The 55,777-nt window shown below is 70.2% G+C and carries 52 protein-coding genes and 1 tRNA gene (1 of these 53 cut by a window edge); 24 read left to right on the forward strand and 29 right to left on the reverse strand.

The annotated features are described in order from the left end of the window. Window positions 1–486: 486 nt before the first annotated feature. The 4 genes from CCR97_RS06970 to CCR97_RS06985 form a co-directional block, all read right to left on the reverse strand. Window positions 487–1,779: a DUF3422 family protein gene (locus CCR97_RS06970; protein WP_111360103.1), complete on the reverse strand. Its 1,293-nt coding sequence runs from the start codon at window positions 1,777–1,779 to the stop codon at window positions 487–489. 231 nt (window positions 1,780–2,010) lie between these two features. Continuing rightward, window positions 2,011–3,294, reverse strand: a complete 1,284-nt coding sequence (locus CCR97_RS06975; RefSeq protein WP_111360102.1) for a TRAP transporter large permease — start codon at window positions 3,292–3,294, stop codon at window positions 2,011–2,013. A 249-nt stretch (window positions 3,295–3,543) separates the two neighbouring features. Continuing rightward, window positions 3,544–4,077, reverse strand: coding sequence for a TRAP transporter small permease (locus CCR97_RS06980; RefSeq protein ID WP_111359503.1), 534 nt, complete (start codon window positions 4,075–4,077; stop codon window positions 3,544–3,546). Window positions 4,078–4,263: 186 nt separating this feature from the next. Next, on the reverse strand, window positions 4,264–5,298 hold the full coding sequence (locus CCR97_RS06985) for a DctP family TRAP transporter solute-binding subunit (RefSeq protein ID WP_111359502.1): 1,035 nt from the start codon (window positions 5,296–5,298) through the stop codon (window positions 4,264–4,266). A gap of 171 nt (window positions 5,299–5,469) precedes the next feature. Here CCR97_RS06985 and CCR97_RS06990 point away from each other — a divergent pair, with 171 nt between their 5' ends. Genes CCR97_RS06990 through CCR97_RS07000 form a run of 3 tightly spaced genes read left to right on the forward strand, consistent with a single transcriptional unit; the run spans window position 5,470 to window position 6,469 of the window. Next, the gene (locus CCR97_RS06990; protein ID WP_111359501.1) at window positions 5,470–5,823 is read left to right on the forward strand and encodes a hypothetical protein; all 354 of its coding nucleotides are present in this window, start codon (window positions 5,470–5,472) and stop codon (window positions 5,821–5,823) included. Then, on the forward strand, window positions 5,784–6,080 hold the full coding sequence (locus CCR97_RS06995; RefSeq protein WP_111359500.1) for a hypothetical protein: 297 nt from the start codon (window positions 5,784–5,786) through the stop codon (window positions 6,078–6,080). Before CCR97_RS06990 ends, CCR97_RS06995 begins: the two co-directional genes overlap by 40 nt. Before the next feature lie 44 nt (window positions 6,081–6,124). Further along, entirely contained in the window at window positions 6,125–6,469 is a 345-nt protein-coding gene (locus CCR97_RS07000; protein WP_111359499.1) for a hypothetical protein, read from the forward strand. 63 nt (window positions 6,470–6,532) lie between these two features. Here CCR97_RS07000 and CCR97_RS07005 read toward each other — a convergent pair whose 3' ends face one another. Beyond that, entirely contained in the window at window positions 6,533–7,672 is a 1,140-nt protein-coding gene (locus CCR97_RS07005; protein WP_245429129.1) for a lysylphosphatidylglycerol synthase transmembrane domain-containing protein, read from the reverse strand. Between the two features lie 294 nt (window positions 7,673–7,966). Between CCR97_RS07005 and CCR97_RS07010 the strand changes: the two genes are divergently transcribed. Further along, window positions 7,967–9,022: a glycosyltransferase family 4 protein gene (locus tag CCR97_RS07010; protein WP_201159405.1), complete on the forward strand. Its 1,056-nt coding sequence runs from the start codon at window positions 7,967–7,969 to the stop codon at window positions 9,020–9,022. Here the strand turns inward: CCR97_RS07010 and CCR97_RS07015 are convergent. The 3 genes from CCR97_RS07015 to CCR97_RS07025 all read right to left on the reverse strand — a co-directional run bounded on the left by CCR97_RS07015 (window position 8,910) and on the right by CCR97_RS07025 (window position 10,810). Then, a complete protein-coding gene (locus tag CCR97_RS07015; protein ID WP_201159406.1) occupies window positions 8,910–10,097 on the reverse strand; it encodes a hypothetical protein in 1,188 nt (395 codons plus the stop codon). The genes CCR97_RS07010 and CCR97_RS07015 overlap by 113 nt on opposite strands. Before the next feature lie 97 nt (window positions 10,098–10,194). Further along, window positions 10,195–10,446: a DUF2249 domain-containing protein gene (locus CCR97_RS07020; protein WP_111360704.1), complete on the reverse strand. Its 252-nt coding sequence runs from the start codon at window positions 10,444–10,446 to the stop codon at window positions 10,195–10,197. A 10-nt stretch (window positions 10,447–10,456) separates the two neighbouring features. Then, complete coding sequence (locus tag CCR97_RS07025; RefSeq protein ID WP_111360705.1) at window positions 10,457–10,810, reverse strand: metal-sulfur cluster assembly factor; 354 nt, start codon at window positions 10,808–10,810, stop codon at window positions 10,457–10,459. Between the two features lie 173 nt (window positions 10,811–10,983). On the opposite strand from CCR97_RS07025, the gene CCR97_RS07030 reads away from it, so the two are divergent. After that, entirely contained in the window at window positions 10,984–11,238 is a 255-nt protein-coding gene (locus CCR97_RS07030; RefSeq protein WP_111360706.1) for a DUF1858 domain-containing protein, read from the forward strand. 200 nt (window positions 11,239–11,438) lie between these two features. Here the strand turns inward: CCR97_RS07030 and CCR97_RS07035 are convergent, their stop codons facing one another. After that, window positions 11,439–12,137 (reverse strand): Crp/Fnr family transcriptional regulator, encoded by a 699-nt coding sequence (locus CCR97_RS07035; RefSeq protein ID WP_201159407.1) that lies wholly within the window; start codon window positions 12,135–12,137, stop codon window positions 11,439–11,441. Between the two features lie 37 nt (window positions 12,138–12,174). Then, window positions 12,175–13,161: a LysR family transcriptional regulator gene (locus CCR97_RS07040; RefSeq protein WP_170146106.1), complete on the reverse strand. Its 987-nt coding sequence runs from the start codon at window positions 13,159–13,161 to the stop codon at window positions 12,175–12,177. 224 nt (window positions 13,162–13,385) lie between these two features. On the opposite strand from CCR97_RS07040, the gene CCR97_RS07045 reads away from it, so the two are divergent. The 5 genes from CCR97_RS07045 to CCR97_RS07065 all read left to right on the forward strand — a co-directional run bounded on the left by CCR97_RS07045 (window position 13,386) and on the right by CCR97_RS07065 (window position 19,046). Continuing rightward, window positions 13,386–14,282 (forward strand): HTD2 family dehydratase, encoded by an 897-nt coding sequence (locus CCR97_RS07045; RefSeq protein ID WP_201159408.1) that lies wholly within the window; start codon window positions 13,386–13,388, stop codon window positions 14,280–14,282. Further along, window positions 14,279–15,520 (forward strand): CaiB/BaiF CoA transferase family protein, encoded by a 1,242-nt coding sequence (locus CCR97_RS07050; RefSeq protein ID WP_111356663.1) that lies wholly within the window; start codon window positions 14,279–14,281, stop codon window positions 15,518–15,520. Before CCR97_RS07045 ends, CCR97_RS07050 begins: the two co-directional genes overlap by 4 nt. Beyond that, window positions 15,517–16,497: a Bug family tripartite tricarboxylate transporter substrate binding protein gene (locus CCR97_RS07055; protein ID WP_111356662.1), complete on the forward strand. Its 981-nt coding sequence runs from the start codon at window positions 15,517–15,519 to the stop codon at window positions 16,495–16,497. The genes CCR97_RS07050 and CCR97_RS07055 overlap by 4 nt, the downstream gene beginning before the upstream one ends. Before the next feature lie 49 nt (window positions 16,498–16,546). Then, entirely contained in the window at window positions 16,547–17,416 is an 870-nt protein-coding gene (locus CCR97_RS07060; RefSeq protein WP_111356661.1) for an HpcH/HpaI aldolase/citrate lyase family protein, read from the forward strand. 97 nt (window positions 17,417–17,513) lie between these two features. Then, window positions 17,514–19,046 carry a bifunctional metallophosphatase/5'-nucleotidase gene (locus CCR97_RS07065; protein ID WP_111356660.1) on the forward strand — a complete coding sequence of 511 codons (1,533 nt, stop codon included), beginning with the start codon at window positions 17,514–17,516 and terminating at the stop codon, window positions 19,044–19,046. An 86-nt stretch (window positions 19,047–19,132) separates the two neighbouring features. On the opposite strand, the gene CCR97_RS32020 is transcribed toward CCR97_RS07065, so the two are convergent. Together CCR97_RS32020 and CCR97_RS07075 are read right to left on the reverse strand one after the other, a co-directional pair. Further along, window positions 19,133–20,851, reverse strand: a complete 1,719-nt coding sequence (locus CCR97_RS32020) for a methyl-accepting chemotaxis protein (protein ID WP_111356659.1) — start codon at window positions 20,849–20,851, stop codon at window positions 19,133–19,135. A 425-nt stretch (window positions 20,852–21,276) separates the two neighbouring features. Beyond that, the gene (locus tag CCR97_RS07075; protein WP_146618704.1) at window positions 21,277–22,371 is read right to left on the reverse strand and encodes a DUF2336 domain-containing protein; all 1,095 of its coding nucleotides are present in this window, start codon (window positions 22,369–22,371) and stop codon (window positions 21,277–21,279) included. A gap of 396 nt (window positions 22,372–22,767) precedes the next feature. Here CCR97_RS07075 and CCR97_RS07080 point away from each other — a divergent pair, with 396 nt between their 5' ends. Then, window positions 22,768–24,291, forward strand: a complete 1,524-nt coding sequence (locus tag CCR97_RS07080) for an acetyl-CoA hydrolase/transferase family protein (protein ID WP_111356657.1) — start codon at window positions 22,768–22,770, stop codon at window positions 24,289–24,291. Window positions 24,292–24,507: 216 nt separating this feature from the next. On the opposite strand, the gene CCR97_RS07085 is transcribed toward CCR97_RS07080, so the two are convergent. The 4 genes from CCR97_RS07085 to CCR97_RS07100 all read right to left on the reverse strand — a co-directional run bounded on the left by CCR97_RS07085 (window position 24,508) and on the right by CCR97_RS07100 (window position 27,520). Next, the gene (locus tag CCR97_RS07085; RefSeq protein ID WP_111356656.1) at window positions 24,508–25,308 is read right to left on the reverse strand and encodes an amino acid ABC transporter ATP-binding protein; all 801 of its coding nucleotides are present in this window, start codon (window positions 25,306–25,308) and stop codon (window positions 24,508–24,510) included. After that, a complete protein-coding gene (locus CCR97_RS07090; RefSeq protein ID WP_111356655.1) occupies window positions 25,292–25,945 on the reverse strand; it encodes an amino acid ABC transporter permease in 654 nt (217 codons plus the stop codon). The genes CCR97_RS07085 and CCR97_RS07090 overlap by 17 nt, the downstream gene beginning before the upstream one ends. A gap of 10 nt (window positions 25,946–25,955) precedes the next feature. Next, window positions 25,956–26,618, reverse strand: a complete 663-nt coding sequence (locus CCR97_RS07095; RefSeq protein ID WP_111356654.1) for an amino acid ABC transporter permease — start codon at window positions 26,616–26,618, stop codon at window positions 25,956–25,958. Between the two features lie 101 nt (window positions 26,619–26,719). Continuing rightward, the gene (locus CCR97_RS07100) at window positions 26,720–27,520 is read right to left on the reverse strand and encodes a transporter substrate-binding domain-containing protein (RefSeq protein WP_111356653.1); all 801 of its coding nucleotides are present in this window, start codon (window positions 27,518–27,520) and stop codon (window positions 26,720–26,722) included. A 349-nt stretch (window positions 27,521–27,869) separates the two neighbouring features. Here CCR97_RS07100 and CCR97_RS07105 point away from each other — a divergent pair, with 349 nt between their 5' ends. Further along, on the forward strand, window positions 27,870–30,515 hold the full coding sequence (locus tag CCR97_RS07105) for a bifunctional diguanylate cyclase/phosphodiesterase (RefSeq protein ID WP_111356652.1): 2,646 nt from the start codon (window positions 27,870–27,872) through the stop codon (window positions 30,513–30,515). A 34-nt stretch (window positions 30,516–30,549) separates the two neighbouring features. Here the strand turns inward: CCR97_RS07105 and CCR97_RS07110 are convergent, their stop codons facing one another. Then, complete coding sequence (locus tag CCR97_RS07110; RefSeq protein ID WP_201159409.1) at window positions 30,550–31,539, reverse strand: DMT family transporter; 990 nt, start codon at window positions 31,537–31,539, stop codon at window positions 30,550–30,552. A 98-nt stretch (window positions 31,540–31,637) separates the two neighbouring features. Beyond that, complete coding sequence (locus CCR97_RS07115) at window positions 31,638–32,555, reverse strand: hypothetical protein (RefSeq protein WP_111359613.1); 918 nt, start codon at window positions 32,553–32,555, stop codon at window positions 31,638–31,640. Between the two features lie 515 nt (window positions 32,556–33,070). On the opposite strand from CCR97_RS07115, the gene CCR97_RS07120 reads away from it, so the two are divergent. The 6 genes from CCR97_RS07120 to CCR97_RS07145 all read left to right on the forward strand — a co-directional run bounded on the left by CCR97_RS07120 (window position 33,071) and on the right by CCR97_RS07145 (window position 37,949). Next, window positions 33,071–33,211 carry a hypothetical protein gene (locus CCR97_RS07120; RefSeq protein WP_170146018.1) on the forward strand — a complete coding sequence of 47 codons (141 nt, stop codon included), beginning with the start codon at window positions 33,071–33,073 and terminating at the stop codon, window positions 33,209–33,211. Window positions 33,212–33,215: 4 nt separating this feature from the next. Further along, on the forward strand, window positions 33,216–33,887 hold the full coding sequence (locus CCR97_RS07125; RefSeq protein ID WP_111359614.1) for a bifunctional 4-hydroxy-2-oxoglutarate aldolase/2-dehydro-3-deoxy-phosphogluconate aldolase: 672 nt from the start codon (window positions 33,216–33,218) through the stop codon (window positions 33,885–33,887). Between the two features lie 34 nt (window positions 33,888–33,921). Next, a complete protein-coding gene (locus tag CCR97_RS07130; RefSeq protein WP_111359615.1) occupies window positions 33,922–35,025 on the forward strand; it encodes a sugar kinase in 1,104 nt (367 codons plus the stop codon). A gap of 138 nt (window positions 35,026–35,163) precedes the next feature. Continuing rightward, a complete protein-coding gene (locus tag CCR97_RS07135; RefSeq protein ID WP_111359616.1) occupies window positions 35,164–36,534 on the forward strand; it encodes a glycosyl hydrolase in 1,371 nt (456 codons plus the stop codon). Window positions 36,535–36,775: 241 nt separating this feature from the next. After that, complete coding sequence (locus CCR97_RS07140; protein WP_111359238.1) at window positions 36,776–37,552, forward strand: 3-ketoacyl-ACP reductase; 777 nt, start codon at window positions 36,776–36,778, stop codon at window positions 37,550–37,552. A 136-nt stretch (window positions 37,553–37,688) separates the two neighbouring features. Continuing rightward, the gene (locus CCR97_RS07145; RefSeq protein ID WP_111359239.1) at window positions 37,689–37,949 is read left to right on the forward strand and encodes a hypothetical protein; all 261 of its coding nucleotides are present in this window, start codon (window positions 37,689–37,691) and stop codon (window positions 37,947–37,949) included. Between the two features lie 639 nt (window positions 37,950–38,588). On the opposite strand, the gene CCR97_RS07150 is transcribed toward CCR97_RS07145, so the two are convergent. The 10 genes from CCR97_RS07150 to CCR97_RS07195 all read right to left on the reverse strand — a co-directional run bounded on the left by CCR97_RS07150 (window position 38,589) and on the right by CCR97_RS07195 (window position 48,362). After that, window positions 38,589–40,283: a response regulator gene (locus tag CCR97_RS07150; RefSeq protein ID WP_111359240.1), complete on the reverse strand. Its 1,695-nt coding sequence runs from the start codon at window positions 40,281–40,283 to the stop codon at window positions 38,589–38,591. After that, window positions 40,280–42,043 carry an ATP-binding protein gene (locus CCR97_RS07155; RefSeq protein ID WP_245429105.1) on the reverse strand — a complete coding sequence of 588 codons (1,764 nt, stop codon included), beginning with the start codon at window positions 42,041–42,043 and terminating at the stop codon, window positions 40,280–40,282. Before CCR97_RS07155 ends, CCR97_RS07150 begins: the two co-directional genes overlap by 4 nt. Further along, window positions 42,040–43,071, reverse strand: a complete 1,032-nt coding sequence (locus tag CCR97_RS07160) for an ATP-binding protein (protein WP_111359241.1) — start codon at window positions 43,069–43,071, stop codon at window positions 42,040–42,042. The genes CCR97_RS07155 and CCR97_RS07160 overlap by 4 nt, the downstream gene beginning before the upstream one ends. A 144-nt stretch (window positions 43,072–43,215) precedes the next feature. Further along, a complete protein-coding gene (locus tag CCR97_RS07165) occupies window positions 43,216–43,620 on the reverse strand; it encodes an anti-sigma regulatory factor (protein ID WP_111360194.1) in 405 nt (134 codons plus the stop codon). Continuing rightward, window positions 43,601–43,990: an STAS domain-containing protein gene (locus CCR97_RS07170; RefSeq protein WP_111360193.1), complete on the reverse strand. Its 390-nt coding sequence runs from the start codon at window positions 43,988–43,990 to the stop codon at window positions 43,601–43,603. The genes CCR97_RS07165 and CCR97_RS07170 overlap by 20 nt, the downstream gene beginning before the upstream one ends. A 4-nt stretch (window positions 43,991–43,994) precedes the next feature. Beyond that, entirely contained in the window at window positions 43,995–44,882 is an 888-nt protein-coding gene (locus tag CCR97_RS07175) for an STAS domain-containing protein (protein ID WP_111360192.1), read from the reverse strand. A 384-nt stretch (window positions 44,883–45,266) separates the two neighbouring features. Continuing rightward, a tRNA-Gly gene (locus CCR97_RS07180) sits at window positions 45,267–45,344 on the reverse strand. A 95-nt stretch (window positions 45,345–45,439) separates the two neighbouring features. After that, the gene (locus tag CCR97_RS07185) at window positions 45,440–46,264 is read right to left on the reverse strand and encodes a DUF2927 domain-containing protein (protein ID WP_201159410.1); all 825 of its coding nucleotides are present in this window, start codon (window positions 46,262–46,264) and stop codon (window positions 45,440–45,442) included. Window positions 46,265–46,289: 25 nt separating this feature from the next. After that, window positions 46,290–47,534 carry a coiled-coil domain-containing protein gene (locus tag CCR97_RS07190; RefSeq protein WP_201159411.1) on the reverse strand — a complete coding sequence of 415 codons (1,245 nt, stop codon included), beginning with the start codon at window positions 47,532–47,534 and terminating at the stop codon, window positions 46,290–46,292. A gap of 219 nt (window positions 47,535–47,753) precedes the next feature. Then, window positions 47,754–48,362: a DUF1134 domain-containing protein gene (locus tag CCR97_RS07195; RefSeq protein WP_170146086.1), complete on the reverse strand. Its 609-nt coding sequence runs from the start codon at window positions 48,360–48,362 to the stop codon at window positions 47,754–47,756. Window positions 48,363–48,473: 111 nt separating this feature from the next. Here CCR97_RS07195 and CCR97_RS07200 point away from each other — a divergent pair, with 111 nt between their 5' ends. Further along, window positions 48,474–48,974: a YHS domain-containing (seleno)protein gene (locus CCR97_RS07200; RefSeq protein ID WP_244670318.1), complete on the forward strand. Its 501-nt coding sequence runs from the start codon at window positions 48,474–48,476 to the stop codon at window positions 48,972–48,974. Between the two features lie 57 nt (window positions 48,975–49,031). Here CCR97_RS07200 and CCR97_RS07205 read toward each other — a convergent pair whose 3' ends face one another. Further along, entirely contained in the window at window positions 49,032–49,883 is an 852-nt protein-coding gene (locus CCR97_RS07205; RefSeq protein WP_111359295.1) for a 3'(2'),5'-bisphosphate nucleotidase CysQ family protein, read from the reverse strand. 114 nt (window positions 49,884–49,997) lie between these two features. Between CCR97_RS07205 and chpT the strand changes: the two genes are divergently transcribed. The 5 genes from chpT to CCR97_RS07230 all read left to right on the forward strand — a co-directional run. Next, window positions 49,998–50,708 carry a histidine phosphotransferase ChpT gene (gene chpT, locus CCR97_RS07210; RefSeq protein ID WP_111359294.1) on the forward strand — a complete coding sequence of 237 codons (711 nt, stop codon included), beginning with the start codon at window positions 49,998–50,000 and terminating at the stop codon, window positions 50,706–50,708. Between the two features lie 358 nt (window positions 50,709–51,066). Then, on the forward strand, window positions 51,067–53,781 hold the full coding sequence (locus tag CCR97_RS07215; protein ID WP_111359293.1) for a hybrid sensor histidine kinase/response regulator: 2,715 nt from the start codon (window positions 51,067–51,069) through the stop codon (window positions 53,779–53,781). Window positions 53,782–53,792: 11 nt separating this feature from the next. Continuing rightward, on the forward strand, window positions 53,793–54,257 hold the full coding sequence (locus tag CCR97_RS07220) for a chemotaxis protein CheW (RefSeq protein ID WP_111359292.1): 465 nt from the start codon (window positions 53,793–53,795) through the stop codon (window positions 54,255–54,257). Between the two features lie 74 nt (window positions 54,258–54,331). Further along, window positions 54,332–54,718 (forward strand): response regulator, encoded by a 387-nt coding sequence (locus CCR97_RS07225; protein WP_111359291.1) that lies wholly within the window; start codon window positions 54,332–54,334, stop codon window positions 54,716–54,718. A gap of 80 nt (window positions 54,719–54,798) precedes the next feature. Then, window positions 54,799–55,777 carry the 5' portion of a protein-glutamate methylesterase/protein-glutamine glutaminase gene (locus CCR97_RS07230; protein WP_201159412.1) on the forward strand. It continues 212 nt past the right edge of the window, so the window shows 979 of its 1,191 coding nt (coding positions 1–979); the start codon lies at window positions 54,799–54,801; the stop codon falls past the right edge of the window.

Below are 55,777 nucleotides of genomic sequence, written 5' to 3' on the forward strand. Positions count from 1 at the left end.
CTGCTGGGCGGGCGGCTGGCCCGGCCGCGGCGGCGGCCGCTGCCCGGGCTTCTGCTCGTCGGTCGCGGGGGCCGGAGCCGGCGCCTGCGCCATCGTGGGCGGGGCGACCAGCACCTGGGTCCCGACGAGACCGGACAGGACGGTGCCCGCGAGGAGCAACCGCTGGAGCTTGCACATACGAATCCTCATGGGTGACGAGACGGAGCTCGAGATCGGCGTGGACCTGACATCGTCGGCGAGCTGACGCGCGACGAGGCTGGTGGGATCGGCGCGTCGGAGGCGCTGCCGCGGGCGCCGCTCGGGTTCTTCGGAGCGCTCCCGAGCGGGTACGTTCCTTACGATAATCAGGAGGTTGACCGGATTGCGGCGCGTCCGTGTCGGGCCTGTGCCGGTGGTCACGGACCGGTGTGCACGGTGGTGTGGTGTGACGATACGGGGAGGTGGCGCGGCCGCTCGGCCGCGCGCGCCGCGATCTCCGGATCGCGTTCAGTGCTCGCCGTGGGCGACGCGCTTGCGGAAGCCGCGCAGCCCGAGCCAGACGGCCGCGGCGACCACCGGGATCGAGGCGCCCATGGCGATCTCCGGGCTGACCGGGAACCCGGCCGTGTAGACCCCCTTGGCCAGATAGCCGATCAGGCCGACGACGTAATAGGTGACGGCGGCGACCGACAGGCCCTCGACGGTCGACTGCAGCTGGAGCTGCAGCTTGGCGCGGCGGTTCATCGATTCCAGCACGGCGCGGTTCTGCCGCTCGCGGGTGATGTCGACCCGCGTCGACAGGAGCTGGGTCACCCGCGCCACCCGGTCGGACAGCGACTGCTGGCGCTCCGACACCGCCTTGCAGGTGTTCATGGCCGGCACCAGCCGGCGGTCCATGAACTCGCGCAGCGTCTGGATGCCCTGGATGCGCTCCTCCCGCAGCTCGGTGATCCGGCGCTGGACCAGGTCGTGATAGGCGAGCGCGGCGCCGAAGCGGAACAGGTTCGCCGCCTCGCGGCTCTCGATCTCGGCCTCGAGCCGCGTCAGTCGCTCCAGCAGCACCGGCTCGTCCGCCTCGCCGGCGGCGACCAGCGCGTCGGTGACCTGCGCCAGCTCCTTCTCGCGATCGGCCAGGAACGGCGCCAGCTCGCGGGCGACCGGTAGCGCCAGCAGCGCCATCATCCGGTAGGTCTCGATCTCCAGCAGGCGCTGCACCACGCGGCCCGCCTGCAGCGGCGTCATGTGCCGGTCCTGGACGATGAAGCGGCCGAAGCCGTCGGCGTGGATGCGCAGATCCGTGAAGGCGACGGCGGCGCGGTCCGACACCGGGCCGCCGACCAGCGCGTTGCCGCGGAACAGCGTCGACGCGACGATGTCGGGATCGACCGGGCCGTTGTCGGCCTTCACCACGGCGGCATGCGCCGCGACGATCACCTGGCCGGGCCGGGCCGCCACCCAGCTCGCCGGGGCGAGCGCGATCGCCGGCTCGGCGAACGGGTCGTCGCTGCCGCCGAGGCCGGCGGCGATGAAGGTGTAGCGGGCGAACTCGCCGTGCCGCTCCCACACCAGGCGGAAGTCGCCGAGCTGGCCGGAATAATGGTTGGCGCCGGGGAACGGCGCCGTCGCGCCGAACCGGCGGGCGAGGTCGCAGACGCCCTGCCATTCGAGCTCGCGCTCCTCCCACGGCGACACCAGCGCCAGATAGGAGACGCGGCTCGGCGTGGTCAGCGCCTCGGGCGGGCGGGCATGGACCTCGTCGCTCAGGGCAAAACGCTGGGCGTGGTCGGCCGGAAGAGACATGTCGATGTTCAGCACCAAATTCGTGTCACCAATCAATCGTCGGTCAGACGGGCAAGGTCGGGCGGACGATGCCCGCATACGGGCCGAGACCCACTGCGGACCACATCATACTGCAGAAATGCGAATGCTGCACTGCAGCATCATGGCGAAGATCGGCCCGAAACACCCGCCTTTGTTGCCGGGCCGGGCCGGCCCGCGACATTTTCTCGAAACCGGTTCTCGAACCCGTCCTCAATACCCCAGAACGCGCGGCAGCCACAGGGCGAGCTCGGGCACGGCGATCAGCAGCACCAGCACGCCGAACATCGCGGCGATCAGCGGGCCGACCCAGCGCAGCGTCGCCTCCATGGGCACGCCGGCGATGCGGCACGACACCATCAGATTGACGGCCATCGGCGGCGTGAACTGGCCGATGGCGATTTTCAGCGTCAGCAGCACGCCGAACCACACCGGATCCCACCCGAACTTCTGTGCGATCGGCATCAAGAGCGGCAGCAGGATCAGGAACGTCGAGACGCCGTCCAAGAACATGCCGATGACGATCAGCATGGCGATCAGCATGGCGAGGATGACGTACTCGCTGCCGCCGGTCGCGACGATCGCGGTGGCGGCGCGGTCGAACACGCCGAGCGTCGAGCCGGCGTAACCGAAGATCGCGGCGAGCGCGACGACGGTGAGGATCACGCCGGAGATCTCGGCCGCCTCGACGAGCATCTCGTAGAGGTCGCGGATCGTGAGGGTGCGATAGACCACGAAGCCGACGAACAGGCCGTAGACGACCGCCATCACGGCGGCCTCGGTCGGCGTGAACCAGCCGGCCCGCATGCCGCCGAGAATCAGCACCGGCGCCATCAGGCCCCAGCTCGCCTCCATCAGCGAGCGCCAGAACGGCGGACGCGGCAGATCCTTCTCGGCGAGGCCGAAGCCGTGCTTCTGCGACATCCAGAAGATCGGCCCCATCAGGGCGAGGCCGGCGAGAACTCCGGGGATCATGCCGGCGGCGAACAGCGCCGGCACCGAGGCCTGCGGCACCAGCACCGAGTAGATGATCAGGGCGATCGACGGCGGGATCAGGATGTCGGTCGCGGCCGCCGCGCCGATCACGCTCGCCGAGAAGGCGCGCGGGTAGCCGGCGCGCGACAGCGCCCCGATCATGGCGCCGCCGACGGCGGCCGCATTCGCCGGGCCCGAGCCCGAGATGCCGCCGAGGAACATGCTCACCATCACGGTGACGGCAGCGAGCGCGCCGGGCCGGCGGCCGACCAGGACGGTGGCGAAGTTGACGAGCCGCAGCGCGACACCGGAGCGGTCGAAGATCGCCCCGACCAGCACGAACATGGGCACGGCCAGGAGCGGGTACTTGGCGATGCCCGTGTAGGCCTGGGTCGGCACGCTCATCACGCCGAGATCGCCGAGCCAGATGGCGAGCGTGCCGGCGAGGCCGAGCGCCACGGCGACCGGCGTGCCCAGCACGAAGAGAACCAGAAACCCGAGAAACAGCGCCGCCGTGGTCATGACTGGTTCACAAGGCAGAAGAAATGAGTTTGAAGCGGCGGGCGATCTTCACCTCTCCCCGCGTGCGGGGAGAGGTCGACGTCCGCGCTCCAGCGCGGACGTCGGGTGAGGGGGCGTCTCCGCAACTCTCTGCGCAGGGAAAACGCCCCCTCATCCCGACCTTCTTGTCGCGCAATTGCGCGACCCCGCACGCGGGGATAGGGAGCGCGGGCGCAGTGCTAGGCCGCTCAACGAATGACGACAGAGTCATCACAGCGGCTCGACCCCGTCGTGGCTCGGCCGGCGTTTTGCGCGCAACGTCCGGACGAGGTGGCCGATCGCGCGGGCGATCACGGCGAGCGAGAGCAGCGGCAGCGCGGCCGTGTAGATCCATTGCGGCTCGCCGAGCCCCGGCGACGTCACCTCGAAGCGGTACTCGTCCCACACCAGCCGGGCGCCGAGCCACACCAGGAGCCCGAACATCGCGATGGTGGCGAGGCTCGCGATCACCTCGGCGATCTTTTCGCCGGCGCGCGGCAGCAGGCTGGTGAAGAAGACGATGCGGATCTGCCGGTCGGCCGCCGTGGCGATGCCGGCGCCGAGCAGCGTCACCACCACCATCAGGGCGATGGAAAACTCCTCGGTGAAGGCGAAGGAGTAGTTGGTGAGGTATCGCGCGATCACGTTGCCCAGCGTGATCAGGCACAGGGCCGCCATCGCGGCAGCGGCCAGCACCTTCTCGAGCGTGAGTGGCACCCGCACGGGCGGGTCCTTGGTGATGAACGGATCGGGGTCGGCGGACATGATCGGCGTCGAGAGAATGACGAGAGGCGATGTCGACCCGGGTCGACGCCCCGAACTCCGCTCATTCCCGCGCAAGCGGGAATCCAGATGGCCCGTCGTGCGGCCCCTGGGTCCCCGCTTTCGCGGGGACGAGCGGATGCGGCAGGTCTCGGGCTGCGTTGCGGTGCGCCCGACACTTAACGATCGTTACTTCCGCGCCGCCACGGCCTTCTCGGCGGCGTCGACGAGGGGCGCGCCGATGCGGGCCTTCCACTTGTCGTAGACGGCCTTGGTGGCGTCCTGGAACGCCTTCTGCTCGGCCGGCGTCAGGCGGATCACGGTGACGCCGAGCGCCTCGATCGCCTTCAGGGTCGCCGGATCCGTCTCGGTGATGCCGGTGCGGGCGAGCTGCTTACTGTAGGCGCCGGCCTCCAGCGCGGTCTCGCGCAGGAGCTTCTGGTCCTCCGCCGAGAACGTGTCCCACACCGGCTTCGACACCGCGAAGATCAGCGGGTCGGCGACGTAGCCCCACAGTGTCAGGTGCTTCTGCCCGACCGTGTTGAGCTTGGCCGCGACATAGACGGCGAGCGGGTTCTCCTGGCCGTCGACGGCGCCGGTGGAGAGCGCCGGCTGCGCGTCGGCCCAGCTCATCTGGGTCGGGTTGGCGCCGAGCGCCGTGAAGGTCTCGTTGAACAGCGGCGAGCCGACGACGCGGATCTTCAGGCCCTTGAGGTCGGCCGGCGTGCGCACGTCGCGCTTGGAGTTCGACAGCTCGCGAAATCCGTTCTCGCCCCAGGCGAGCGGCACCACGTCCTTGGCGCCGACGACGTCGAACAGCTTCTTGCCCGCCTCGCCGCCCGTAATGGCGTCGATCGCCGCGTGGTCGGGCATCAGGAACGGCAGGGCGAACAGGTTCAGCTCCGCCACCTGGGGCGACCAGTTGATGGTCGAGCCGACCGCCATGTCGATGACGCCCTGGCGCATCGCCGTGAATTCCTTGGTCTGGTCGCCGCCGACCAGCTGGGCGCCCGGATAGACCTTGAGGTTGATGCGGCCCTGCGAGCGCTCCTTGACGAGGTCGGCCCAGCGCTGCGCCGACACGCCCCACGGGAACGGCGCGCCGAGCACCGTCGAGACCTTGTATTCGGGCTTGTAGGTCTGGGCCGCGGCGGGCGGCGGCAGCAGGGCGGTGGAGGCGATCGCGGCGCCGAGGGCGAGCGCAGCGAGCAGGCGCTTGGTCATGAAATGTCTCCCAGAAGTTCGGCGGTGGGGTTTTCGTCCGTCGCGGGCGGGTCGTCCAGTCATTTTCTTGCAGGGCCGGCGTGCCGGTGCAATTTTTCGCGCCCGCGAAGGCGGCGTGCTTGCACCGATCGCAAGGGGGCGGGGGCGGTGGTGGAACGGGACCCGTATTTCATGGCGACGACCCCGTTCGCCGGGGCTCCGACCGTTGTCTGCTGGCGGGAGACCTGGGAGCGCAAGCTCGGGCCGGCCGGCCGCACTGGCCCCGGGACCGAGAGCTTGGTGGTCCGGACACTCGCGGAGCCCACGGCGGTCGTTGCCGGCACGTCGAACCCCGGCTACCTTGCCTTCGTGAACGCGCGCGAGGTGTCGCCCGGGAGTGGCGCGCCTTTCGTCGTGTTCGTGGATCCGCTCGGTGTGCCGTGGCCGGCTGTCGCCAGCATCGGCTACCGACGGGATTTCAAAGATCTGACGAGGCACGTGCTGCTATGGCCGTCCCCGACCTCCGATCCCGGCTCGACGATCTGAGAGCCGAGTACGACGCGCGTGTCGACGTCCTGCACCTGATGCGGGGCGAGGCGCCGGTCGCGCTCGAAAGCGACGGTGGCCCACGCGGGGTCGAGCTCGTCTTTTCGGCTGCTGGCGTGCCGTTCGGCGTGACCGTGATCGGCTACCGGCGCAACGGATGGGACCGGACAGCGCCGGAGCTCGCCGACATCGTCGCCAGCCACCTGGAGGTTCCGGTGGGAGCTGCGCTGCGAACGATCGCAGCGGCGATGGCGTGATGGAATAAGCGCGTCCGAGCGGCGCGGCCGGGAGAGAGGGTGCCATGGCGGCAACCGATCAGACGGTGAGCCCAAAAATCTACTCCGTCATCGTCAAGTTCAGGGACGACGGCTCGCTCGCCCAGTGCGCGGCGGTGCGTCACGACGGCAAGCTGTGGCTGGTGCCGGAGTGGATCGACGATCCCGCGGCGCCGCTGATGCGACCGGAGCGGATGGTGTGCATCGAAGGGCTGCCGCTGAAGGACGGCGGCACGCTGGGTGCGCGAAAATTCGACTGGATTCTGCGGCCCGAGATCCCGAAGGCGGTGCTCACCGGCCCGCTGCCGCCGCCGCCCGAATGGCCTTTGCCGGTGATCGCGCGGCCGGACCTGCCGTTCCCGCGCGACTGACCTCGCGCCCGCGCGACTGATCCCGCGGCACCCGGCCTCGCTCCGACCGGACGACAGGACGCACTACGGCGCTTCCATCGCCTTGCGCCGGCGCACCGCCAGGATCCCCTCGCGGATCCCCATGATGGTGAGCGAGGTGGCGAACGGCACGACGAAATACATCAGCCGGAAGATCAAGAGCCCGGCGATCAGCTGCTCCTTGTCGAAGAAGGCGAGGCCGACCAGCATGGCGGCGTCGAAGACGCCGATCGAGCCGGGAGCGTGGCTGGCGAAGCCGAGCAGCGTCGCGGCGATGAAGATGCCGGCCAGCGTGAAGAAGTGGATGTGCGGCTCGGCCGGCACCAGCATGAACATGGCGAGCGAGCAGAAGGTCAGGTCGGTGATGCCGATGCCGATCTGCAGGAGCGTCGAGCGGCCGCCCGGCAGCCGCACGTTGAGCTTCTTGACCCCGATGGTGCGGGGCGCGCCCCACACCCAGAACACCCACCCGGCGAGCCCGATCAGGAGCGCGACGCCGATCAGCCGGTTGACCGACGGGGCGAGCTGGTCGACGGCACCGACCGCCACCGGATCGTAGATCATCGCCAGCCCGAGCACGGCGAGGTTGCCGAGCCAGAAGGTCAGGCCGGTGATGAAGCAGATCTTCGCCACGTCGACGAGCCGCAGCCCGTAGGCCGAGTAGATGCGCCAGCGGATCGCGCCGGCCGAGAAGGCGGTGGCGCCGATGTTGTGGCCGATCGTGTAGCTGGTGAAGCTCACCATCGCGGCGACCCGGTAGGGGACGTGGCGGATGCCGAGCGTGCGCAGCGCGAACCAGTCGTAGAGGGTCAGCGTCGCATAGGCCATGGCGACGCACAGGCCGGCCTTGACCAGGTTCTCGGGGGGGATGCTCTTCAGCCCGACCCGGATCTTGTCGAGATCGATGTCGTGCAGGACGTTGTAGAGCACGACCGCCGAGATGCCGATGATCATGCAGGCGAGCGCGGCGCCGACCCAGTTCCACCGGACCCGGGCGAGGATGGCGCGGACCGGCGCCAGCCAGGCGGGGCCGGCGGACGGGCGCACCGCCTCGACGCCCGGCGTCGCGACGTCCGACGTCTCGACGCCCGGCGGATCGCCCGACAGCGCTGCCGGATCGTCGCCGCGGGAGCGCTCGCCGGGCGCGATGGGCTCGGGTCCTGGATTCAGCAAGGTCTTCGTCACACGTATTTTTCTGGCCGGCCGAAGGCCCGGGTCGCGCGGCATCGCGCCCGGCGGATCCGGATGTTTCACAGCCGTGCGACAGAGACACGACAGGGAGGCCGCCCCGTAGCACGCCGCGGCGCGCCCGTCACGAACCTCGGCGTCGCAGACCGGACCGGCATCGCGTGCACGCCACGCCGGCGGGCGGCCGTCACGGTCCCGTCAAGGCGGCGTCATAGACCAGCGGGACAACGAGAGGTGAATCGGGATGCGGCATCGTCGAGCGGACTGCGGGCCGGGACGTCGGAGGGCCCCATGCGAATCCTGATCGCGACCGACGCCTGGCACCCGCAGGTCAACGGCGTCGTGCGCACCCTGCGCTCGCTCGCCGGGGCGGTCGAGACGCTCGGCGCCTCGATCGATTTCCTGACACCCGAAGGCCTGCGCACCGTCGCGCTGCCGAGCTATCCGCAGATCCGCCTCGCGGTGCCGCCGCCCGGCGCGATCGCCCGCCGCATCGACGCGATCCGGCCCGACATCGTCCACATCGCAACCGAGGGGCCGATCGGCCATCTGGCGCGCCGGCACTGCCTGCGCACCGGTCGGCGCTTCACCACGAGCTTCCACACCCGCCTCGCCGACTACGCAGCGGCGCGCTGGCCGATTCCCGCCGACCTCACCTGGGGCTGGCTGCGCTGGTTCCACAATGCCGGCTGCGCCACCATGGCGGCGACGCCGTCGCTGGTCGCCGAGTTGCAGGGCCGCGGCTTCCGCAAGGTGATGCGCTGGCCGCGCGGCGTCGACGTGACGCTGTTCCGGCCGCGGCCGGGGCGCGACCTCGGGCTGCCACGGCCGGTCTTCCTCAGCGTCGGCCGGGTGGCGGTCGAGAAGAACCTCGAGGCGTTCCTGGCGCTCGACCTGCCCGGCAGCAAGGTGGTGGTCGGCGACGGCCCGGCCCGGGCGGCGCTCGCCGCGGCCTATCCGGACGTCCATTTCCTCGGCGAGCGGCACGGCGAGGCGCTGGCCGAGGTCTATGCGGCGGCCGACGTGTTCGTGTTCCCGAGCCGCACCGACACGTTCGGGCTCGTGCTCCTGGAGGCGCTGGCGAGCGGCCTGCCGGTCGCCGGCCTGCCGGTCGCGGCGACCCGGGATGTCGTCGGCGACGCGCCGGTCGCGGTTCTGGACGAGGATCTGCGCGCCGCCTGTCTGGCGGCGCTCGCCATCGGGTCCGAGCCGTGCCGGGCCTATGCGATGACGCTCACCTGGGAAGAGAGCGCACGGCGCTTCCTCGCCAACCTGCAGGGTGCGGGCGTGTGGACGGAGCCGACCGGTCGGCGGGAGGAGCGGCGCTCGCATCTGGCGCGGGCGTGACGGTGCCGGCGCCGGCGCGGGCCGTCGGGCGCTTGCGCACGATGCCGCCGACGATCAGGCCGACGAAGCCGAGAAGTGCGGCGAGCGTCAAAGGCCCGCTCCAGGCCCGGACCGTGTCCTCGGCCAGGATGTCGCCACCCACCCGCAGCGCCACCGCGAGGTGCAGGACGGCGAGCGGGAGATAGAGCCACGGCCGGTAGGCGATCCGCACCCGCGCCACCGCGGGCAGGATGATCAGCGCGTGGCCGAACACCATCGACAGCACGAAGCCGATCAGCACGGCGTGCAGGGCGGCGTCGTAGCCGAACGTCGACGTCGCAGGCGGCATCACGATCAGAAGCAGGCCGGCGATGCCGAGCCAGAGATAGCCGGCGGCCATGCAGGCCGCCATGAAGCGGGTCTGGCCGGTCTGGCGGATGGTGTGGCGGACGACGTCGTGGCGGACCAGCCAGACGGCCAGCGCGAGCAGGGCGGCGCCGTAGATCGCGGCGCCGAGCGTGAGGGTCAGGGTCAGGGCCGCGCCCGCGGCGAGCAGCGCGACGCCCGCGACGAACAGGAACTCGCTGCCGCGCTTCTTCGCCATCAGCCGTCCGAGCTCGAGCCGCTCGCCCGCGATGGTGAGCACGAGAAAGCCGATCCACCAGCCGGCGACATCGGGAACGTCGGCGCCGGCGGCCCAGAGCAGCGTGCCGGCGAGCCAGGACACGGCGCCGGCGGCGAGCGTCGCGTTGAACAGGGTGCGCTGGCGCGACGTGATCACGAGCGTCACGGCGATCAGCAGCGCGGCCGACATCGCATAGGCGGCGGCACCGATCGGGACCGGTGCGCCGGCGAGCAGCAATGCTGAGCCGGTGGCCGCGCAGGCCGGCGCGGCGTAGCCCCAGGTGCGCCCGAAGGCGACGGCGCGCTCGAGCCCGATCACGGTGCCGAACAGCCCGCAGATCAGCAGCGCGCCATGCAGCGCGGCGGCGTTCGCCGCGTGCGGGAGGTCGAAGCCGAGCCGGAACAGCCCGCCCCACAGGCCGCACAGCATCGCGACGATGCCGCAGGCGAGCAGGCCGGCGCGCAGCGCCATGCGGGGAGCGGGCGCGGCGGCGGGGGCCGCGCCGGGTGCCGCGCCGGGTGCCGTCCCCGGCGCCACGGTGGGCGCCGGGGAGGTCGCGAGATCCGCCTCAGGCGGTGAGACGATGGATGCGGACGCGCCAGACATCGGGGCCTTCCTCCAGATAGCTCCAGCCGAACGCGTCCGGGTGGGCGACGTCGAGATACTCGCGCAGCGGCGCCGGATCGTGCGGCGCGGCGACGATCAGATCGGTGTCGGTCGGCAGGTCCGTGATGGTGCGGATGATGGCGCTGCGGCAGGTGCCGGGCGGTAGCGCCCTCACATCGATCAGAATCTCTTTGCTGGCGGTCTCGGTGCTCATCGGAAAGTCCTCAGCGGGTTCGCGGTGGGCGGCCGAGCAGAGCGAGGCCGCGGTCGGTGATGCGATCCGGATCCCACGGCGGGTCCCAGACCAGGGCGACGTCGATTCGGGGGACCGACGGAAAGCGTTCCGCGAGCGCGGTTCTGGCATCGTCGAGGATCATCTCGCCGAGCGGGCAGGCCTGCGCCGTCAGCGTGAGCGCGACCGTGATCGCATCGGCCGAGCGTCGCGCCTCGTAGACGAGGCCGAGATCGACGACGCTGAGCCCGATCTCGGGATCGATCACGTCGTTGAGTGGATCGAGGACATCGGGATCCAGCACGTCGGGATGGAGCGTTTCGACAGGCGTGACGGTGAGCGTCATGACGAACCTCGCGGTGACGCTCCGACCATGCCGCGGCGGCGCGCGGCGATCTTTGCCGGGGCACAAACTGCCGTGCGATCGCACCGTTCCGCCGACAGCTTGTGCCCGGACAAAGAGCGTTTCCGCCGCTCGCCTTACAACGGCAGGGTCGCAACGGCGCGAGGAGGCTTCTCATGACGATCCGACCGAACCGCCTGGTCGCGGACGTCCTCTCCGACGCCCCGGCGACGCTGCGCGTCTTCCTCGACTTTCACATGCGCTGCGTCGGCTGCCCGATCGCCAGCTTCCACACGCTGGCCGACGCGGCCCGCGAGCACGATGTCGACCTCGACAGCTTCCTCGCCGCGCTGCACGCGGCCGCCGCCGCGCCGGCACTCGGCCTCGTCCCGCCGCCCGTGGCCGGCGAGCAGACGCTCGAGCGCGGGTGAGGGTGTGGGCACAGCCTCTCGACGGTCGTTGTCCGCGCCGGCGAAGCTTTCAGAATTGCTCGGTCGTCCCGGGGCGGCGCGTCAGCGCCGAGCCCTGATCCATACGCCCTGTCTCGCGTGAGCCTCTGATTCCGGGGGTATGGATCCCGGGCTCGCGGACCTGCGGTCCGCGCCCCGAGATGACGAATGGTGCGTCCTGATCACGTCTCGGCGTCGTCGGCGATCAGCAGGAGCTGATGCGGCTCGCGCACCGTGATCTTCTGGCGGCCGCTCTCGACCAGGCCGCGGTCCTCCCAGGCGCTGATGATGCGGCTGACCGTGTGGAGCGTGGTGCCGGTCATCTCGGCAATGTCCTGGCGCGAGATCGGGAAGTCGATGCGCACGCCGGTCTCGACCTTCTTGCCGGCCTGCTGGGCGAGGCGCAGCAGGGTGTGGGCGACGCGGCGCTCGACCTGCTCGGTCGACATCTCGACGACGCGGGTGTGGAGCTCCTGGATGCGGCCGCCGACCGTCTGCAGCGTGTTGGTGGCGAGCGACGGATGCGCCGCGACGAGCCGCGCCCACGAGCCGGACGGCCATTGCAGCGCGATCGAGTCGACCACGGCGACGGCGGTGCCGGGATAGGTCGTGCGCCCGATCGCCGAGGCGACGCCGAACACCTCGCCGGGGGCGACGAAACGCACCACCACCTGCTGGCCGTCCTGGGTGAGCTTGAAGACGCGCAGGCGGCCGTGCAGCAGCACGAAGAAGGAGTGCGCGTCGGCGTCCTGCTGGAACACGGTCGTGCCCTTGGGATAGCGCACCGACTGCGCCTCCTGCAGCAGCGCCTCGCGCTCCTTCGGCGGCATGCCGGCGAACAGCGGCACGGCGGCGACCAGAACAGGATCGATGGCGGCCATCAGGAGCACCTCGGCATGCGGACGCGACGAACGTGATCTAGCACGCCGCTGCGGGAGCGTCGCCATCCGGCGCGCCGGCACGGGGATCGCCGGCGTCGGTGGTGCCATGGTCCTGATCACGGCCGAAGGTGCGCAGGATGTCGTCCATCAGGTCCTGGGCGGCGCCCGACAGCATGCGGTCGCGCCGCCGCATCAGGCCGATGGTGCGGGTGAGCGCCGGGCGGCGCAGCGGCACCGCGACGACGCCGGCCGCGGCGGCGCCGGCGAGCGCCGATTCGGGCAGCGCCGTCAGCCCGGCGCCGGCGGCGACCAGCGCGACGGCGGTGGACAGATGCCGCACCTCGATGCGCCAGCTCGCCTCGACCAGCGTCTGGGCGAGGCCGGCCTCGATGATGCGGCGGTTCTCGCTCAGCGGGCCGATCGAGACCAGCGGCTCGCGGCCGAGCTCGTCCCACGACACGGCGCTGCGCCCGGCGAGCCGGTGGCCGCGCGGGCAGACGAGGAAGAACGGCTCCTCGGCGAGCGGGATGCACTCGATCTCCCACGGCTCGGAGCCGATGGCGGCGAGCGCGAAGTCGAGCCGGTTCTGCTCCAGCATGGCCCGGATCTCGGTGGCGGAGAGGTCGAACACCGTGATCTCGCCGCCCTTCCAGCCCTGCCGGTGGCGCGCGAGGGCGCCGGCGAGATAGCGCACCGCGAGCGTCGGCAGGCAGCCGACCGCGATGTCGTGGCCGCGGCTCGTGTCGCCGGCCCGCCGCATGGCGTCGCGCAGCCGTCCGATCGCGGCCTGCGCCTCCGGCAGCAGGGCGGCGCCGGCCGGGGTGAGCCGCACCGGCTGGGCGCGCCGGACCAGGAGCTTCTGGCCGACGATCTGCTCCAGCCGCTGCAGCCGGCGGGTGAGCGCCGGCTGGCTGATGCCGAGCCGGGTCGCCGCACGGTGGAAGGAGCCGAGGTCGGCGACGGCGATGAAGGCGTCCAGGCCGGGGAGGTCGAGATACATGCCGCGATGATGCATGCGATGCATCGAGTTGTCATCTCGTTGCATTGGACGGTGCGCCGCACCCTGTCGCAGTCTCCTCCCAAGAACGCGCTCCGTCGTCCCGGGCCGACCCGAAGGGTCGCGCCCGGAACCCATAACCCCTGTCTCCCGTGAGCTACCGGCACCGGGGATATGGATACCGGGCTCGCGCCTCCGGCGCGCCCCGGACTGACGACGTCGGGAGGCTGTCTCGGGAAGGAACGTACAAGATGTCGTCCGTGACGCTCGCGCCATCCGACACCCTGCAGGGCTGGGTCGGCCGCCAGGAGTTCGCCGAGGACGAGGCCGCGGCCGTGCTGGTGCAGCGCGTCGCGGCGCTGCTCGACCGCGACCCGGCGGCGTTCCGGACCGGCGCCAGCGTTCCCGAGGGCTGGCACGTCGCCTTCTTCACGCCGCTCGCCGTGCAGTCGCAGCTCGGCCCGGACGGCCACCCCAGGCGCGGCGACTTCCTCCCCCCGGTGGCGCTGCCGCGCCGCATGTTCGCCGGGCGCCGGCTGCGGTTCCTGGCGCCCATCCGCATCGGCGCGTCGCTGCGCCGGACCTCGACCATCGCGGCGATCACGCCGAAGCGCGGCCGTTCGGGCGAGATGGTGTTCGTGCGCGTCGAGCACGCCATCGCGGCCGACGGCACGCTCGCCGTGATCGAGGAGCAGGACATCGTCTATCGCGAGGAGGCGAGCGCCGCGCAGAAGCCCGCAGGCGAGCCCGCCGCCGCCGAGGCCACCGAGGAGCTGCCGGAGCCGAACGACCGCGAGAGCTTCGTGCCCGACGCGACCACGCTGTTCCGCTACTCGGCCATCACGTTCAACGCCCACCGCATCCACTACGACACGCCCTATACGCAAGGCGAGGAGGGCTATCCGAACCTCGTCGTCAACGGCGGGCTGACCGCGCTGAAGCTGTGCGAGCTCGCCAAGCGCAACCTGCCGGGCGGAAAGCTCGGACGGATCAGCCTGCGCAACGTCCGGCCGTTCTTTCTCGGCCGCAAAGCGGAGCTGCGCAGCCGCTGGGAGCCGGACGGGCGGGTGTCGCTGTGGTCGGTCGACGACCGCGGCCGCGTCCTCACCCAGGGCGAGGCCGCCGCCGAGCCGGGGAGCCCGGAATGATCACAACGACAGACAAGACGTCCGACGGCGAGCCGCGCGGCCCGCTGGCCGGAATCCGGGTGCTCGACACCACCGGCGTGGTGGTCGGGCCAGTGGCGACCCTGATGCTCGCCGAGCAGGGCGCCGACGTGATCAAGATCGAGCCGCCCGAAGGCGATCTGATGCGGCGTCTCGGCGGGCGCCCGCGAAAGCCCGGCATGTCGCCGAAGTTCCTGCACTTCAACCGCAACAAGCGGTCGATCGTGCTCGACCTGAAGTCGGACGAGGGCCGCGAGGTGATGGCGCGCCTCGTCGCAACCGCCGACGTCTTCGTCTCCAACATGCGGCCGCGCGCCCTGCAGTCGCTCGGCCTCACCTTCGCGGCGATGGCGGCCATCAACCCGCGCATCGTCCACTGCACCATCTCGGGCTTCGCCATCGGCGGTCCTTATGCGGGCGTGCCGGCCTACGACACCATCATCCAGGGCCTGTCAGGGGTCGCGGCCTGCCACGCCGAGGTGCTGGGCGAGCCGCGCTTCGCGCCCTTCGTGCTCACCGACCACCTGGTCGGCATCGTCGCCGCGCAGGCGATCTGCGCGGCGCTGCTCGGGCGGCAGCGCACCGGCGTCGGCGAGGCGATCGAGGTGCCGATGTTCGAGAACGCGGCGGCCTTCGTGCTGTCCGAGCATCTCGACCAGCGCACCTTCGATCCCGACGGCCACATGGGCGATCCGCGCATCATGAACCCGGACGCGCGGCCCCTGCAGACCCAGGACGGCTACATCTGCGTCTCCGCCAACACCGACGCCCAGATGCGCGCCTTCTTCGACGCCATCGGCCGGCCCGAGCTGAAGGACGACCCGCGCTTTGCGAGCGTCGCGTCGCGCGTCGTCCATGTCCGCGCGTATTTCGCCATCCGGGCGGAAGCGATGCGGGAGCGGACCACGGCCGAATGGGTCGAGATCCTCCGCCGTCACGACGTGCCGGCGATGCCCTATCACACGCTGCAGAGCCTGCTCGACGATCCGCAGCTCCGCGGCTCCGGCGTGCTGACGAACGAAATCCAGAACAACGAAGACGGCCAGGAGGAAAGCATGCTGGGGTTGCGACACCCGAACCGATATTCCAACACCGGCGTTCCCGCCTCGCGGCTGGCGCCGCGTTTCGGCGAGCACGGCGAGGAGATTCTCGCGGAGCTCGGCTTCGGTGCCGACGAGCGGCGGCGGCTCGCCGGCCGCGGTGCGGATGCCGCCGAATGAGGCGCCGTGATCTTCTGGCCGGGGCTGCCGCGATGCTCGCGGCCGGACCGGTCGCCCCGGCGTGGGCTCAGGGCGAGCCCTGGCCGTCGCAGAACATCAAGCTGATCGTGCCGTTCCCGCCGGGGGCCGCCAACGACACGCTCGGCCGCGCCGTCGCCGATCAGCTCGGGCCGCGGCTCGGCAAGACCGTCGTGGTCGACAACCGCTCCGGTGCCGGCGGCTCGCTCGGCTCCACCACGGTCGCGCGCGCCGCGCCGGACGGCTACACGCTGCTGCTCGGCCATATCGGCACGCTCGCCGTCAATCCGGCGATCTATCCCAAGCTCGCCTACGACCCGGTGAAGGACTTTTCCCCGGTCGCGATGATCGCGGCGGTCACCAACGTGATGGTGGTGCATCCCTCGCAGCCGTTCCGCGACCTGCCGTCGCTCGTCGAGTTCGCCCGCAAGAACCCGAACAAGCTGCGCTACTGCTCGGCCGGCAACGGCAGCGCCGGCCACATCGTGATGCTCGCCTTCCTGCAGGCGACCGGGGTGCAGATGGAGCACGTGCCCTATCGCGGGCTGGCGCAGGGGCTGACCGATCTGGTCGCCGGCGTGGTCGAGCTGACCATCGGCGGCGCTCCGACCGTGATGCCGCTCGTCCAGCAGGGGCTCCTGCGCGCCATCGGCGTGTCGAGCCCGAAGCGGATGACGACGCTGCCCGAGCTCGCGACCGTCGCCGAGACGGTGGCGCCCGGCTTCGACGTGCGGCCGTGGTACGGCATCGCGGCGCCGGCCGGCACGCCGCCCGAGATCGTCGGGCGGCTCAACACCGAGATCAACGCCATCCTGGACACGCCGGCGGTCAAGAAGCGGCTCGACCAGGAGGGCGCCGAGGCGACGCCGATGACGCCGGAGGCGTTCGGCAAGCTGATCCAGTCCGAGGTGGTGCGCTGGGGCGACCTGATCCGGGCCGCCGGCATCACGGTGCAATGACGTGAGAGGAGGCGGGCGGCGCCGCGGCGCCGTCCGCCACGGAGGCTCGATGTCGAAGTCCGGACGCGCCGCGCCGTGGCGCTCGCTGATGTATGTTCCCGCCAATGTGCGGCGCTTCGTCGAGAAGGCGCCGCAGGCCGGCGCCGACGCCGTGATCCTCGACCTCGAGGATTCGGTGCCGGCCGCCGCCAAGGATCTCGCCCGCGATGCGCTCGCCGACTCGGTCGCGGTCGTCCGGCAGGGGCCGTCGCAGGTTCTGGTGCGGATCAACCGGCCGTTGTCGCAGGCGGTGCGCGACGCCGAGGCGGCGGTCGCGGCCGGTGCCGACGGCATCGTGCTGACCAAGGCGATGGGGCCCGAGCACGTGACGCTGTTAGCGGAGCTGCTCGACGTCCTTGCGCCGGTACCGGACGGACAGCGCGGCATCGTCATCGTGCCGATCATCGAAACCGCCGAGGCGGTGCCGCTGATCGCCGCGATCGCCGCCGCCTCGCCGCGCGTCGCCGGCATGCTGTGCGGGGCCGAGGATCTGGCCGCCGAGCTCGGCTGCGCGCCGGACGACGAGACCGTGGCGATGATCAAGCGGCAGATGGTGATCGGCTGTTCCGCCGCCGGCGTGGCGCCGCTCGGCCTGCTCGGTACGGTCGCCGATTTCCGCGATCCGGAGGCGGTGCGCGCCGTCGCGCTCGCCTCGCGGCGCGCCGGCTTCACCGGGGCGACCTGCGTGCATCCGGCGATCGTGCCGGTGCTCAACGCCGCCTTTGCGCCGACCGACGCGGAGGTCGATCTCGCCCGGCGCCAGGTCGAGGCGGCCGAGGCGGCGGCGCGCGAGGGGCGGGGCTCCTTCGCGGTCGACGGCCGCATGGTCGACGAGCCGATTCTGCGCCGCGCCCGGCGCATTCTCGCGCAGGTGCGCTGAGGTCCCCCGGTCGGGTGGCTTGCGCGGCGGGCGCAACGCGGTAGAGACCGGGGCCGCACGTCCGGCCCGGGCCGGGCGGCGCCACCGGGAGCCGTCCATGATCCTGCCTGCCCGCCTCTCGTCCCGCATTCTCGCTCTCGTCGCGCTGCTTCTCGCCGCGTGGCCCGCGCACGCCGCGAAAGTCACCTTCGTGCTGGTCAACGACATCTACGAGATGGCCGACCAGCAGATGCAGGACGGCAAGACGCGGGGCGGCTTCGCCCGCCTCGCCGCGGTGGTGAAGGCGGAGCGCTCCAAGGCGGCGGCCGGCGGCGGAACCGTCATCGTCGCCCATGCGGGCGACACGCTGTCGCCCTCGCTGATGTCGGGGCTCGACCAGGGCGCCCACATCGTCACCCTCACCAACATGGTGGCGCCCGACATCTTCGTGCCCGGCAATCACGAGTTCGACTTCGGCAAGGCGGTGTTCCTGAAGCGCATGGGCGAGGCGCGCTTCCCGCTCTACGCCGCCAATCTGCGCGCCCCCGGCGACGCGACGGTGCCGGGATTCCAGGACCGCCGGATCGTCACGGTCGACGGGGTGAAGATCGGTCTCGTCGGGCTCACCTACGACGACACGCCGCGCGCCTCGAACCCCGAGGACCTCGTGTTTCGCGACTCGGTCGACACGCTGAAGGAGCAGGCGGCGGCGCTGCGCCGTGACGGTGCCGACTTCGTCGTCGCCGTCGTCCACGCCGATCGCGACCAGCAGCGCGCCATGCTGGCGACCGGCGTCGTCGACCTCGTGCTCGGCGGCCACAACCACGATCTGTTCATCAGCTACGACCAGAACGCCGCGCTGGTCGAGTCGAGCTACGAGGCGCTTTACGTGACGGCCGTCGACGTCGACGTGACGGTGACGACCACGTCCGAAGGTCGGCGCGCGATGGCGTGGTGGCCGCAGTTCCGCATCGTCGACACCGCGACCGTGACGCCCGATCCGCAGGTCGCCGCCGCCGTGAAGGGTTTCCAGGCCGAACTCGCCGCCGAAATGAACGTGCCGCTCGCCACCACGGCGGTCGAGTGGGACGCGCGCAGCGCGACGGTGCGGACCCGCGAGGCGGCGATCGGCAACGTCTTCGCCGATGCGGTGCGCACCACCATGAAGACCGACGCGGCGATCCTCAACGGTGGCGGCATCCGGTCCGGCCGGGTGTATCCGGCCGGCAGCGCGGTAACGCGCCGCGACGTGCTGGCCGAGCTGCCGTTCTCCAACCGCGTCGTGCCGGTCGAGATCGGCGGCACCGAGCTGCGCGAGGCGATCGAGCATGGCCTCGCCAAGCTGCCCGACGCCTCCGGACGCTTCCCCCAGGTGTCCGGGCTCACGATCGAGGCGGACGTCTCGAAGCCGGTCGGCAGCCGTGTGATGTCGATCCTGGTCGATGGCAAGCCGCTCGACCCGCGGCGCACCTACACGGTCGCCGTCAACGACTTCATCGCCCGCGGCGGCGACGGCTACGCCATGGTGCGCGACGCCAAGCACCTCCTGCCGACCGACGACTCGCCGCTGCTCGCCAACGAGGTGATGGTCCATCTGCGCCGCCTCGGCACCGTGACGACCGGCGTCGAGGGGCGTATCAGGCTGAAGTGATCAGGCGGGAGCGCCGGGCACGAAGCGGTGCCGTCAATTGCCACTTTTCCCCTCTCCCGCGAGGGGAGAGGGGAAGGGCGGAACGGTCACGCCGCCTCGGGCTGGGCGGACCTCACCAGCGTCGCGATGCGCCCGTGCAGGGCGTCGATCTCGCGGGTCATGCCGGCCACCGCCTCGCGCACCTCGACCGAGGCGCGGCCGACCTGGTCGGCATCGCTCGACACCTGGGCGATGCGGGTGGCGACCGCGTGGGCGGCCTCGTTGGTCTGCTGGATGCTGCGGGCGATCTCGCGGGTCGCCGCGCCCTGCTCCTCCGCGGCTGCGGCGACCGCGCCCGTGATGCCGTCGACGCCGCGGATGCGCTCGCCGATCTCCTCGACGGCCTTGACGGCCGCCTCGGTCGCGGCGCGGATGTCCTGGACGTGGCGGTTGATGTCGTCGGTCGAGCGCGCCGTCTGGCCGGCCAGCGTCTTGACCTCGGAGGCGACCACGGCGAAGCCCTTGCCGGCCTCGCCGGCGCGCGCCGCCTCGATCGTCGCGTTGAGGGCGAGCAGGTTGGTCTGCTCGGCGACGTCGCTGATCACGTGCGACACCTCCGAGATGCGGGCGACCGCCTCCGACAGCGAGCGGATCTTCGCCTGCGCGTCGGCGCCGGCCGCGACGGCGTCGCGGGTCGCGGCGCCCGTGCGGGCGATCTGGTCGGTGATCTCCTGCACCGAGGAGGACAGCTCCTCGGCCGCGGCCGCGACCGCCTCGGCCGTCGTCTTGGCCTGATCGGCGAAGCTCGAGACGCCGCGCGCCGCCTCGCCGACTGCGACGGCCCGGTTCGCCATGCCGGCGGCCGTGCCGCCGACGCTGCGCGACACCTGGCCGATGCCTTCGATCGCGTCGAGCGACTGGCGCTCGACATTGCGGGCCATATCGAGCACGGCGGCCCGCCGCGAGCGGTCGGCCGCTTCGCTCGCCGCCTGTTGCTCCTGCTTCAGCCGCTCGTTCTCCAGCGCGTTGTCCTTGAACACCTGCACGGCCTTCGCCATGGTGCCGATCTCGTCGCCGCGGCCGATGCCCGGGACGGTCGTGGTCAGCACGCCGCGCGCCAGCGCCGTCATGGCCGCCGTCATGTCGAGGATCGGCTTCACGATGCCGAAGCGGGCGGCGAGAAATCCGAGCACCAGGGCGGCGCCGATGCCGGCGCCGGCGATCCCGAGAATGGTCCGGGTACCCGCCGTGTAGGTCGCCTGCGCGGCCTCCGAGAGGCGCAGCTTCAGCTTCTCCAACTCGCCGAAATAGACCCGGGTGCGGTTGCGGGCGTGGCCCTGCGCATCGCGGCTCTTCGCCGCCAGCGCCAGCAGCTCGGTGTGCTGCTCCGCCGTCACCGTCGCGCCGAGCGTCCCGGCGAAGCCGACGAGGGCGGCCGAGGCGCGCCGCAGCGTCTCGATGAGCGGTCCCTGCTCGGCGAGATAGCGCCGGTCGTCGTCGCTCGCCGCCATCCGGGCCAGCAGGGCGATGCGCTCGTCGACGAGCTTCCACTCGGCGCGGAGCTGCTCGGTCGCGTCCTTGATCACGGCCGGGCGCGGGTCGGCGACCAGCATCGCCTCGGCCCGTCCGATCGCCGTGAACGCGGTGTTGAGGCGCGAGCCCAGCACCGCCTTGTCGCCGGCGACGTCGGTCGCTCGTGCGGCGTTCCGCAGCTCCGACATGGCGTCGACGGCGACCACCACGACGGCGGCCGCGGCGATCGCGAGCAGGCCGATCAGGCCGATGATCTTGGTGAGGATGCGAATGCGCGACAGCAGGGCGGACACGGCGCAGCTCCGAGGTCAGTGGCCGGTGATCGACGGAGCGTTGCATGAAAACAATGCCACGAGGTAAATAACTGTATAATGATATCCTATAAGCAGAAGCGAGGTCGGTTATGTCATAAGGTCGATTTCTAGCCTCGTCTTGCGAGAGCTTCCGAATTGTACCGGTGTCACGGGGGATCGGCAGTATAGACGGTTCGGGCAGGGCAAGGGTCGGGATCGGGAGGAACGAATGGAGACTTGGCCGATTGGGCTGTTCCACTGGGTCGTCGACGGGGCGATCCTGGCCGCCGCTGTCTGGTATCTCGGTTGGGGGCGCAGGCAGGACGCGGCGCGCCTCGCGCGCCTGCGCGCGCCGGGAGCGCCGGCCGCTCCGACGACGCCGCTTGCGGGCTCCGGGGCCGGACCGCGGCCGGAGCGGCCGGTCGTCAGGCGTGGTCGTGACGGGTCCGCTGGAAGTCGAGGACCTGCTCGGCGGTCGCCCGCTTGATGCGGTCGAAGCTCGACTTCAGGAGATCGAGGTCCTGGTCGTGCCCGCCAGGGCCGGCATCGTCGCCGTGCCGCATCTGCAGGATGCTGCGGGTGGTGGTCCAGCCGAAGCCGAGGGCCTTCGCCATGAACAGGAGCGACTCGGCGCGGTTCTGCAGCAGGATGCGCTCGACGGTGGGCAGCGGCAGGTCGGCGAGGCGCGCCAGTGCCGCCGTCGTGTGCTCGAACTTGCCGGCGTTGGCGAAGCGCCGGACAGCCGTCTCGGTCAGGCCTCCGGCCTTCTCGAGCGCCGCGACCTCGGCGGTAGCCGCCGCGTAGTCGGTCGATTCGGCGGCCGTGCGGGCCGCGATCGCGTGGGTGACGCGCGCCACGATGCTGCGGATGTCGCCGGGCGGCTCGGCGTGGCCGTCCTGGAGCTGGGTCCGCACTGCGTCGGACGCCTTCGCCAGCAGCCGGACGAAATGGTGCCGCGGCAGATCGGACCGTCGGCCGACCCGGGTCGCCAGCACGTCGTCGCCGTCGGCGCGCTCCACCAGCGCCTCGAATCCTTCCTCTGAGAACCGCGAGCCGGCGTTGTCGGCGACGCTGCGCACCACCATGTCGCTGCCGCGCGTCACCAGCACGTCGGTGATCGGCTCGCTCACCACGGGGCGCTTGGTGATCGCCAGGAGATGCACCTGGCTGCCGGCGCGGGCGCAGGCGACGAGGTCGGCCTCGTCGAGGCTGTCGGCGTGGATCAGCATCGGGGCGGCGACGGCCGGCGCCGCGTCGAGGGCCAGGCTGCGGGCGACCCGGGGCGGCGATACCGCCGCGCCGGCGAGCCGGCGGGCGAGCTCGCGCTTGGCGCTCTCCTCGATGTCGACCAGGAGGCGGCCGAGCACGTCGTCGAACACCGCGACCTGCTCGTTCGTGTACTGCACGGCGCCGTCGAGAAACAGATCCGTGACCCGCAGCAGGAGCCGGGCCCGGTCGGCCGCCGTGCCGGTCGTCAGGGTTTCGTCCAGCTCGTCGATCAGGCGCGACGACTCGGCCATGTTGTCCACACGCCTTTCGACGAATGCGCGCAACCCGGCCGGGTGCGCGGCGACGCGCTCCGGCGGGCGCGACGCCGCGACGGCGTTCCGCTCCTCCCGGAGGCCAGATCACACGTGATGGTACTGGACGTGATTTGAGCATCCGTTAACGCGCATTCGAAGGCATCGCCGCCGAACTGCGGCGAGAGCGGGCATCGTGATCAGTTTCGCGGCGGCGGACCTGCCGGGACGCGAGCCGCGAACGTAGTTCCACCCATGATCGCGCGCGGCCGGCGCATGGGAGATATTCGAACGGCACCAGTAAGTTGTTCGTCGGATGGTTGAGCCAGGAGGGCGCGTATAAGTCGGCGGCGGCTGAATGAAGAACCGTGAACCCCCAACGACGAACGGAACGTCATGTCCAACGCCGCCCGTATTCTGAATCCCGCCCTCCGCTCGAAGATCATGTCGGCTGACGAGGCCGCAGCGCTCATCACGCCCGGCGCGAACGTGGGCATGAGCGGCTTCACGGGCGCCGGCTACCCAAAGGCCGTGCCGCTCGCGCTGGCGAACCGCATCGACGCGGCGCACGCTCGCGGCGAGCCGTTCCGGATCGGCGTGTGGACCGGCGCCTCGACGGCGCCCGAGCTCGACGGCGCCCTCGCCAAGGTCAACGGCTTCGCGATGCGGCTGCCCTACCAGTCCGATCCGAACTGCCGCAAGCAGATCAACTCCGGAGAGATGGAGTACACCGACATCCATCTCTCCCACGTCGCCCAGTACGCCTGGTTCGGCTTCCTCGGACACCTCGACGTGGCCGTGGTCGAGGTCGCGGCGGTGCTGGAGGACGGCCGGCTTCTGCCGGCCAACTCGATCGGCAACAACAAGACGTGGCTCGACCAGGCCGACAAGGTGATCCTCGAGGTGAACTCGTGGGTCAATGCCGGCCTCGACGGCATGCACGACATCTACTACGGGACCCGCCGTCCGCCGGACCGCCGTCCGGTGCCGATCAACAATCCGGGCGACCGCATCGGCGACCGCTACTACACGATCGACCCGAGCAAGATCGTCGCCGTGGTCGAGACCGACAGCCGCGACCGCAACAGCCCGTTCACGCCGCCCGACGCCAACTCGAAGCTGATCGCCGGCCACATCCTCGACTTCCTCGCCCACGAGGTGCGGCGCGGCCGCCTGCCGCGCAACATGCTGCCGCTGCAGTCCGGCGTCGGCAATGTCGCCAACGCCGTGCTGGGCGGCCTGATCGAGGGACCGTTCGAGGACCTGACGGCGTACACCGAGGTGCTGCAGGACGGCATGCTCGACCTGATCAAGGCCGGCAAGATGCGGTTCGCCTCGGCGACCGCCGTGTCGCTCAGCCCCGACGCCGCGCTCGCCTTCAACAACGACGCCCAGGAGATGAAGAAGAGCGTCATCCTGCGCCCGCAGGAGATCTCCAACCATCCGGAGGTGATCCGGCGGCTCGGCATCATCGCCATGAACGGGCTGATCGAGGCCGACATCTACGGCAACGTCAACTCGACCCACATCGGCGGCACCGCGATCATGAACGGCATCGGCGGCTCGGGCGACTTCGCCCGCAACGCCTTCCTGTCGATCTTCATGACGCCGTCGACCGCCAAGAACGGCGCGATCTCGTGCATCGTCCCGATGGTCACGCATGTCGACCACACCGAGCACGACGTCCACGTGGTCGTCACCGAGCAGGGGCTCGCCGATCTGCGCGGCCTGTCGCCCAAGCAGCGCGCCAAGGTGATCATCGAGAACTGCGCGCATCCGGACTACAAGCCGGCGCTGCGCGAGTACTTCACCCGCGCGCTGGAAGAATCGCCCGGCCGCCACACGCCGCATCTGCTCGACGAGGCGTTCCGCTTCCTGCCCGAGTGGAAGGCCCAGCAGGCGAGCCGCGCGGCGGAGTAGGGCGTCGCGAGACGATCAGCTTTTAGGAACACACGGGGCGGCGCACCGGTGCGTCGCCCCGCGACCCGAATACTCCTCCGCCCTCACACTGAGGAGGCCGCGCAGCGGCCGTCTCGAAGTGCGAGGGCGGCCTCCGCTTGCGGCCTCATGGTTCGAGACGCGGCCTTTCGGCCGCTCCTCACCATGAGGGTCGATCGATGCGATCGTGCGCCGCCCTCACTCGTGCAGCGACGACAGGAACTGCTTCAGCTCCGCCGTCTGCGGGGCGCCGAAGATGGCGTCGGGCGGGCCGGATTCGTGCACGCGGCCCTGATGCATGAAGATCACCCGGTCGGCGACCTTTCGCGCGAAGCCCATCTCGTGGGTCACCATCAGCAGCGTCATTCCCTCGTCGGCGAGGCTTTCGACGACGCGCAGCACCTCGCCGACCAGCTCCGGGTCGAGCGCGCTGGTGATCTCGTCGCACAGCATCACGGCCGGATCCATGGCGAGCGCCCGGGCGATGGCGACGCGCTGCTGCTGGCCGCCGGAGAGCTGATCCGGCATCGCGTCGAACTTCTCCGCGAGCCCGACGCGGGCGAGCAGCGCCCGGGCGCGCGCCTCGTTCTCGACGGGCTTGCGCTTCTTCACCAGCCGCGGCGCCAGCATCACGTTGCCGCCGACGGTGAGGTGCGGGAACAGGTTGAAGCTCTGGAAGATCATGCCGACGCGCTGGCGCAGCTCGCGCATCGCCTGGGCGCTGTCGTGCAGCAGCGGCTTGCCGTCGACCGTGAGCGAGCCTTCCTGGAACACCTCGAGCCCGTTGATGCAGCGGAGCAGGGTGCTCTTGCCGGAGCCGCTCTTGCCGATGACCGCGACGACCTCGCCGCGCATCACGTCGAGGTCGATGCCCTTGAGCACCTCGTGGGCGCCGAACGATTTGCGCAGCGCCGTGATGCGGACGATCGGGGCGCCGACTTCGGTGTGCGGGGTGGCGAGGGCGGCGTCTTCGGCGGGAGTGTCAGTGACGGCCGGCATGGAGCTTCCTTTCGAGCGAGCCGGCGCACAGGCTGATCGGGAAGCACAGCGCGAAATAGATCAGCGCCACGCAGCCGTAGACCAGCAGCGGCTCGTAGGTGACGTTGGCGATCATTCCGCCCGCCTTGGTGAGCTCGACGAAGCCGATCACCGAGGCGAGCGCGGTTCCCTTGACGACCTGCACCAGGAAGCCGACCGTCGGCGGCACGGCGATGCGCAGCGCCTGCGGCAGCACGACATGGACGAGCTGCTGGCCGAAGCCGAGCGCGAGGCTCGCCGAAGCCTCCCACTGGCCGCGCGGGATCGCCTCGACGCAGCCGCGCCAGATCTCGGTCAGATAGGCCGACGCATAGAGGGTCAGCGCGGCGCAGGCCGCCACCCAGGGCGAGGTCTCGATGCCGAACAGCGCGATGCCGAAATACAGCAGAAAGAGCTGCATCAAGAGCGGGGTGCCCTGGAAGAGCTGCACATAGGCGGCGATTGCCACCTCGACGAGCCGGTTGCGGCCGAGCCGCAGCACCAGAAGCGCGAGCCCGACGACGCCGCCGCCGACGAAGGCGATCAGCGACAGCACCACGGTCCAGCGCGCCGCGAGCAGCAGGTTGCGCAGGATGTCCCAGAGGGTGAACTCGACCACGGGTCTCTCCTCAGCGGCCGAAGACGAAGCGCGGGCCGGCCCAGGACAACAGTCGCCGGACCATCACGGCGAGGCCGAGATAGACGAGCGTCGCCAGGATGTAGGCTTCGAAGGCGCGGAAGTTGCGGCTCTGGATCAGGTTGGCGGCGTGGCTCAGCTCCTCCATCGAGATCTGGCCGCACACGGCCGAGCCGAGCATCACGATGATGATCTGGCTGGTCAGCGCCGGCCAGACGCGGCGCAGCGCCGGCGGCAGCACGATGTGCAGGAACACCTGGAGCCGGTTCAGCGCTAGGCTCTCGGCCGCTTCGATCTGGCCGCGCGGCGTCGCCTGGATGCCGGCCCGGACGATCTCGGTCGCGTAGGCGCCGAGATTGATGGTCATGGCGAGCACCGAAGCCGTGAGCGGCGTCAGCTTCACGCCCGCCGCCGGCAGCCCGAAGAAGATGAAGAAGAGCTGCACGATGAACGGCGTGTTGCGGATCAGCTCGACATATGCGGCGACCGGGATGCGCAACCCCAGGGGACCGGAAAGCCGGGCCCAGGCGCAGGCGATGCCGATCGCCGAGCCGAGCAGGGCGGCGACGGTGGTGAGCCCGAGCGTCCAGGCCGCGCCTTCCAGAAGGAGCGGCCATTGGACGAGGACGGGCCAGAAGTCGAGCGCGACGCGCATGGCTTCATCCGGATGGCGGAGCGGGAAGGCCGGAGCGGGAAGGCCGGAGCGGCGGCCGCGGTCGCGGCGCGCCGTCCCGGGCGTGGATCACGGCACGCGGGTCACAGCGGCAGGTCGCCGGTGCCGCGCTTCAGCCATTTCTGCGACAGCGTCTCCAGCGTGCCGTCCGCCTTGGCGGCCAAAATGATCGCGTTGACCTTGCCGCGCAGCGCGTCCTCGCCCTTGCCGACGCCGACGAAGCACGGGCTGTCGCGCAGCAGGAGCTTGTACTCGACGCCGAGATTCGGGTTCTTCTGGCTGAGCACGCCGATGTTCGAGACGCTGGTGGCGATCACCTGGGTCTGGCCGGAGGCGAAGGCGGCCGTGGTGGCGGCCTGGTCCTCGAACCGCTTCACGATGGTGGTCGGCGGCGCCACCTGGGCCAGCATCTCGTCCTCCATGGCGCCGCGGGCGACCGCCACGGTTTTGCCGGCGAGATCGGCGAAAGATTTGATCTCGGTCGCCTTGAGGGCGAAGACGCCCTGGTAGAAGGGCGCGTAGGCGTGGCTGAAATCGATGATCTTGGCCCGTTCCTCGTTGCGCCCGAGCGTCGAGACGATCAGGTCGATCTTCTTGGTCTGCAGGTAGGGAATGCGGTTGGCGCTGACCACCGGCACGAGCTCGGCCTTCACGCCCAGCTTGGCAGCGATCAGGTTGGCGATGTCGATGTCGAGGCCCATGGGCGCGAGGGTCGGCCCGACGAAGCCGTAGGGTGGATAATCGGTCGGAACGCCGATCCTGACGGTCTTGGCCTTCAGGACGTCGTCGAGCGCGGTCTGCGCATGGGCCGCGCCGAACGGGAGCGCCAGGGCGGCGAGGCCGACGGCGACGACGAGGCTGCGCTTCGAAAGCTTCGAGTGCATCGGGCGAGGATCCTTGGTCTCGTGGAACGACGGAAGGAGCGCGGGGGTTGCTGCTCGGGGGTGCCGCTGCAGAAGCAATCCTCGGGCCATGATCCGGCCGGACATCGGGCCTGCGGGGCGGCACGGAAGCGGGCCGTCCAACCGTCTCGAGGCGCTGCCGAGCGGCTTTTGCGGGTTTCAAATTGTGCAGGATGATCAGTAGGATAGGTCTAATGACGCCAGCCCCGCGATAGCCCGGGGCTTAAGTCCAAATTATCTAAGACTCGAACGTGCCCCGGACTGTTAAGCCGAAAGAAACGGCGACAGAAAAAGATCGGGGCGCATTGTTAAGACACCCAAAACCAGTCCGATGACGCTGCCGATCCTCCAGTTGCCGAAGCTGATCGCCGAGCGGCGGAGCTCGGCGATTCTCGGCGTCGTCATCATCGCGATGCTGTGGGCCGGCATCGCCTGGAAATACTACGAGGGCGTGCGGGCCGACGAGCGCGAGGCGGAGCGCACCAACCAGAACTTCGCCATGGTGTTCGAGGAGAACGTGCTGCGCTCGATCGGCGAGATCGACAAGGCGCTCCTCTACATGCGCCGCAGCATCGAGACCCGCAAGGATTCGACCGACTTCCACACCATCGTCGCCACCACCGACGTCCTCAGCGAGATCATCGTCCAGGTCGCGATCATCGACGCCAAGGGCATCATGCGGGCCTCCAACGCCGGCCCGCAGCCGGCGCCGCCGACCGATCTGTCGGACCGCGAGCACTACCGGATCCATGTCGACAGCCCCGACGACGTGCTGTTCATCTCGAGGCCGCTGGTCGGCCGGATCAGCGGCAAGTGGTCGGTCCAGTTCACCCGGCGCTTCCTCAACACCGACGGCAGCTTCGCCGGCGTCGTGGTGGCCTCGCTCGATCCCGCCCACCTGACCCAGTTCTACGACAAGATCGATCTGGGCCCGTCGGCCTCGATCTCGCTGATCGGCAGCGACGGCGTCGTCCGTTCGAGCGGCGGCCGGTCCGGTGGCCTCGGCCTCGGCACCGACCTGCGCGGCACCCGGGTCCACGACGCCATCGCGGCCGGAACGAACACGACCTTCGACATGATCGATCCCGAGTCGGACGGCCCGCGGCTCGTCACCATCCGCAAGGTGAGGGGACACCCGCTGTGGGTGAGCGTCGGCGTCGACAAGGCGGACATCTACAAGAGCGCGATCTCCACCCTGCAGCTCCACGTCACGGTCGGTCTCCTGCTCACGGTGCTGATCCTCGTCGCCGTCAACCGCATCCTGCGCTCCGAGGCGCGCGCCGTGCAGAAGAGCGAGCAGCTCCGGCTCACCCTCGAGCACATGAGCCAGGGCATCATGCTGGTCACCCGGAGCCACGAGATCCCGGTGATCAACCGGCGCTGCGCCGAGCTCCTCGACCTGCCGCCCGAATGCTCCGAGCACCCCCCGCGGCTCGACGAGCTCGCCGAGCGGACCACCCGCCGCGGCAAGCTGCGCGACGTCCTGCTGCCGGCGCGCGGCAGCGCCGATCAGGCGCCGACGGCGGGCCAGCGCCGCGTCACCGTGTGCGAGCGCATCCTGCCGGACGGGACCGTGCTGGAGCTGCGCACCGCCCATCTCGACGACGGCACCTTCATCCACACGCTGACCGACATCACCCAGCGCTGGCAGGCGGAGGCGCGGGTCGCGCGCCTCGCCGCCGAGGATCCCCTCACCGGGCTGCCCAATCGCCGCGTCTTCCATTCCGCGCTGGAGCAGGTGGGCCGCGGCAGCACCGGCGGCGACGGCGTGCCGGTGCCGGACCACGCGGTGCTGTTCCTCGATCTCGACCGCTTCAAGGTGATCAACGACACGCTCGGCCACCGGATCGGCGACCGGCTGCTCCAGGAGTCGGCCCGCCGCCTGCGCGGCGCGATCCGCGACACCGACGTGCTCGCCCGCCTCGGCGGCGACGAGTTCGCCGTGGTCGTCTCGCCGGTCGAGTCCCGCGACGCGCTCGAGGCGCTCGCCGACCGGCTGGTCGAGACCATCGCCAAGCCCTGCGACATCGACGGCCACCACATCTGCCCGAGCGTCAGCATCGGAATCGCGGTCGGACCGCAGGACGGGCACGGCGCCGACGACCTGCTGATGGCGGCCGACCTCGCCCTCTACGCCGTCAAGGCCGAGTGCCGGGGCACCCACAAGTTCTACCATCCCTCCATGAACAAGGAGGTCAGCGACCGCCGCCATGTCGAGATGGACTTGCGCGAGGCGATCGCCCGCGACCGGCTCGAGCTGCACTACCAGCCGCTCGTCGACCTGAAGAGCGGCGCCATCACGGGCTTCGAGGCGCTCACCCGCTGGCGCCATCCCGACAACGGCATGGTGCCGCCCAACGTGTTCATCCCGGTCGCCGAGGACTCCGGCCTGATCCTGCCGCTCGGCGAGTGGGCGCTCGCCGAGGCGTGCCGGCAGGCGGTGCGCTGGCCCGAGCGCGTCAAGATCGCCGTCAACCTGTCGCCCGTGCAGCTCTCCGCCCCGAACCTCGTGGACATGGTCGAGCGCACGCTCGCGGCGACCGGCCTCGCCCCGGCCCGGCTCGAGCTCGAGATCACCGAGCGGGTGTTCCTGGACGACAGCGAGAAGACGCTGCGGACGCTGCGTCGCCTCAAGCAGGCCGGCATCCGCATCGCCATGGACGATTTCGGCACCGGCTACTCGTCGCTCAGCTATCTGCGCAGCTTCCCGTTCGACAAGATCAAGATCGACCGTAGCTTCGTGATGGATCTCGACGACGGCTCCGACCGGATGGCGATCGTCCAGGCGGTCGTCCAAATGGCGCGGGCGCTGGGCATGACCACGACGGCCGAGGGCGTCGAGACGCCGCACCAGCAGGAGGTGCTCGCCGCGCTCGGCTGCGACGAGGCGCAGGGCTATCTGTTCAGCCGCGCCTTGCCGATCGACGAGATCGTCGGCCTGCTCGCCGACTGGCCGAAGCGCCGCTTCGTCGCCTGATCCGATCGCGGCCGCGCGCCGTCGCGGCGGCCGCTCAGCGGCCCGCCGGCACGGCCGGAACGCTGGCCTTCGGGATCGCCGCCCCGCGTGCGTCGGCCAGTGCGGCGCGCTTGGCCCGCGCCTCGTGCCACAGCAGGAACAGTCCGGAGGCGACGACGACGGCGGAGCCTGCGAGCAGCGCCAGGGTCGGCTGGTCGTTCCACACCAGGAAGCCGAGCAGCATCGCCCAGACGAGGCTCATGTAATAGAAGGGCGAGACCGCCGCGGTCGGGCCGAGCGACAGGGCCCGCGTCCAGCAATACTGCTGGATCGTGTTCGCCACGCCCATGCCGACCAGCAGGCCCGCGTCGAACAGGGTCGGCATGCGGAAGCCGAACACCAGGAGGCCGGCGTGGCAGACCGACATGACGAGGAGCTGCCACATCAGCAGCGTGTTGGGTGATTCCGTCTTGGTCATGCCGCGCACCGCCACCGTGACGCTGCCGTACATCACCGCGTTGCCGAGGGCGAAGAGGGCGCCGAGGGAGAGCGAGTCGGCGCCCGGCTCGGTGACGATCAACACCCCGGCGAAGCCGACCAGTAGCGCCGTCCAGCGCGCCACGCCGGCCCGCTCGCCGAGCCACAGCACCGAGATCAGCGCTGCCCACAAGGGCGCCGAGAAGCCGATCGCGATGGCGCCGGCGATCGGCATCATCGACACGGCGAGCACCGTCAGGGTCTGCGAGATCGCCTGCGAAACGCCGCGCGCGACGTGCTGGCCGGGCTTCCTGGTGGCGAACACCGAGAGGCCGGTGAACGGCAGCACGAACAGCGAGCAGACGAGGAGCGAGGAGATCGAGCGGAACGCCATCACCTCGCCGACCGGGTAGAGCGCCACCAGCCACTTGGCGAGCGCGCTCGACACCGCGAACATCACGGTCGAGCCGACCATGAAGAGGATGCCGAGCGGCACGTTGTCGACGCGCCGCGGCGCCGCGGCCGGGGCGGCCACGGCGGCGGTCGCCGGGAGAGCGGAGGCGGTCATCGTGGGATCCTCGTGGGGCGGCTCCGGCCGGCGCGCGGCGTCGGCCGGTTTGGTCGCTCGGCCGGTCCGGGCGTGGCGTGGGCGCGGCGCCGGCGCCATCAGTCCGGCATGGTCTCGCCGCCGCGGCAGCGGCAGGCGTCCGGCCCGCACAGCTCCTGGTCGGCGGGCAGGAACCACGGCTTGACGCTGAAGCCCCGGCGCAGCGAGTACATGTAGAAGATCGGCATCCGGGCCGGGAACAGGCAGCGCAGCTTGCTGCCGTTGAAGGTGACGAAGATCGCGCCCGGGAAGGCGAGCTCGACGGCGCGCTTCTCCACCATGTTCATGCGGTAGTAGGCAAGCGCGCCGTCCTCGGCCGAGCCTTCGCCGCGGTACCACTTGCCGGCACTGGCGGCGAGGCTGTCCAGCACGTCGGGGGCGACCGGCGCGTCGAGATCGGCCGGCACCGCCGCGTCGCCGGCATCGGCGACCACGCGGGACAGGCGGCAGGTCTGGAAGCCGCGTCGCGCCGCCTCGCCGGCGATCGCACCGAAGTAGGCGTCGATGCTCTCCTCCGGATGGCCGTTGTGGCGGGCATGGGTGTCGGTGAGGATCAACGTCACGGCGGCGCCCGGCCGATGCGCGTCGCGCACCCGCGCCATCATGCTCCCGACATAGTCGAGGCACTCGACGTCCTCCGGACCGAGGCTGCAGCGCGGTCCCTTGCCCCAGTACATCACGAAGCGCAGCGGCTCGGCGTGGCCGACCGCCGTGGCGGCCACCTGCAGCAGCAGATGCGGGTTCTCGGGCTGCTCGCGCTTGAACGCCCAGGTGTTGAAGGCGCGCAGCAGGGCCTCGGCCGAGGGCTCGGGCGAGGGCCGGGCCGACGGCGCCGGCGCGCGCTTCGCGCGGGCGGGCTGCGGAAACGGCGTCCGGTTCGGCGCGGCCCGGTCGAAGGGCGAGGGGCCTGCGGTCCAGACGCATTCGAGGTTGCCGGCCGCCGAGTCGGCGGCAGCAAGGACGGTGCTGCGGAACATGTCCCTCTCCATTTGCGGGTGAGGATTAATATTCGTTAAGACATCATCATCGTCAATTTGAATTAAACTTTAAGAAAATTTTAGCGATCATTAACCTTAATGACCAAGCAAGTCGCGCAGGATCGTCAATCTCGATCGGCGCGACATGAAAATTATGCGCGTTCGTGCCCAAGTCGTTCGGGCTAGGCCGGAATTCGCGCTCTCGTCATGCGGTAATACTGTAATTTGCTGTGCGTCGAGGTCGCAGAACTCGTTCGGCGCAAGCATTCCGCGCGCCCGCACACCTGCGGTTATCCTCGATCGACGCCGTGAGGATGGGGTCGCCGGCGTCCTCACCTCGGCGCCTGCAGCCATGTCGGCCTGTGGTCCCGGTCTGCGTTCCCGGAAATGCTCGCGACCTTGACGATAGGGGCACGCCGGTGGTCTTGTAACTAGACAGTTACTTGCCGCCGCTTTCGGCTTCGGCGGTTTCGCCTTCGTCCCGCCCGCCTGTTCACGCCATGCGAGACATGCCAATGGCCAGCGACGAGCTCGTCCGCGTCGGATTCGCCGACGCGCCGCCGGAGCACGCGACGGAGCAGGGACGCACGCAGATCATCGACGGCGGGCCCCGCGCGGCGGCCGCCCCGGCCGTCGCCACCGGTCGAGGAGACTGATGATATGGCACACGATCGCATGACCGTCCTGACGGCGATGATGGACCAGGGCGTGATCCCGGTGTTCTACCATCCGGACGTCGAGGTCTGCAGGAACGTCATCCAGGCCTGCGCCGACGGCGGCGCCAAGTGCATCGAGTTCACCAACCGCGGCGACTTCGCCTCGCAGGTGTTCCTCGACGTCGCCCGTCACTTCGCCAAGGCCGATCCGAGCGTGATCATGGGCGTCGGCTCGGTCGTCGACGCGCCGACCGCCGGCATCTACATCGCCAACGGCGCCAAGTTCGTGGTCGGCCCGCTGCTCAATCCGGACGTCGCCAAGGTCTGCAACCGGCGCAAGATTCCCTACAGCCCGGGCTGCGGGACGATGTCCGAGATCAGCCAGGCCGAGGAGCTCGGCTGCGAGATCGTGAAGATCTTCCCCGGCGACATCGTCGGCGGTCCGGCCTTCGTCAAGGCCGTGCTGGCGCCGTGCCCGTGGACGCGGCTGATGCCGACCGGCGGCGTCGACGCCTCCGAAACGTCGCTGCGCGCCTGGTTCGAGGCCGGCGTGGTGTGCGTCGGCATCGGCTCCAACCTGATCACCAAGAAGCTGCTCGAGGCGAAGGACTACAAGGGCATCGAGACCCGGGTGCGCGACACCATCGCGCTGATCCGATCGATCCGCGGCAAGTGATCATTCGCTGAAACGACAATCCGGGACGACGACCATGAGCGAGATTCTGAAGATCCGGCCCGCCTCCGAGACGAAGTGGGACTGCTGTTCGTTCGGCGAGGTGATGCTGCGCTTCGATCCCGGCTTCGGCCGGGTGCGCAACGCGCGCAGCTTCCAGGTGTGGGAAGGCGGCGGCGAGTACAACGTCGCGCGCGCCATGCGCAAGTGCTGGGGCAAGCGCGCCACCGTCGTCACGGCGCTGCCGCAGAACGACCTCGGCTGGCTGGTCGAGGACTTCATCATGCAGGGCGGAGTCGACACCTCACACATCCTGTGGCGCGAGTTCGACGGCATCGGCCGCAACACCCGCGTCGGCCTCAACTTCACCGAGAAGGGATTCGGCGTGCGCGCCGCGCTCGGCTGCTCCGATCGCGGTCATTCCGCCGCGTCGCAGATCAAGCCCGGCGAGATCAACTGGGAAAAACTGTTCGGCGAGGAGGGCGTGCGCTGGTTCCACACCGGCGGCATCTTCGCGGCGCTCGCCTCCAACACCTCGGAGGCCGTGATCGAGGCGGTCGAGACGGCGCGGAAATACGGCACCATCGTCTCCTACGACCTCAACTACCGCGCCTCGCTGTGGAAGAGCCAGGGCGGCAAGGCCGGCGCGCAGAAGATCAACCGCGAGATCGCCAAGTATGTCGACGTGATGCTCGGCAACGAGGAGGACTTCACGGCCTGCCTCGGCTTCGAGGTGGAGGGGCTCGACGAGCACATCTCGGCGATCGATCCCGTCAACTTCAAGAAGATGATCGCCACCGCCGTGAAGCAGTATCCGAACTTCAAGGTGGCGGCGACGACGCTGCGCAACGCCAAGACCGCGACCTTCAACGACTGGGGCGCCATCATCTGGGCCGGCGGGCAGTTCTACGAGGCGCCGATGCGCGAGAATCTCGAGATCTACGACCGTGTCGGCGGCGGCGACGGCTTCGCCTCGGGCCTCGCCTACGGCTTCCTCGAGGGCAAGGGTCCGCAGGCCGCGGTCGAGTACGGCGCCGCCCACGGCGCGCTCGCCATGACCACGCCGGGCGACACCTCGATGGTCAACGTCAAGGAGGTCGAGGCGATCATGAAGGGCAAGGGCGCCCGGGTGATCCGCTGATCTGATACTCTCGTCGTCATTCCGGGGCGCGGACCGAAGGTCCGCGAACCCGGAATCCATACACACAGACCGGGGTTATGGGTTCCGGGCTCGCCGCTGCGCGGCGCCCCGGAACGACCGGACAGGGGGCGAACGCTCATGAAGATCGACACCGCACTCACGCCGAACGACCTTCTGCCGGCGATCCGCCGCATGTGGGATCTCTCGGCCGGCAAGATCACCTCCATCGACCGCACCATGGACCGCGCCGCCGGCGCGCCCGTCCACACGGTCGCGGGCCAGTACAAGCCGCGCGGCTGGACCGACTGGACTCAAGGGTTCGAGTTCGGCAGCGCCATCCTGCAGTTCGACGCCACTGGCGACGAGAGCTTCCTGGCGCTCGGCCTCGACCGCATCTGCTCCGACATGCCCGTGCACGTCACGCATTTCGGCGTGCACGATCACGGCTTCAACCAGGTCTCCACCTACGGCAACCTGCGCCGGCTGGTGAACGAGGGACGCCTCCCCGAGGACCCGTGGCAGATGGAGTATTTCGAGCTGGCGCTCAAATGCTCCGGCGCCGTGCAGGCCAACCGCTGGACCGAGCTCGGCGACAGCTACGGCTACATCCAGTCGTTCAACGGCCCGCACTCGCTATTCATCGACACGATGCGCACCCTGCGCGTGCTGGCGCTCGCCCATCAGCTCGGCCACGTGATGAAGGGCGAGGGCGACCAGGTGATCCCGCTGCTCGGCCGCCTGATCGCGCATGCCCGCACCACGGCGAAATACGGCGTGTTCTACGGCGAGGGCCGCGACATCTACGACGTGCGCGGTCGCACCGCGCACGAGGCGATCTTCAACACCGCGAGCAAGGCGTTCCGCTGCGTCGGCACGCAGCAGGGTTATTCGGGCTTCTCGACCTGGACGCGCGGCCTCTCCTGGGCGATCACCGGCTACGCCGAGCTGCTGGAGTTCATGGAGACGCTCGACGACGCCGAGGTCGAGGCCTTCGGCGGCAAGGCCGAGGTGATCGCCATGATGGAGAAGGCAGCGGCGGCGACCTGCGACTTCTACATCGCCCATACGGCGACCGACGGCATCCCGTACTGGGACACGGGCGCGCCGGACCTGGCGAAGCTCGGCGACATCTACAACAAGGAGTCCGAGCCCGAGAACGACGTCGAGCCGGTCGACTCCTCGGCCGCCGCGATCGCGGCGCAGGGCCTGCTGCGCTTCGGCGCCTGGCGCGAGGCGACCGGTCGGGCCGACGCGGCGCGCTACCGCCAGGCCGGCCTCACGGTGGTGCGCACGCTGCTCTCCGATCGCTACCTGAGCATCGACCCGGAGCATCAGGGGCTGGTGCTGCACAGCCAGTATCATCGTCCCAACGGCTGGGATCACGTGCCGCCGGGCCGCGCCAATCCGTGCGGCGAGGCGACCATGTGGGGCGACTATCACATGCGCGAAGTCGCCCTCTACGTGCAGCGCCTCGCCGAGAACGGCCCGTATCTGACCTTCTTCGGGTGATCTTGCTTCACCTCTCCCCAGCGGGGAGAGGTCGGATCTCGCGCCACCGCGCGAGATCCGGGTGAGGGGGTGCCGCGCTCTCAAACTGGCGCCGTAAACCCTCACCCCGGTGCGCGCTGACGCGCGCACCGACCCTCTCCCTCAGGGAGAGGTTATCAGCAGCTCACGGCCCAACTGGTCCGGCCACGCGGTCGTCTGACACGCCCGACCATGACGACCGAACGGCATCAGGAGACATCACATGAATCAGAAGACCAAGCGTCGCGTCGCCCTGGTGACGGGCGGACGCCGCGGCATCGGCCTCGCCGTCGCCGAGGGGCTGGCGCGGGACGGCTACGACGTCGCCATCACGGGCACGCGAGACGACGACGTGGCGCAGGCGGCCGTGAAGACCCTCGAGTCTCACGGCGTCGCTGCGACCTACGTGGCCGGCAACGTGCAGGACGTCGGCGATCATGCCCGCGTGCTCGACGCGGTCGAGACCGCGCTCGGGCCGATCGACGTGTTCGTCTCGAACGCCGGCGTCGCCCCGCCGCAGCGGCTCGACGTGCTGGAGACGACGCCCGACAACTTCGACTATGTGCTCGGCGTCAATCTGCGCGGCGCCTTCTTCCTCGCCCAAGCGGTGGCGAACCGCATGCGCAAGGTGCCGTCCGAGACGCCGCGCGCGATCGTCGTCGTGTCGTCCTGCTCGGCCGAGATGGTCTCCAACAATCGCCTGGAGTACTGCATCTCGAAGGCCGGCCTCGCCATGGTGGTCGAAGGCCTCGCGGCGCGGCTCGCCGGCGAGGGGATCGCCGTGTTCGAGGTGCGGCCCGGCATCATCAAGACCGACATGACGGCCGGCGTGACCTCGAAATACGACGCACTGATCGAGCAGGGCCTGGTGCCGGCGAAGCGCTGGGGCCGGCCCGAGGACATCGCCGCCGCCGTCTCGGCGCTGGCGAATCCGGCCGTGGTCTTCTCCACCGGCACGGTCGTCAACGTCGACGGCGGCCTCACCATCCCGCGGTTGTAGGGCGCTGGTTGCGCGACACCGCCGTCGCGTGTCTCGACGAAACCCAAACCGTACTCCTCCGGACTGAATCGCGGCGTCGACTCGTCTAATCAGCTCCGCCGATGATCACCACGACCGGCCCGGGGGCCATTCTTCCATGACGACGCTGACCGTGCTGGAGACGCTGCACAAGGCGCGGAGCCTTGTCGCGGATGGCACCTGTCCGGGCGTGTTCGAGGCGGTGCGCTCGCTCGCCGGCGAGGCGAGCGGGCTGACGCGCGACTGCGTCTACTATGCGCTGCTCGACACTGTGGCGACCGGCGGGGCCGCCTCGCTCTCCGGTTTGCAGCGCACCAACGGCGCGGCGCTCGCGCTGTTCGACGCCACCATCGCCCGCCTCGCCGCCCGGCTTCACTGAGACGCCGCGGCCCGCCCCCGGGGGTGCGACAATCGTTCCCCCCGCCGCCGCATCGGCGCCGCACGGTTGTCGGAAAACCGTCATCGAGCGTCGTTAGGGTCGCGTTTGGGTAACGGGCAGTGCGCCCGGTTGCTCACGGACCGCCGGGGGCTTGGAATTCGCTTTCGAGCCCCCATATGAGGTCCAAGCGGCACGCCGAAAGGTGATCGCCGCACCCGTTCTCACAGGCCGCCTGACCGCGGATGTACCGGCAGGCTCTGGCCGTGAGACGGGATCCGGCGCCGGGAGGCGCCGGCAGGTTTCCGCCTGACGAGCAGAGTTTCGGACCGGCAGATCATCGCGTGACCCGAGAGGTCGCGCGCCGCTCTGCCGACGTTTGCGGAACTCGTTTCGGTGGGGATCGTTGATCAGCAGCCGCGGTTCGATGCATCGGCGCGCCGAAAGGTGTCGCTCGTGCCGACCCACGTTGCCGGACGGTCCCATCGCCGCTCGTCGGTGCGGGATGCCGTCCGTCCCCCTCACGCGACGTCTGACCGCGGATGTACCGGCAGACGGCCGCCGTGAGGCGGGATGCGGCCCCGGCTTCGCCGGCGGAGCCGCTCCCTCTTCTGTTTTCCGTTCTTTTTTCACCCTCTCCGATCAGCCCGGCGCGGCTCCTCCCGCCGGAACGCTTGCGCCGTGGTCGAGCACGCTGCGCAGCTTGGCGGCGAGGCCCGCATAGGTGAACGGCTTGGCGATCAGATGCAGGCCGGGGTCGAGTCGGCCCTCGTGGACGATGGCGCTGGTCGCATGGCCCGTGGTGAAGATCACCCGCACGTCCGGCCGGCGGCGCACCGCCTCGTCGGCGAGCTGGCGGCCGTTCATGCCGCCCGGCAGGCCGAGATCCGTGAACAGCAGCGTGACCGCCTCGCGCTCCAGCACGGCGAGCGCTGAGGGGCCGTTCTCCGCCTGCAGCACCCGATAGCCGAGCTCGCCGAGAATCTCGGCCGAATGCTCGCGCACGTCCGGATCGTCCTCCACCACCAGGATCGTCTCGTGCCGATGGCCCGACGGTGTCGCATGCGCGGTCGGCTCGTGCTCGCCGGCGACATCCGCCTCGTCGAGGCGCGGCAGATAGATCTTCACCGTGGTGCCGTGGCCGACCTCCGAATGGATGCGCACATGGCCGCCGGACTGCTTGACGAAGCCGTAGACCTGGGAGAGCCCGAGCCCGGTGCCGTGGCCGATGTCCTTGGTCGTGAAGAACGGCTCGAACGCCTGGGCGATCACGTCGCGGGTCATGCCGGTGCCGGTGTCGGTGACGGCGATCACCACATAGGGGCCCGGCACCACCTCGGCCTCGCGCGCCGCGCTCGCGTCGTCGAGTTCGGCATTGGCGGTCTCGATCACGATGCTGCCGCCGTTGGGCATGGCGTCGCGGGCGTTGACGGCGAGATTGAGGATCGCGCTCTCGAGCTGGTTCGGGTCGGCGTTCACGCGCCAGAGGCTGTCGGCCAGCATCGGCGTGACGGCGATCTGCTCGCCGAAGGTGCGGCGGAGCATCTCGACGATGGCGCCGACCAGCGCATTGGCGTCGACCGGTTTGGGATCGAGCGGCTGGCGGCGCGCGAAGGCGAGCAGGCTCTGGGTCAGCGCCGAGGCGCGCCGGGCGCCGCGCGCGGCGTTCTCGAGCGCGCGCTGCAGCCGGTCGGGCGTGTCGTCCGGCAGGTGGCGCTGGAGGATATCGACATTACCCATGATGACGGTGAGCAGATTGTTGAAGTCGTGCGCGACGCCGCCGGTGAGCTGGCCGATGATCTCCATCTTCTGCGACTGCGCGAGCGCGGCTTCCGCCTTCTCGCGCTGGGCGATCTCGTGGCGCAGGCGGGCGTTCGCGTCTTCGAGGTCGCGGGTGCGCTCCTCGACGCGGCGCTCCAGCGTCTCGTTCACGCGCCGGAGCTCGTCCTCGGCGCGGCGGATGCGCAGCAGCGCGCGGATGGCGGCGGCGAGCTCTTCGGGCTCGGCCGGCTGCACCAGATAGGAATCCGCCCCGCTGTCGAGGCCGGTGGTGCGGTCGGCCGACGTCGTGAAGGTCGCCGAGGTCTGCAGCACCATCACCTCGGGCCAGCGCGTCTTGATGGCGGCGCACACCTCGGTGCCGCTGCCGCTGAAGTCGGGCAGCTGCACGTCGAGCAGCACGACCTGCGGTCGATGCTCCTCCACCATCCGCAGCGCGTCCGAGCCGTTCGCCGCCTCGATTACGGCGAAGCCGGCCCGCATCAGGTCGCGGTTCTTGGTGTAGCGGCCGATCTCGCGGTCGTCGACGTTGAGGACCAGGGGCTTGCCGTCGGTCATGGCATCGGCCTGTTCTCGGTGTGCCTGTTCTCGATGAGGTCGTCCAGAAGCATCGCCACGCGTTCGCGCGAAAGATCGCGCTTCGACAGGATGGGGACTCCGGGGCGGATTCGCGCGGCGATCTCGGGCGTGACGGCGAGCGAAGTCGAGACCACCACCGGGATCCGGCAGGCGCGCGGCTCGGCCTCCAGCCGGTTCAGCGTCGTGAAGCCGTCCATCCGCGGCATCTGCAGGTCGAGCAGCACGAGGTCGGGCGCGTCCTCGCAGGCGCGGCGCAGGCCCGCCTCGCCATCGGCCGCCTCGATCACCTCGAAGCGGTCGCCGCCGATGAGCTGGCGGAAGACGTAGCGGAACGTCTCGTCGTCGTCGATCACCAGCACGCGCCGGCGCGTCGTCGCGGTGCCCTCGCCGACCTCGCCGAGCCGCGCAGGGATGGACAGGCGGAACACCGAGCCCTGGCCGACCACGCTCTCCACCGACAGCTCGCCGCCGAGCAGCGCCGCCAGGTTGCGCGACAGCGAAAGCCCGAGGCCGGTGCCCTTCACCTTGCGCTGGATCTGCGTGTCGATCTGGCTGAACTCCTCGAAGATGCGCTCCTGGTGCTCGGGCGGGATGCCGATGCCGGTGTCGCGCACCGAGAACACGATCCGGCCGCTCGCCTCGTCGTGCACGGCCGAGACGGCGACCTCGCCGGCCTCGGTGAACTTCAGCGCGTTGGAGATCAGGTTGCGGAGGATCTGCGTGACCTTCGCCTCGTCGGTGAACAGCGAGGGCAGGCCGGCGCCGCTGTCGAAGGAGAGGTCGACGGCCGGATTGGTCTGCAGCGGCTTGAGCGCACCGCGCAGGCCGCCGAACAGCTCGGCGACCGTGAACGGCACGGCGCGGATCTCGACCTTGCCGGCCTCGACCTTGGCGAGGTCGAGGAGATCGTTGACCAGTTCCAGGAGTCCTTCGGCGGAGCGGCGGATATAGCCGACCTGCTTCTCCTGCTCGGGGCCGAGATCGCCGTCGACCCGGTCGAGCAGCAGCCGCGACAGCGCCAGGATCGAGTTCAGCGGGGTGCGGAACTCGTGGCTCATGTGCGAGAGGAAGCGCGACTTCAGCTCACTCGCCTGGCGGAGCTGCTCGGCCCGCTCGTCGAGCTCGGCATAGAGCGCGACGACGCCGCGATTGGTGTCGGAGAGCTCGCGGTCGAGGGTCTGCGCCTCCTGCTCGCGCCGGCGCAGGGCGTCGAGCGTCTCGATCAGCTCGCGGTTCTGCTCGCGCAACGCGGCGAGCGGGTCGTCGCCGCCGGCCGCCGCGAGATCGCGGACGATCTCGGCGAGCCGCGCCGCCGTCACGGGTGCCGCGCGGGTCGGCAGGCGATGGCCGAGCGTCACCACGGTGCCGCCGCCGGCCGGGCAGGCGATGTCGAACCGGTCCATCAGCCGCTTCGCGCCGACGAGGCCGACGCCCATGCCTTCGGCCGAGCGCCAGCGTCCTTCGAGGACGGCGTCGAGATCGGCGATCCCGGGGCCACGGTCGCCGATCCGGATGGTGAAGACCTGCCGGCCGTCGTCGCTGTCGACGATGAACTCGGCGCGGCCGCCCTTGCCGTAGCCGAAGGCGTTGCGGGCGATCTCCGACACGGCGGTGGCGATGCGGGTCTGGTCCTGGCGATCGAAGCCGAGCTTCTCGGCGAGCAGGCGGGCGCGCTGGCGCACCGCGACCACGTCGGCCTCGGCGACGATCGCCATGGTGACGATGGGCCAGCTCGTCACGGTGCGCTCCCCGCCGCGGCCCCGTCGGCCGCCGCCGTGGTCGCGCGCGCGACCAGCACCGTCACGTCGTCGCGCTGCCGCCAGAAGTCGCGGAACAGTACGGCCGCGATCAGGGTCGGATGGGCGCGCAGCAGGCCCGGATAGCGATCGAGCGACCAGCTCGTCGCGAGCCCGTCCGAATGCAGCACCACGACCCCGTCCTCGGCCGGATAGTCGAAGCTCTGGATCTTGCGGGCGACATGACCGGCCGTGCCGGGCAGCGACACCATGCGGCGGATCGCGGTCGGCGTCACCACGGCGCCGGCGACGTTGCCGATGCCGCCGAACTCGACCTGGCCGGCGGCGATGTCGATCCGGCCGACCGACACGGCCGCGCCGCGGGTGCCGCGCAGGCCGCCATGGATGTAGTCGAGCAGGGTCGGTACGCGGTGTCCCTTGTGGCGCTGGAACACCCGCACGGCCTCGGTCGCCGCCGTCGCCGCGTCGGGGCCGTGGCCGAGGCCGTCCACCACCATCACGGTGCGGGCCGCGTCGGCGTCGTCGACGCTCCAGCCGTCGCCGCAGACGCTCTCGCCCTCCTTCGGCACCGAGACGACGCCGATGGTGGCGTCGCTCGGCTTGTTGGCCTGCGGCGGCGCGCCCGGCTCGAAACGGGCCATCAGGCCGGTGCCGAGCGCCGGCCACGATACCAGCTCGACCGTGTGGGCCTGGCGGAACACCGCCCCCAGCCCGTGCCCGTTGGTGCCGGCGGTCGAGTAGCCGTCGGCCCGGCAGGCGGCGAGGTCGGCGATGCCGCGCCCCTTGTCGAGCGCCAGCACCTGGATGCCGGCGCCGTCCGGCTCCTCGAAGCCGCCGACCAGGATGTCGCCGCCGCCGGCGTGCTTGATCAGGTTGGTGGCGAGCTCGGTGGTGGCGAGCGCGACGCGGCCGACATCGGTGGCGCCGAAGCCGTGCTGCTCGGCCCGCTCCGCCGCGGTGCGGCGCGCCTCCGAGACCTGGCTCGGCTCGTGGACGGGAACCCGGATCATGTCGGCTGACCGGTCATTCCGGGGCGGCGCGGCAGCGCCGGACCCGGAATCCAGCCCCGGATGCTGAATTGCTCGGCTGGATTCCGGGTTCGCGCCTTCGGCGCGCCCCGGAATGACGGGATTTCGATCTCGGGGCTCATTGGCTCACTTCCATCGCGCACAGACGACGCGGGTGCCCTCGCCGGGCTTCGAATCGATGGAGAACTCGTTGCACAGGCGTTTGGCTCCACCCAGCCCGAGGCCGAGCCCGCCGCCCGACGTGTAGCCGTCCTTCAGGGCGAGCGGGATGTCGGCGATGCCGGGGCCCTTGTCCTCGAAGACGAGCCGCAGGCCGCGCCGGATGCCGTCCGCCACCACCTCGATCTCCGCGACCCCGCCGCCGCCGTAGTCGAGCATGTTGCGGGCGAGCTCGCTCGCCGCCGTGACGATCTTGGTCTGGTCCACCAGAGAAAGGCCGACATCGAGGGCGCGCGCCCGCACCTGCTGGCGCACCCGCACGACATCGTCCGAGGAACGGACCTCCATGCGGTCACGCGTCGTCGTCGCCATCGGCGCTCTCGGTCTCGGCGATCCGGCGTTCGAGCAGGGCCATGCCGCGCTCCACGTTGAGCGCGGTCTTCACGCCCGACAGCGAGAGGCCGAGCTCGACCAGCGTGATGGCGACGGCGGGGCGCATGCCCACCACCACGGTCTCGGCGTCGAGCATGCGCGAGATCGCGGCGATGTGGTCGAGCATCCGGCCGATGAAGCTGTCGACGATCTCCAGCGCCGAGATGTCGATCAGCACGCCCCTGGCGCGCGCCGAGACGATCTTCTCGGTTAAGTCCTCCTGCAGGGCGGTGGCGAGCCGGTCGTGCATGTCGACCTGGATGGTCACGAGGAGCGCGTGGCCGAGCTTGAGGATCGGAATGCGGTCCATGTGGTCAGCCCGCCGGCTGCTCGCGGTCGCGCACCGCAGCCTTCAGGGGGGCCACGGTGCGGCCGATCCGGCGCAGCGCCAGCGCAAAGGCGTCCGCCAAGGTCGCCTTGGAGACGACGTTCAGCTCGACGCCGAGATGGACCATGGTCTGGGCGATCTGCGGGCGGATGCCCGAGATGATGCAGTCGGCGCCCATCAGCCGGGCCGCCGACACGGTTTTCAGGAGATGCTGCGCCGTCAGCGTGTCGACGGTCGGCACCCCGGTGATGTCGATGATGGCGATCTCGGCCGTCTGCGCGACGATCGACTCGAGCAGGTTCTCCATCACCACCTGGGTGCGCTGGCTGTCGAGCGTGCCGATCAGCGGCAGCGCCAGCACGCCGTCCCACAGCTTGACCACCGGGGTCGACAGCTCGGCGATCTCGCGCTGCTGCCGGATGATCGTCTCCTCGCGGCTCTTCTGGAACACCTCCATGGTATGAAGGCCGAGGGCGTCGATCATCAGGGTGAGGTCGCAGATGGTCCGGGTGGCGGCTGCCGGGTCCATTCCCTTGGCCGTGCCGATCGCCTCGAACAGCGGCGGCTTCAGCGAGAACACGAAGGACACGGTCTCGGTCGGCGTGAAGCCCTGTGCGGCGCGCGAGCGCGAGATGTCGGTGAGCATGTCGCGCAGCGGGCCGTAGGCGGGGCTCGCGGCGTCGAGACCGGCCGCCACGGCGGTCGTCAGGAGGTCGAGCACGGTGCGGCACTGCGTCTGCAGCTCGGCCTCGCGGATGCGACCGCTCGCCAGCGCGCCGCTCGCGCGCAGGCGCTCCGTCCAGTCGGACAGCAGCGCGGCGCTTCGCTCGGCGAGGATCGTGGCGAGGGGATTGGCTTGCGGGCGGGCGATCATGGGCCGGCGTGACCTCTGGTGTCGGAGATGGAGACGGATGATGCCGGACGGGGCGCGAGCCCGCGGCAGGCGGGCGGCGTGCGCGACACGGTCCGGGAGCGAGTCATGAAGGGCGACCATCGATGAGCGGGATCGATGTCGCCATCGATGGCCCTGATAGCGACTCGCCGCAGCGAGGTCGAGCGATCAGGACTCCGAACGGTCACTTGCCGAACAGATCACGATGCTTGGACTCGACGGCGGTCACGTGCCGTCGGTAACGCGGTCCGCGGCGGATTGGTTCCGTCCGGAGACGACATCGATCGGTCGAGCATCGGTGCCGAGAATCGGTGCCGAGAATCGGTCGAACAGGATCGAGAGCGAGCCCATCGGAACCGAGGAATTTGGAGGCTCAGCCTGGACTCGAACCAGGATAGGGGAGGGCGGTCGGCTCTCCCCGCGTCGCCATTCCGCCACCGAGCCACCACGGAGAATGGTAGTAGTCGCGGCCACGCGCCGCAACCGGAACCGGTGGTTAACTTTACCATCGTGATAACCATGGGTTTACCGCGATGGCGTCACCGCGCGGGTGTCGATCGGCCCGCGTCGACGAACGCCCGAACGTCCGGGAGCGCCGCCCGCGCGATCGCCTCCGCCTCCCGCCGCGGCATGCCGGGCCGCATCCGCGGATGGTAGAGCAGGCCGAGCAGATAACGGTCGTAACGACCGAAGCGCCCGGTGCGCACCGCATCGTTGAACATCGTCCAGGGCAGTGTGGTGTCGTTGATCGGTCCGAGCGCCTGCAACGTCTCTTCGATCGTACAGTCCCGGAACGCGAAATCGGACGTGTCGGCGACCAGGATCACGGCGGCCTGGCGGATCCGGAAGGCCTCGTCGCGCGAGAAGCCGCTGACGCAGTCGGGGGCGAGGCGGCGCAGGATCGTGCTCGCCCGGTCGGGTCCGAAGACCGCGGTGACGGTCGCTGCGAAGGCGCGTCGGCGGACGATCAGGATCGTGAGATTCGCGTCGGCGCGGTCGTGCGTCGTCGCGATGTCGAGGTGCTGCACGCCGCGTCCGATCTCGGCCACCACGGCCTCGACCGTCGCGGTGCGCGCCGCCGCGAGGTCTGGCGGCGCCCCGGCGGCATCGACGAGCACGCGCACCGGGCCGTCGAAGCGGCGGATGCGATCGGTGGTGCCGGTGGCGTACTCGGCCCCGAAGGCGACGGCCAGGAAGCCGCGCACGATCTGACGATCGGTGAAACGCGCCGGGCCGGCGGCCGGCCGCCGCTCCGCCGCGGCCGCCGGGCTCGCCGCGGCGACCGGGATCAGGACCGCCATGGCGAAAGCGACGGCGAGACGGACGGCGAGCCGCGTGGCGGCTCCGGCCGGGGTCCGGTGCACGGGATCGCGGCCGACGCCGCGCCGGTCAGGGGGCCGCCGCCGCCGGCTCCGGCAGCGCGCCGCTCGTCGCCGCGGGCTGGGCGACCCGCGAGGCGCGGGCCTGCAGGGCGCGGATGCGGCTGACCAGATCGCCGCCGCGGGCGGCGCCATCGGCTGCGGCCCGTCCGCCGGCGGACCGGTCCTCGGCGGGGCGATCGTCCGCCAGGATCGCGGTGATCGGCGAGGCGTCGCCCTCCAGCGCCATGGTGAGGCGCACCACCTCGGCGGCGACATCGTTGATGCGCTCGCGCAGCAGGGCGGTCTCCAGCCGCTCGGCGGCCCAGGAATCCTCGGTGCCCTTGCGGAGCGTGACGAGCTCCTGCTGCAGGCGGGCATTCTCGGCGCGTGCCGCCGCGAGCTCCTGCTCCAGCCGGGCGGCCTCGCCGCGCGAGCCTTCGACGACACCGGCCGCCTCCTCGCGGGCCTTGCGGGCGTCGTATTCGAATTCGACCAGCATGCGGCCCTGCTCGGTCAGCCGCTCCTCCAGCTCGCGGATGCGTTTGCCGAGCCCGTCCGCCTCGCCGGTCTGCTCGCCGAGCTGGCGCTCGAGCTCGACCGCGCGGGTGCCGAGCTCGGTCGTCCGGGTGCGCTCCTGGGCGAGCTCGGCCGCCGCCGCGGTGGCCGCGGCGCGCTCGCGGTCGAGCCGGGTCTTGGTGTCCTTGAGGTCGTGCTGGGCCTGCTCGACCCGCGACTTGAGCGACTCGATCTGGGTCTTGAGGGTGGCGATCTCGATGCGCTGGCTGTCCGACACCGAGCTGCGCTCGGTCAGCGCCGCCGTCAGCTTGGCGAGCTCGGCCTCCTTGCCGACCAGCACCCGCTCCACCGTCTGGGCCTTGTCGCTCTTGAGCGTGTACTCGTGCTCGGTCGACTGCAGCTGCTCCTGCAGGGTCCGCTCGCGCGCCTCGATGGCGGCGAGCGCGGCGGTCTTCTCGTCGAGCTCCTGCTTGAGGCGGCCGATCGCCATCGACTTGCGGCCGAGGTCGGCGAGCTGGCCGGCGGCCCGGCTCTTGAGCTGCTCGACGCTCATCTCGAGCCGTCGGGTCGACATCGCGAACTCGGCCCGGAGCTGGTCCTTCTCGGCCTGGATCTCGGCCATCGAGAACGGCGTCGAGGCCTCCAGCCGGCGGGTGGTGAGCCGCACCGCGCGATTATGGACCAGCGGCACGAACAACAGGTTGAACAGGCTCGCGACCAGGAACCCGATCCCGAACAGCATGGCCTGTTCGATCATGACGAACGCCTCCGGCTCCGCGCCCCGCCGAAACGGCCGGCGGGCGAGTTGGTGTCGCGCTTCTAAAGGGAATTCAACAACCTGACCACTGTTTTGCAAGGGTCGGTAAAGCCGTTTCGCCGGCGATCACGCAACAGTGTCCGGGCCGCACGAGACCGGGCGGCGGGCCGGAGAGACCGTGCGGCAGGGCCCGGCGCCGCGCGGCGGCGCGCCGACGGCTCAGAACGGGTTCCAGGTCGATTGCGGCGTGAACTTCAGGTAGCCGATGCTGGCCCCCAGCCGCAGCCCGACGCCGGAACGGATCGGCACCACCACGACATTGTTCGCGGTCAGGGCCGTCATGCCGAGCCCGCCGATGAAGTAGGCGGAGCCGTCGATGCCGCCGAAGCGCTGGTAGATCGCCTCGGTCGCCGGCAGGTTGTAGATCAGCATCATGGTGCGGGCGCCTTCGCCCCCCACGTCCCAGCCGAACGACGGGCCCTGCCAGTACACCTTCAGGTCGCCGGCGTTCTTGGTGTAGAGCACGCCCTCGCCGTAGCGCAGGCCGCCGAAGAAGGCGCCGCCGCCCTCCTCGCCGAGCACGTAGCCGTTGGGCAGGCCCCACTGGCTGGCGGCGCGCTCGACCAGGGTCGCCAGGCTGCGCGAGACGCCGCCGAAGAAGCGATGGCCGGCCGAGACGATCTCGCCGGTCGAGAAGGTGTCGTTGCGCTGCGGATGCGCCGGCACCGGCTGGCTCTGCGCGAAGGCCCGGGTGGGCATGGCGCAGGCCAGGGAGACCCCCGCGGCAAGGGCCACCGCGGCCGCGATCCGACGCCAAGCTGTGCGCATGTCCGACCTTTCCGACAACTCGACCCGTTTTTATCGAAGCGCGCTAACGGGATGATCACGAAGTCACGCTAGGACTGTCTCATCCGAATCGAGAGAGCTTCCGGCAACAGTATGACGCCACGGCGGCGAACCCTGCAAACTGCGCGCGTTCTCGCGGTCCTCGTCGTCTCGGTCCTCGCAGTCGCGTTCGCCCCGGCGGGCGGTCCGCTGGCGGCGACCAGCGAGCGCGTCGTCACCGACCGCTATTCCGGCCTCGCCCTCGCGGGCTTCGACCCGGTCGCCTACTTCGTCGACGGCCAGCCCGAGCTCGGCCGTCCCGAGTACGAGTACGATCACCACGGCATCGTCTGGCGCTTCCGCAACGAGGGCAACCGCAACGCCTTCGCGGACAATCCCGGCGTCTACGGGCCGCTGTTCGGCGGCTACGATCCGGTCGGCGTCGCCCGTGGCGTGTCGCGCCCCGGTCATCCCGAGATCTTCCTCGTCGTCCGCGGCCGGCTGATGCTGTTCTACAGCGAGACGGCCCGCTCGAAGTTCCTGGCCGACCCGGTCGGGGTGCTGACCGATGCCCAGTCCCACTGGCCGAAGGTGCAGTCGCAGCTCGCCCGGTGATCCGGCGCCGTCGCCGACGCTTCCGGTCTCCATCGCGCCGGCGGCCCGCCGCCCCGATCACCGATCGGGCGGCGGCGGAGCCCCCCAGGCGACGAAGCCCGACACCAGAAAGCCTCCGGGACCATCCCCGTAGAGCAGCGGCGTGCCGTCCGGCCGCAGCACGGCGCCGCCGGCGGCCGCCAACACCGCGTCGCCCGCCGCCACGTCCCACTCCCGCACCGGCGCAAAGCGCGGATAGACGTCGGCCGTGCCCTCGGCCAGCAGCCCGAACTTCAAGGCCGATCCGCGCGGTATCCGCGCGACGACGCCGTGCGCGACAAGGAACCGGTCGCTCTCCGGATCGAGATGCGACCGGCTCACCGCCGCGACGAGGCCGTCGGCGGGCGGTCGCCGGGTCCGGATCGGCACCGCCGCACCGTCCTGGGCACCCGCCGGCAGGGCGACGCGCTCGGCGCCGTGCCCGACCCGGCCGCGGTAGAGAACTCCGGATCGGGGAACGAAGACCACGCCGGCGACGGGCCGGCGATTCTGCACCAGCGCGATGTTGACGGCGTAATCGCCGTTGCCGGCGACGAACTCGCGGGTGCCGTCGAGCGGATCGACCAGGACGAAGGGCGCGTCGCCGAAGTCGCGTCCGGCATTGTCGTCGCTTTCCTCCGACACCACCGGGACGCCCGGCAGCAGCCGGGCGAGGCCGCTCAGGATCACGTCCTGGGCGGCCTGGTCGGCCGCCGTCACGGGCGAATGGTCGGCCTTCTCGGTGACCCCGAGCGGCCCGCGGGCGACCTCGATGATGGCGTGACCGGCCTGCGATACCAGCGCCGACAACGCGGCGATCAAGCCGTCGTCGAGCAGGTCGTCGCGGGCGGAGCAACGGGCGGCGTCGCGGGCGTCTCGGGTCGGCTCCATCGGGTCGGTCCGGCGAGTTCAACAGTGGTTTGCGTTGTCGCTCAGGGCCGGTGTATCACATCGCACCACCGCGGCGCGGCGCCGATTCGGTGGCCCCCGCGGAGACCAGACCCGATGTCCAGCGCAGTGCCCGGCAGCACCGTGCCCTCCAGCACCGTGACGCTCGACCCGCTCGATCTCACCGCCCTGCTGTGCTCGCGGGTCTGCCATGACCTGATCAGCCCCTCGGGAGCGATCGTCAACGGCCTCGAGGTCCTGGAGGACGCCCAGGACGAGGAGACAAAGACCTTCGCGCTCGACCTCATCAAGAAGAGTGCCGGGCGCGTCTCGGCCCGGCTGCAGTTCTGCCGGCTCGCCTTCGGTGCCTCCGGCTCGGCCGGCGCCCAGATCGATCTCGGCGACGCCGAGAAGGTGGCCCGCGGCGCCCTCGAGGACGAGAAGGTCAAGCTCTCCTGGAGCCTGCCGCGGCTCCTGCTGCCGAAGAACCGGGTCAAGCTGGTGCTCAACCTGCTGCTGCTCGCCGGGCAGACGATTCCGCGCGGCGGCACGCTCGCCATCGACCCGGTCGGCGCCGGCGAGGCCATGGGCTTCCGGGTGGAGACGCGCGGCATGAACGCGCGCGTGCCGCAGCATCTGCCTCGGCTGGTCGCCGGCACGCCCGAGGACCCGGCCCTCGATGCGCACGCAGTCCAGCCCTTCTATGCCGGCCTGCTGGCGCGGGCCTGCGGGCTCGACGTCGCCTTCGCCGTGGAGGGCGAGGCGGTCGTGATCACGGCGGTCGCGCCGGCCGGAGCCGGTGCCGAGCCGGTGGCGAGCGTCGGCTGAACCCCCTCGTACGAAAGGGTTATTTCAAGCCTTTCCGAGTGTTAGTCGAGCCGCGCGAGCCCGGCGCCGCGCAAATTATTTTGCCGCCCGCGAGCCGCTGCCAACCCCCTTAAGGCGAGCTTAACGGCGCCGCTGGCGTCGCGATATTCCCTCTAATTTTCAACAATTCCGATCCTCCGTCGCGGACGTCGCGAGGGCGCTGCGTGGCGATTGCCCGCATCCCGAGCGCAAATACGACGACAAGAAGCGTGTTTCCGCGACCTCGTCCGCAACGAAACTTAAACGCTTTCCCAAGAGACTGCATTCGCTCCCGAATTCCTCTCCGGGCTGCGCGGGCCTGTAACGCGAGTTTTATCCGATGGACGACTTGCTCCGGGAATTCCTGACCGAGACGAATGAAAGCCTCGATGTCGTCGACGTCGAACTCGTTCGTTTCGAGCAGGATCCAAACAACGCCAAAATCCTCGACAACATCTTCCGGCTCGTCCACACGATCAAAGGAACCTGCGGGTTCCTCGGGCTGCCCCGGCTCGAAGCTCTGGCGCACGCCGCCGAGACGCTGATGGGCAAGTTCCGCGACGGCACGGCCGTCACGGGCGAGGCCGTGACCCTCATCCTCTCGACCATCGACCGGATCAAGTCGATCCTGGACGATCTCGAGCAGAACCAGGAAGAGCCGTCCGGCCAGGACCGCGATCTGATCGACGAGCTCGAGCGGCTCGCCATCAACGCTCCGGCGCCCGCCAAGGCGGCCGAAGCGCCGGCGCCCGCCGCCGCAGCCCCGGCCGCAAAGGCGGCCGATGTCACCCAGGGCGAGCTGACCTATCAGGTGCTGGAGCGCCAGCTGCGTCCGGGCGAGGTGTCGCTCGACGAGCTGGAGCGCGCCTTCCGCGAGACCCCCGGGCCGACCTTCAATCCCGACATGGCGCAGACGACCTCGGCCGCCAAGGCCGCCGCCGCGCTCGCCGCCAAGGCGACCGAGCCCAAGGGCGACGACGACAAGAGTGGCGACGGCAAGGTCGCGAACCAGTCGATCCGCGTCAACGTCGAGACGCTCGAGCACCTGATGACGATGGTGTCCGAGCTGGTGCTGACCCGCAACCAGCTGCTCGAGATCGTCCGTCGTCACGAGGACAGCGAGTTCAAGGTGCCGCTGCAGCGGCTCTCCAACGTCACGGCCGAGCTGCAGGAAGGCGTCATGAAGACGCGCATGCAGCCGATCGGCAACGCGTGGCAGAAGCTGCCCCGCATCGTGCGCGATCTCGCCACCGAGCTCGGCAAGCAGATCGAGCTCGAGATGCACGGCGCCGACACCGAGCTCGACCGCCAGGTGCTCGACCTGATCAAGGACCCGCTGACCCACATGGTCCGCAACTCGGCCGACCACGGCCTCGAGTCGCCGGCCGAGCGGCGCGCGCTGGGCAAGCCGGACAAGGGCACGATCCGCCTCTCCGCCTATCACGAGGGCGGCCACATCATCATCGACATCTCGGACGACGGCCGCGGCCTGAACACCGAGAAGATCAAGGCCAAGGCGATCTCGAGCGGGCTCGCCACCGAGGCCCAGATCGAGAAGATGAGCGAGGCGCAGATCCACAAGTTCATCTTCGCGCCGGGCTTCTCGACCGCCGCCAAGGTGACGAGCGTGTCGGGCCGCGGCGTCGGCATGGACGTGGTGCGCTCCAACATCGACCAGATCGGCGGCACCGTCGACGTCAAGTCGGTGGCCTGCTCCGGGTCGAGCTTCGTCATCAAGATCCCGCTGACGCTGGCCATCGTCTCGACCCTGATCGTCGAGGCCGGCGGCGACCGCTTCGCCATCCCGCAGCTCTCGGTCGTCGAGCTGGTGCGCGCCCAGACCAACTCCGAGCACCGCATCGAGCGGATCAAGGACACCCCGGTCCTGCGTCTGCGCAACAAGCTCCTCCCGCTGATCCGGCTCAAGAGCCTGCTCAAGATGGACGAGGGCGAGGTGCAGTCGACCGACGACGCCGAGAACGGCTTCATCGTGGTGACGCAGGTCGGCACTCAGACCTTCGGCATCGTGGTGGACGGCGTCTTCCACACCGAGGAAATCGTGGTCAAGCCGATGTCGAGCAAGCTGCGCGACATCGCGATGTTCTCCGGCAACACCATCCTGGGCGACGGCTCGGTGATCATGATCATCGATCCGAACGGCATCGCGCGTGCGCTCGGCACCATCGCCACCACGCAGGCGCAGTCCGAGGATGGCAACGCCGTGCAGCATCACGTCGGCCAGGACAACACGACCTCGCTGCTCGTCTTCCGGGCCGGCTCGCCGGAGCCCAAGGCGGTGCCGCTGTCGCTGGTCACCCGGCTCGAGGAGATCGACGCCACCAAGATCGAGATCTCCAACGGTCGTCGCCTGGTCCAGTACCGCGGCCAGCTGATGCCGCTGGTCCGGGTCAACGACGAGGTCCAGATCCGTACCCAGGGCACCCAGCCGCTGCTCGTCTTCTCCGACGACGGCCGCTCGATGGGCCTCGTCGTCGACGAGATCGTCGACATCGTCGAGGACAACCTCAACATCGAGGTGTCGAGCGAGGTCCCGGGCGTGCTCGGCTCGGCCGTGATCAAGGGCCAGGCCACCGAGGTGCTCGACATGGGCTACTTCCTGCCCATCGCCTTCGAGGACTGGCTGCGTCGCAAGGACAAGGCGCTCGGCGGGCCGGTGATCCGCACCCTCCTGTTCGTCGACGACTCGGCGTTCTTCCGCAACATGCTGACGCCGGTCCTCAAGGCGGCCGGCTATCAGGTCACCACGGTCGGCGCCGCCCAGGAGGCGCTCGAGGTTCTCAAGTCCGGCAAGCGGATCGACGTCGTCGTCACCGACATCGACATGCCGGGCATGAACGGCTTCGAGCTCGCCCAGGCGGTGACCAACGACCCGGAGACCAAGGACGTCCCGATCATCGCCCTGTCGGGCCTGACCTCGCCCGAGGCGATCGAGCGCGGACGCGAGGTCGGCTTCCACGACTTCGTGGCCAAGTTCGATCGGCCCGGCCTGATCGCCGCCCTGAAAGAGCAGACCGCCCACGCCGAGGCCGCGTGATGGAGACGAGGATGGCGAACGACAACACTTCGAGCGACCAGCTCACCGAATACGTCACCGTCATGCTGGGCGAGCAGCTCTTCGGGCTGCCGATCTCGCGGGTGCAGGACGTGTTCATGCTCGAGCGTCTGACCCGTGTTCCGCTCTCGCAGCCGGAGATCGCCGGCGTGCTGAACCTGCGCGGCCGCATCGTCACGGCGATCGACATGCGTCGCCGGCTCGGCCTGCCGAAGCGCAACGACGGCAAGAAGCCGATGGCGATCGGCATCGAGTCGAAGGGCGAGTCCTACGGCCTGCTGATCGACTCGGTCGGCGAGGTTCTCAAGCTCGACGAGACGGCCCGCGAGCCGAACCCGGTCAATCTCGATGCGCGGCTCGCCCGCGTGTCGGCAGGCGTCCACCGGCTCGAGGGGCAGCTCCTGGTCGTCCTCGACGTCGACCGGGTGCTCGACATGGGCGAGGCCATCGCGGCCTGAGCCGAGGCGTTCAACGATTGCGGCTGCGCCGGCGGTACGATCGCGGCCGGGGCACGAGAGAGACGAGGCACGCGATGAAGACTTGTCTGGTTGTCGACGACTCGAGCGTCATTCGCAAGGTGGCGCGGCGTATCCTGGAAGGCATGGACTTCGCCATCACCGAAGCCGAGGACGGCCAGGAGGCACTCGACGCCTGCCAGCGCGAGCTTCCCGACGCGGTCCTGCTCGACTGGAACATGCCGCGCATGGACGGCTACGAGTTCCTGCGCACGCTGCGGCGCATGCCGGGCGGCGATCGTCCGAAGGTGGTGTTCTGCACCACCGAGAACGAGGTCGCGCAGATCGCCCGCGCCCTCCACGCCGGCGCCGACGAGTACATCATGAAGCCGTTCGACAAGGACATCGTCGCGGCGAAGTTCCAGGAAGTCGGCCTCGTCGCCGCCGATCCGGTCCGGACCTGATCGGCGCGTCCCCGTAGGGACGCTCCACATTCGCAATCCATCCCTGTCGTCTCTTCGGACGTAACCGAGTATCTCGTGTTATGGCACTCGCCGTCACATCCACGTCCAGGGCATCGACCGCCACCGGCGACCGGGTTCGGGTCATGGTGGTCGACGATTCGGTCGTGGTGCGCGGCCTGATCTCCCGCTGGCTCGAGGAACAGCCCGACTTCGAGGTCGTCGCCTCGCTGCGCACGGGCCAGGAAGCGGTCGACCAGGTCGAGAAGCTCGATCCGGACGTCGCGATCCTCGACATCGAGATGCCCGTGCTCGACGGGATCTCGGCCCTGCCGCTGCTGCTCGCGAAGAAGCGCGATCTCGTCGTGATCATGGCGTCCACGCTGACGCTGAAGAACGCCGAGGTCAGCCTGAAGGCGCTCTCGCTCGGTGCCGCCGACTACATCCCGAAGCCGGAGACGGCGCGCGGCGTCACCACCTCGGCCGACTTCAAGCGCGATCTCGTCGAGAAGGTCCGCCAGCTCGGCCAGCGTCGGCGGCGGATGCGCGGTCCGCGTCCGGCGACGCCGGCGGCGCCGGCCCATCCCGACACGCGCCTCGCCGGCGGCGGCGCCCGTCCGTCCGTCGCGCCGCTCGCGCACACGATCGAGAGGACGGCGGCCCTCAAGCTGCGGCCGTTCTCGCACACCATGCCGCGCGTGCTGCTGATCGGCTCCTCGACCGGCGGCCCGCAGGCTCTCAACGAGGTGATCGCGCAGCTCGGCCGCGTGATCGATCAGGTACCGGTGCTGATCACCCAGCACATGCCGCCGACCTTCACCACGATTCTGGCCGAGCATCTGTCACGCGCCAGCGGTCGCACGGTCCGGGAAGCCCAGGATGGGGAACCGGTCGTCGCGGGTCGCGTCTACGTCGCTCCCGGTGCCATCCACATGCAGGTGGCGCGGCGCGACGGAAACCCGGTGATCGTCCTGCGCGACGGTCCCCTGGTGAACTTCTGCAAGCCCGCCGTCGACCCGCTGCTGTCGACGGCCGCGCAGGTCTGGGGAGGGGCGACGCTGT

Origin of the sequence: Rhodoplanes elegans (assembly GCF_016653355.1) — a bacterium.
GTDB classification, from domain to species: Bacteria; Pseudomonadota; Alphaproteobacteria; order Rhizobiales; family Xanthobacteraceae; genus Rhodoplanes; species Rhodoplanes elegans.

Bases quoted from the DNA above. Each gene is read 5' to 3' on its own strand.
- CCR97_RS07080 (WP_111356657.1), top strand. From the start codon at position 22,768: ATGTCCAACGCCGCCCGTATTCTGAATCCCGCCCTCCGCTCGAAGATC.
- CCR97_RS07050 (WP_111356663.1), top strand. From the start codon at position 14,279: ATGATCACAACGACAGACAAGACGTCCGACGGCGAGCCGCGCGGCCCG.
- CCR97_RS07195 (WP_170146086.1), bottom strand. From the start codon at position 48,362: ATGCGCACAGCTTGGCGTCGGATCGCGGCCGCGGTGGCCCTTGCCGCG.
- CCR97_RS07000 (WP_111359499.1), top strand. From the start codon at position 6,125: ATGGCGGCAACCGATCAGACGGTGAGCCCAAAAATCTACTCCGTCATC.
- CCR97_RS07105 (WP_111356652.1), top strand. From the start codon at position 27,870: ATGACGCTGCCGATCCTCCAGTTGCCGAAGCTGATCGCCGAGCGGCGG.
- CCR97_RS06990 (WP_111359501.1), top strand. From the start codon at position 5,470: ATGGCGACGACCCCGTTCGCCGGGGCTCCGACCGTTGTCTGCTGGCGG.
- CCR97_RS07030 (WP_111360706.1), top strand. From the start codon at position 10,984: ATGACGATCCGACCGAACCGCCTGGTCGCGGACGTCCTCTCCGACGCC.
- CCR97_RS07140 (WP_111359238.1), top strand. From the start codon at position 36,776: ATGAATCAGAAGACCAAGCGTCGCGTCGCCCTGGTGACGGGCGGACGC.
- CCR97_RS07075 (WP_146618704.1), bottom strand. From the start codon at position 22,371: ATGGCCGAGTCGTCGCGCCTGATCGACGAGCTGGACGAAACCCTGACG.
- CCR97_RS07060 (WP_111356661.1), top strand. From the start codon at position 16,547: ATGTCGAAGTCCGGACGCGCCGCGCCGTGGCGCTCGCTGATGTATGTT.
- CCR97_RS07220 (WP_111359292.1), top strand. From the start codon at position 53,793: ATGGCGAACGACAACACTTCGAGCGACCAGCTCACCGAATACGTCACC.
- CCR97_RS07145 (WP_111359239.1), top strand. From the start codon at position 37,689: ATGACGACGCTGACCGTGCTGGAGACGCTGCACAAGGCGCGGAGCCTT.
- CCR97_RS07085 (WP_111356656.1), bottom strand. From the start codon at position 25,308: ATGCCGGCCGTCACTGACACTCCCGCCGAAGACGCCGCCCTCGCCACC.
- CCR97_RS07035 (WP_201159407.1), bottom strand. From the start codon at position 12,137: ATGGCCGCCATCGATCCTGTTCTGGTCGCCGCCGTGCCGCTGTTCGCC.
- CCR97_RS07015 (WP_201159406.1), bottom strand. From the start codon at position 10,097: ATGGCGCTGCGCGCCGGCCTGCTCGCCTGCGGCATCGTCGCGATGCTG.
- CCR97_RS07010 (WP_201159405.1), top strand. From the start codon at position 7,967: ATGCGAATCCTGATCGCGACCGACGCCTGGCACCCGCAGGTCAACGGC.
- CCR97_RS06970 (WP_111360103.1), bottom strand. From the start codon at position 1,779: ATGTCTCTTCCGGCCGACCACGCCCAGCGTTTTGCCCTGAGCGACGAG.
- CCR97_RS07110 (WP_201159409.1), bottom strand. From the start codon at position 31,539: ATGACCGCCTCCGCTCTCCCGGCGACCGCCGCCGTGGCCGCCCCGGCC.
- CCR97_RS07200 (WP_244670318.1), top strand. From the start codon at position 48,474: ATGACGCCACGGCGGCGAACCCTGCAAACTGCGCGCGTTCTCGCGGTC.
- CCR97_RS06975 (WP_111360102.1), bottom strand. From the start codon at position 3,294: ATGACCACGGCGGCGCTGTTTCTCGGGTTTCTGGTTCTCTTCGTGCTG.
- CCR97_RS07100 (WP_111356653.1), bottom strand. From the start codon at position 27,520: ATGCACTCGAAGCTTTCGAAGCGCAGCCTCGTCGTCGCCGTCGGCCTC.
- CCR97_RS07205 (WP_111359295.1), bottom strand. From the start codon at position 49,883: ATGGAGCCGACCCGAGACGCCCGCGACGCCGCCCGTTGCTCCGCCCGC.
- CCR97_RS07115 (WP_111359613.1), bottom strand. From the start codon at position 32,555: ATGTTCCGCAGCACCGTCCTTGCTGCCGCCGACTCGGCGGCCGGCAAC.
- CCR97_RS07170 (WP_111360193.1), bottom strand. From the start codon at position 43,990: ATGGACCGCATTCCGATCCTCAAGCTCGGCCACGCGCTCCTCGTGACC.
- CCR97_RS07040 (WP_170146106.1), bottom strand. From the start codon at position 13,161: ATGCATCGCATGCATCATCGCGGCATGTATCTCGACCTCCCCGGCCTG.
- CCR97_RS06995 (WP_111359500.1), top strand. From the start codon at position 5,784: ATGGCCGTCCCCGACCTCCGATCCCGGCTCGACGATCTGAGAGCCGAG.
- CCR97_RS07065 (WP_111356660.1), top strand. From the start codon at position 17,514: ATGATCCTGCCTGCCCGCCTCTCGTCCCGCATTCTCGCTCTCGTCGCG.
- CCR97_RS07055 (WP_111356662.1), top strand. From the start codon at position 15,517: ATGAGGCGCCGTGATCTTCTGGCCGGGGCTGCCGCGATGCTCGCGGCC.
- CCR97_RS07120 (WP_170146018.1), top strand. From the start codon at position 33,071: ATGGCCAGCGACGAGCTCGTCCGCGTCGGATTCGCCGACGCGCCGCCG.
- CCR97_RS07045 (WP_201159408.1), top strand. From the start codon at position 13,386: ATGTCGTCCGTGACGCTCGCGCCATCCGACACCCTGCAGGGCTGGGTC.
- CCR97_RS07095 (WP_111356654.1), bottom strand. From the start codon at position 26,618: ATGCGCGTCGCGCTCGACTTCTGGCCCGTCCTCGTCCAATGGCCGCTC.
- CCR97_RS07135 (WP_111359616.1), top strand. From the start codon at position 35,164: ATGAAGATCGACACCGCACTCACGCCGAACGACCTTCTGCCGGCGATC.
- CCR97_RS07175 (WP_111360192.1), bottom strand. From the start codon at position 44,882: ATGATCGCCCGCCCGCAAGCCAATCCCCTCGCCACGATCCTCGCCGAG.
- CCR97_RS07130 (WP_111359615.1), top strand. From the start codon at position 33,922: ATGAGCGAGATTCTGAAGATCCGGCCCGCCTCCGAGACGAAGTGGGAC.
- CCR97_RS07025 (WP_111360705.1), bottom strand. From the start codon at position 10,810: ATGACGCTCACCGTCACGCCTGTCGAAACGCTCCATCCCGACGTGCTG.
- CCR97_RS07125 (WP_111359614.1), top strand. From the start codon at position 33,216: ATGGCACACGATCGCATGACCGTCCTGACGGCGATGATGGACCAGGGC.
- CCR97_RS07020 (WP_111360704.1), bottom strand. From the start codon at position 10,446: ATGAGCACCGAGACCGCCAGCAAAGAGATTCTGATCGATGTGAGGGCG.
- CCR97_RS07225 (WP_111359291.1), top strand. From the start codon at position 54,332: ATGAAGACTTGTCTGGTTGTCGACGACTCGAGCGTCATTCGCAAGGTG.
- CCR97_RS06980 (WP_111359503.1), bottom strand. From the start codon at position 4,077: ATGTCCGCCGACCCCGATCCGTTCATCACCAAGGACCCGCCCGTGCGG.
- CCR97_RS07190 (WP_201159411.1), bottom strand. From the start codon at position 47,534: ATGATCGAACAGGCCATGCTGTTCGGGATCGGGTTCCTGGTCGCGAGC.
- CCR97_RS07165 (WP_111360194.1), bottom strand. From the start codon at position 43,620: ATGGCGACGACGACGCGTGACCGCATGGAGGTCCGTTCCTCGGACGAT.
- chpT (WP_111359294.1), top strand. From the start codon at position 49,998: ATGTCCAGCGCAGTGCCCGGCAGCACCGTGCCCTCCAGCACCGTGACG.
- CCR97_RS06985 (WP_111359502.1), bottom strand. From the start codon at position 5,298: ATGACCAAGCGCCTGCTCGCTGCGCTCGCCCTCGGCGCCGCGATCGCC.
- CCR97_RS07150 (WP_111359240.1), bottom strand. From the start codon at position 40,283: ATGACCGACGGCAAGCCCCTGGTCCTCAACGTCGACGACCGCGAGATC.
- CCR97_RS07215 (WP_111359293.1), top strand. From the start codon at position 51,067: ATGGACGACTTGCTCCGGGAATTCCTGACCGAGACGAATGAAAGCCTC.
- CCR97_RS07160 (WP_111359241.1), bottom strand. From the start codon at position 43,071: ATGATCCGGGTTCCCGTCCACGAGCCGAGCCAGGTCTCGGAGGCGCGC.